The 57,065-nt window shown below is 68.5% G+C and carries 54 protein-coding genes and 3 pseudogenes (1 of these 57 running past the window's edge); 24 read left to right on the forward strand and 33 right to left on the reverse strand.

What is annotated here, in order from left to right; translation table 11 throughout:
• The 12 genes from ACRDTB_RS01050 to ACRDTB_RS01105 form a co-directional block, all read right to left on the reverse strand.
• A partial coding sequence (locus tag ACRDTB_RS01050) for a hypothetical protein (RefSeq protein ID WP_431427916.1) occupies positions 1–378 on the reverse strand: 378 nt, incomplete at its 3' end.
• A 65-nt stretch (positions 379–443) separates the two neighbouring features.
• Positions 444–1,670 (reverse strand): CaiB/BaiF CoA transferase family protein, encoded by a 1,227-nt coding sequence (locus tag ACRDTB_RS01055; protein WP_431427917.1) that lies wholly within the window; start codon positions 1,668–1,670, stop codon positions 444–446.
• Positions 1,671–1,848: 178 nt separating this feature from the next.
• A complete protein-coding gene (locus tag ACRDTB_RS01060; RefSeq protein WP_431427918.1) occupies positions 1,849–2,259 on the reverse strand; it encodes a cobalamin B12-binding domain-containing protein in 411 nt (136 codons plus the stop codon).
• On the reverse strand, positions 2,249–3,037 hold the full coding sequence (locus ACRDTB_RS01065; RefSeq protein ID WP_431427919.1) for an SDR family NAD(P)-dependent oxidoreductase: 789 nt from the start codon (positions 3,035–3,037) through the stop codon (positions 2,249–2,251). Before ACRDTB_RS01065 ends, ACRDTB_RS01060 begins: the two co-directional genes overlap by 11 nt.
• Before the next feature lie 2 nt (positions 3,038–3,039).
• Positions 3,040–4,404, reverse strand: coding sequence for an amidohydrolase family protein (locus ACRDTB_RS01070; RefSeq protein WP_431427921.1), 1,365 nt, complete (start codon positions 4,402–4,404; stop codon positions 3,040–3,042).
• A gap of 305 nt (positions 4,405–4,709) precedes the next feature.
• Positions 4,710–6,353 carry an acyl-CoA mutase large subunit family protein gene (locus ACRDTB_RS01075; protein WP_431427923.1) on the reverse strand — a complete coding sequence of 548 codons (1,644 nt, stop codon included), beginning with the start codon at positions 6,351–6,353 and terminating at the stop codon, positions 4,710–4,712.
• Entirely contained in the window at positions 6,353–7,753 is a 1,401-nt protein-coding gene (locus ACRDTB_RS01080) for an amidohydrolase family protein (RefSeq protein ID WP_431427925.1), read from the reverse strand. Before ACRDTB_RS01080 ends, ACRDTB_RS01075 begins: the two co-directional genes overlap by 1 nt.
• Positions 7,754–7,758: 5 nt before the next feature.
• Positions 7,759–8,460, reverse strand: a complete 702-nt coding sequence (locus ACRDTB_RS01085) for an ABC transporter ATP-binding protein (RefSeq protein ID WP_431427926.1) — start codon at positions 8,458–8,460, stop codon at positions 7,759–7,761.
• The gene (locus ACRDTB_RS01090; RefSeq protein WP_431427927.1) at positions 8,444–9,292 is read right to left on the reverse strand and encodes an ABC transporter ATP-binding protein; all 849 of its coding nucleotides are present in this window, start codon (positions 9,290–9,292) and stop codon (positions 8,444–8,446) included. Before ACRDTB_RS01090 ends, ACRDTB_RS01085 begins: the two co-directional genes overlap by 17 nt.
• 65 nt (positions 9,293–9,357) lie before the next feature.
• Positions 9,358–10,413, reverse strand: a complete 1,056-nt coding sequence (locus tag ACRDTB_RS01095) for a branched-chain amino acid ABC transporter permease (protein WP_431427928.1) — start codon at positions 10,411–10,413, stop codon at positions 9,358–9,360.
• Complete coding sequence (locus ACRDTB_RS01100; RefSeq protein ID WP_431427929.1) at positions 10,410–11,267, reverse strand: branched-chain amino acid ABC transporter permease; 858 nt, start codon at positions 11,265–11,267, stop codon at positions 10,410–10,412. The genes ACRDTB_RS01095 and ACRDTB_RS01100 overlap by 4 nt, the downstream gene beginning before the upstream one ends.
• 52 nt (positions 11,268–11,319) lie before the next feature.
• Positions 11,320–12,609 carry an ABC transporter substrate-binding protein gene (locus tag ACRDTB_RS01105; protein WP_431427930.1) on the reverse strand — a complete coding sequence of 430 codons (1,290 nt, stop codon included), beginning with the start codon at positions 12,607–12,609 and terminating at the stop codon, positions 11,320–11,322.
• Between the two features lie 165 nt (positions 12,610–12,774).
• Here ACRDTB_RS01105 and ACRDTB_RS01110 point away from each other — a divergent pair, with 165 nt between their 5' ends.
• From ACRDTB_RS01110 to ACRDTB_RS01140, 7 genes and pseudogenes are all read left to right on the forward strand, one after another.
• Complete coding sequence (locus tag ACRDTB_RS01110; RefSeq protein ID WP_431427931.1) at positions 12,775–13,992, forward strand: M20 family metallopeptidase; 1,218 nt, start codon at positions 12,775–12,777, stop codon at positions 13,990–13,992.
• A complete protein-coding gene (locus ACRDTB_RS01115; protein ID WP_431427932.1) occupies positions 13,989–15,101 on the forward strand; it encodes a M20/M25/M40 family metallo-hydrolase in 1,113 nt (370 codons plus the stop codon). The genes ACRDTB_RS01110 and ACRDTB_RS01115 overlap by 4 nt, the downstream gene beginning before the upstream one ends.
• A 2-nt stretch (positions 15,102–15,103) precedes the next feature.
• The gene (locus ACRDTB_RS01120; protein ID WP_431427933.1) at positions 15,104–16,084 is read left to right on the forward strand and encodes an LLM class flavin-dependent oxidoreductase; all 981 of its coding nucleotides are present in this window, start codon (positions 15,104–15,106) and stop codon (positions 16,082–16,084) included.
• A gap of 22 nt (positions 16,085–16,106) precedes the next feature.
• On the forward strand, positions 16,107–17,528 hold the full coding sequence (locus ACRDTB_RS01125; protein ID WP_431427934.1) for an amidohydrolase family protein: 1,422 nt from the start codon (positions 16,107–16,109) through the stop codon (positions 17,526–17,528).
• Between the two features lie 133 nt (positions 17,529–17,661).
• A pseudogene (locus ACRDTB_RS01130) lies at positions 17,662–17,817 on the forward strand (helix-turn-helix domain-containing protein); the annotation flags it as partial.
• Positions 17,756–18,238 carry a TetR-like C-terminal domain-containing protein gene (locus ACRDTB_RS01135; RefSeq protein ID WP_431427935.1) on the forward strand — a complete coding sequence of 161 codons (483 nt, stop codon included), beginning with the start codon at positions 17,756–17,758 and terminating at the stop codon, positions 18,236–18,238. The pseudogene ACRDTB_RS01130 and the gene ACRDTB_RS01135, both read left to right, overlap by 62 nt.
• Positions 18,239–18,801: 563 nt before the next feature.
• Positions 18,802–19,308 carry a hypothetical protein gene (locus tag ACRDTB_RS01140; protein WP_431427936.1) on the forward strand — a complete coding sequence of 169 codons (507 nt, stop codon included), beginning with the start codon at positions 18,802–18,804 and terminating at the stop codon, positions 19,306–19,308.
• Positions 19,309–19,673: 365 nt separating this feature from the next.
• Here ACRDTB_RS01140 and ACRDTB_RS01145 read toward each other — a convergent pair whose 3' ends face one another.
• Positions 19,674–20,108: a hypothetical protein gene (locus tag ACRDTB_RS01145; protein ID WP_431427937.1), complete on the reverse strand. Its 435-nt coding sequence runs from the start codon at positions 20,106–20,108 to the stop codon at positions 19,674–19,676.
• A gap of 196 nt (positions 20,109–20,304) precedes the next feature.
• Between ACRDTB_RS01145 and ACRDTB_RS01150 the strand changes: the two genes are divergently transcribed.
• The 5 genes and pseudogenes from ACRDTB_RS01150 to ACRDTB_RS01170 all read left to right on the forward strand — a co-directional run bounded on the left by ACRDTB_RS01150 (position 20,305) and on the right by ACRDTB_RS01170 (position 23,421).
• Positions 20,305–21,315 (forward strand): sterol desaturase family protein, encoded by a 1,011-nt coding sequence (locus tag ACRDTB_RS01150; RefSeq protein WP_431427939.1) that lies wholly within the window; start codon positions 20,305–20,307, stop codon positions 21,313–21,315.
• Between the two features lie 134 nt (positions 21,316–21,449).
• Positions 21,450–21,770 (forward strand): hypothetical protein, encoded by a 321-nt coding sequence (locus ACRDTB_RS01155; RefSeq protein ID WP_431427940.1) that lies wholly within the window; start codon positions 21,450–21,452, stop codon positions 21,768–21,770.
• 168 nt (positions 21,771–21,938) lie between these two features.
• Positions 21,939–22,151 (forward strand): annotated as a pseudogene (locus ACRDTB_RS01160) (cation transporter); the annotation flags it as partial.
• A 100-nt stretch (positions 22,152–22,251) separates the two neighbouring features.
• A complete protein-coding gene (locus ACRDTB_RS01165) occupies positions 22,252–22,872 on the forward strand; it encodes a cation diffusion facilitator family transporter (RefSeq protein ID WP_431428072.1) in 621 nt (206 codons plus the stop codon).
• 228 nt (positions 22,873–23,100) lie between these two features.
• The gene (locus tag ACRDTB_RS01170) at positions 23,101–23,421 is read left to right on the forward strand and encodes a hypothetical protein (protein ID WP_431427941.1); all 321 of its coding nucleotides are present in this window, start codon (positions 23,101–23,103) and stop codon (positions 23,419–23,421) included.
• 112 nt (positions 23,422–23,533) lie between these two features.
• On the opposite strand, the gene ACRDTB_RS01175 is transcribed toward ACRDTB_RS01170, so the two are convergent.
• The 3 genes from ACRDTB_RS01175 to ACRDTB_RS01185 form a co-directional block, all read right to left on the reverse strand.
• On the reverse strand, positions 23,534–24,064 hold the full coding sequence (locus tag ACRDTB_RS01175) for a hypothetical protein (protein WP_431428073.1): 531 nt from the start codon (positions 24,062–24,064) through the stop codon (positions 23,534–23,536).
• Between the two features lie 220 nt (positions 24,065–24,284).
• Positions 24,285–25,436, reverse strand: a complete 1,152-nt coding sequence (locus ACRDTB_RS01180) for an epoxide hydrolase family protein (protein WP_431427943.1) — start codon at positions 25,434–25,436, stop codon at positions 24,285–24,287.
• 480 nt (positions 25,437–25,916) lie between these two features.
• Entirely contained in the window at positions 25,917–26,711 is a 795-nt protein-coding gene (locus ACRDTB_RS01185; RefSeq protein ID WP_431427944.1) for a DUF6882 domain-containing protein, read from the reverse strand.
• A 181-nt stretch (positions 26,712–26,892) separates the two neighbouring features.
• Between ACRDTB_RS01185 and ACRDTB_RS01190 the strand changes: the two genes are divergently transcribed.
• Both ACRDTB_RS01190 and ACRDTB_RS01195 read left to right on the forward strand, forming a co-directional pair.
• Complete coding sequence (locus ACRDTB_RS01190) at positions 26,893–27,165, forward strand: hypothetical protein (RefSeq protein WP_431427945.1); 273 nt, start codon at positions 26,893–26,895, stop codon at positions 27,163–27,165.
• A gap of 136 nt (positions 27,166–27,301) precedes the next feature.
• Entirely contained in the window at positions 27,302–29,182 is a 1,881-nt protein-coding gene (locus ACRDTB_RS01195; RefSeq protein ID WP_431427946.1) for a bifunctional metallophosphatase/5'-nucleotidase, read from the forward strand.
• A 306-nt stretch (positions 29,183–29,488) separates the two neighbouring features.
• On the opposite strand, the gene ACRDTB_RS01200 is transcribed toward ACRDTB_RS01195, so the two are convergent.
• Positions 29,489–30,658 carry an acyl-CoA dehydrogenase family protein gene (locus ACRDTB_RS01200; protein WP_431427947.1) on the reverse strand — a complete coding sequence of 390 codons (1,170 nt, stop codon included), beginning with the start codon at positions 30,656–30,658 and terminating at the stop codon, positions 29,489–29,491.
• A gap of 238 nt (positions 30,659–30,896) precedes the next feature.
• On the opposite strand from ACRDTB_RS01200, the gene ACRDTB_RS01205 reads away from it, so the two are divergent.
• The 5 genes from ACRDTB_RS01205 to ACRDTB_RS01225 are packed head-to-tail and all read left to right on the forward strand — an operon-like array spanning position 30,897 to position 35,691.
• Positions 30,897–31,949 carry an extracellular solute-binding protein gene (locus ACRDTB_RS01205; protein ID WP_431427948.1) on the forward strand — a complete coding sequence of 351 codons (1,053 nt, stop codon included), beginning with the start codon at positions 30,897–30,899 and terminating at the stop codon, positions 31,947–31,949.
• A gap of 54 nt (positions 31,950–32,003) precedes the next feature.
• On the forward strand, positions 32,004–33,176 hold the full coding sequence (locus ACRDTB_RS01210) for an ABC transporter ATP-binding protein (RefSeq protein WP_431428065.1): 1,173 nt from the start codon (positions 32,004–32,006) through the stop codon (positions 33,174–33,176).
• Positions 33,173–34,075 carry an ABC transporter permease gene (locus ACRDTB_RS01215; protein ID WP_431427949.1) on the forward strand — a complete coding sequence of 301 codons (903 nt, stop codon included), beginning with the start codon at positions 33,173–33,175 and terminating at the stop codon, positions 34,073–34,075. Before ACRDTB_RS01210 ends, ACRDTB_RS01215 begins: the two co-directional genes overlap by 4 nt.
• Positions 34,076–34,087: 12 nt before the next feature.
• Complete coding sequence (locus ACRDTB_RS01220; protein WP_431427950.1) at positions 34,088–34,903, forward strand: ABC transporter permease; 816 nt, start codon at positions 34,088–34,090, stop codon at positions 34,901–34,903.
• A complete protein-coding gene (locus tag ACRDTB_RS01225) occupies positions 34,900–35,691 on the forward strand; it encodes a FadR/GntR family transcriptional regulator (RefSeq protein WP_431427951.1) in 792 nt (263 codons plus the stop codon). The genes ACRDTB_RS01220 and ACRDTB_RS01225 overlap by 4 nt, the downstream gene beginning before the upstream one ends.
• Positions 35,692–35,697: 6 nt before the next feature.
• Here ACRDTB_RS01225 and ACRDTB_RS01230 read toward each other — a convergent pair whose 3' ends face one another.
• The 10 genes from ACRDTB_RS01230 to ACRDTB_RS01275 form a co-directional block, all read right to left on the reverse strand.
• On the reverse strand, positions 35,698–37,212 hold the full coding sequence (locus tag ACRDTB_RS01230; RefSeq protein ID WP_431427952.1) for an aldehyde dehydrogenase family protein: 1,515 nt from the start codon (positions 37,210–37,212) through the stop codon (positions 35,698–35,700).
• Positions 37,209–37,595: a carboxymuconolactone decarboxylase family protein gene (locus ACRDTB_RS01235; RefSeq protein WP_431427953.1), complete on the reverse strand. Its 387-nt coding sequence runs from the start codon at positions 37,593–37,595 to the stop codon at positions 37,209–37,211. The genes ACRDTB_RS01230 and ACRDTB_RS01235 overlap by 4 nt, the downstream gene beginning before the upstream one ends.
• The gene (locus ACRDTB_RS01240; protein ID WP_431427954.1) at positions 37,588–38,268 is read right to left on the reverse strand and encodes a hypothetical protein; all 681 of its coding nucleotides are present in this window, start codon (positions 38,266–38,268) and stop codon (positions 37,588–37,590) included. Before ACRDTB_RS01240 ends, ACRDTB_RS01235 begins: the two co-directional genes overlap by 8 nt.
• Positions 38,265–39,041: an MBL fold metallo-hydrolase gene (locus tag ACRDTB_RS01245; protein ID WP_431427955.1), complete on the reverse strand. Its 777-nt coding sequence runs from the start codon at positions 39,039–39,041 to the stop codon at positions 38,265–38,267. The genes ACRDTB_RS01240 and ACRDTB_RS01245 overlap by 4 nt, the downstream gene beginning before the upstream one ends.
• 1,001 nt (positions 39,042–40,042) lie before the next feature.
• Positions 40,043–40,831, reverse strand: a complete 789-nt coding sequence (locus ACRDTB_RS01250; protein WP_431427956.1) for an SDR family NAD(P)-dependent oxidoreductase — start codon at positions 40,829–40,831, stop codon at positions 40,043–40,045.
• Positions 40,828–41,829: a dihydrodipicolinate synthase family protein gene (locus tag ACRDTB_RS01255; protein WP_431427957.1), complete on the reverse strand. Its 1,002-nt coding sequence runs from the start codon at positions 41,827–41,829 to the stop codon at positions 40,828–40,830. The genes ACRDTB_RS01250 and ACRDTB_RS01255 overlap by 4 nt, the downstream gene beginning before the upstream one ends.
• On the reverse strand, positions 41,819–42,874 hold the full coding sequence (locus ACRDTB_RS01260) for a dihydrodipicolinate synthase family protein (protein WP_431427958.1): 1,056 nt from the start codon (positions 42,872–42,874) through the stop codon (positions 41,819–41,821). Before ACRDTB_RS01260 ends, ACRDTB_RS01255 begins: the two co-directional genes overlap by 11 nt.
• 12 nt (positions 42,875–42,886) lie before the next feature.
• Positions 42,887–43,900 carry a 3-keto-5-aminohexanoate cleavage protein gene (locus ACRDTB_RS01265; protein ID WP_431427959.1) on the reverse strand — a complete coding sequence of 338 codons (1,014 nt, stop codon included), beginning with the start codon at positions 43,898–43,900 and terminating at the stop codon, positions 42,887–42,889.
• A 43-nt stretch (positions 43,901–43,943) separates the two neighbouring features.
• Positions 43,944–44,711, reverse strand: a complete 768-nt coding sequence (locus ACRDTB_RS01270) for an SDR family NAD(P)-dependent oxidoreductase (RefSeq protein WP_431427960.1) — start codon at positions 44,709–44,711, stop codon at positions 43,944–43,946.
• Positions 44,712–44,869: 158 nt separating this feature from the next.
• Positions 44,870–45,508, reverse strand: coding sequence for a TetR/AcrR family transcriptional regulator (locus ACRDTB_RS01275; RefSeq protein ID WP_431427961.1), 639 nt, complete (start codon positions 45,506–45,508; stop codon positions 44,870–44,872).
• A gap of 236 nt (positions 45,509–45,744) precedes the next feature.
• Between ACRDTB_RS01275 and ACRDTB_RS01280 the strand changes: the two genes are divergently transcribed.
• From ACRDTB_RS01280 to ACRDTB_RS01290, 3 genes are read left to right on the forward strand one after another with little or no spacing between them, the layout of a single operon-like run.
• Positions 45,745–46,935 (forward strand): thiolase C-terminal domain-containing protein, encoded by a 1,191-nt coding sequence (locus ACRDTB_RS01280; RefSeq protein WP_431427962.1) that lies wholly within the window; start codon positions 45,745–45,747, stop codon positions 46,933–46,935.
• Positions 46,932–47,345 carry a Zn-ribbon domain-containing OB-fold protein gene (locus ACRDTB_RS01285; protein ID WP_431427963.1) on the forward strand — a complete coding sequence of 138 codons (414 nt, stop codon included), beginning with the start codon at positions 46,932–46,934 and terminating at the stop codon, positions 47,343–47,345. The genes ACRDTB_RS01280 and ACRDTB_RS01285 overlap by 4 nt, the downstream gene beginning before the upstream one ends.
• Positions 47,342–49,018: a class I adenylate-forming enzyme family protein gene (locus ACRDTB_RS01290; protein ID WP_431427964.1), complete on the forward strand. Its 1,677-nt coding sequence runs from the start codon at positions 47,342–47,344 to the stop codon at positions 49,016–49,018. The genes ACRDTB_RS01285 and ACRDTB_RS01290 overlap by 4 nt, the downstream gene beginning before the upstream one ends.
• Positions 49,019–49,085: 67 nt before the next feature.
• On the opposite strand, the gene ACRDTB_RS01295 is transcribed toward ACRDTB_RS01290, so the two are convergent.
• Genes ACRDTB_RS01295 through ACRDTB_RS01320 form a run of 6 tightly spaced genes read right to left on the reverse strand, consistent with a single transcriptional unit; the run spans position 49,086 to position 55,367 of the window.
• Positions 49,086–49,289, reverse strand: coding sequence for a ferredoxin (locus ACRDTB_RS01295; RefSeq protein WP_431427965.1), 204 nt, complete (start codon positions 49,287–49,289; stop codon positions 49,086–49,088).
• Between the two features lie 3 nt (positions 49,290–49,292).
• Entirely contained in the window at positions 49,293–50,573 is a 1,281-nt protein-coding gene (locus tag ACRDTB_RS01300; RefSeq protein WP_431427966.1) for a cytochrome P450, read from the reverse strand.
• A 57-nt stretch (positions 50,574–50,630) separates the two neighbouring features.
• Positions 50,631–51,338 carry an ABC transporter ATP-binding protein gene (locus ACRDTB_RS01305; RefSeq protein WP_431427967.1) on the reverse strand — a complete coding sequence of 236 codons (708 nt, stop codon included), beginning with the start codon at positions 51,336–51,338 and terminating at the stop codon, positions 50,631–50,633.
• Positions 51,338–53,260, reverse strand: coding sequence for a branched-chain amino acid ABC transporter ATP-binding protein/permease (locus tag ACRDTB_RS01310; RefSeq protein WP_431427968.1), 1,923 nt, complete (start codon positions 53,258–53,260; stop codon positions 51,338–51,340). The genes ACRDTB_RS01305 and ACRDTB_RS01310 overlap by 1 nt, the downstream gene beginning before the upstream one ends.
• 9 nt (positions 53,261–53,269) lie before the next feature.
• Positions 53,270–54,151, reverse strand: a complete 882-nt coding sequence (locus ACRDTB_RS01315; RefSeq protein WP_431427969.1) for a branched-chain amino acid ABC transporter permease — start codon at positions 54,149–54,151, stop codon at positions 53,270–53,272.
• A 40-nt stretch (positions 54,152–54,191) separates the two neighbouring features.
• Positions 54,192–55,367 (reverse strand): ABC transporter substrate-binding protein, encoded by a 1,176-nt coding sequence (locus ACRDTB_RS01320; RefSeq protein ID WP_431427971.1) that lies wholly within the window; start codon positions 55,365–55,367, stop codon positions 54,192–54,194.
• A 485-nt stretch (positions 55,368–55,852) separates the two neighbouring features.
• Here ACRDTB_RS01320 and ACRDTB_RS01325 point away from each other — a divergent pair.
• Both ACRDTB_RS01325 and ACRDTB_RS01330 read left to right on the forward strand, forming a co-directional pair.
• A pseudogene (locus ACRDTB_RS01325) lies at positions 55,853–56,276 on the forward strand (error-prone DNA polymerase); the annotation flags it as partial.
• A gap of 174 nt (positions 56,277–56,450) precedes the next feature.
• A protein-coding gene (locus ACRDTB_RS01330; protein ID WP_431428066.1) for a tetratricopeptide repeat protein crosses the window boundary here: on the forward strand, positions 56,451–57,065 show its 5' end (the start). It continues 1,965 nt past the right edge of the window; 615 of the gene's 2,580 nt are visible here — the first part of the coding sequence; it begins with the start codon at positions 56,451–56,453; the stop codon falls past the right edge of the window.

Consider the following 57,065-nt stretch of genomic DNA (forward strand, 5'->3'; position numbering starts at 1 on the left):
GGTGAGGAACGGGGAGTTCCGGTTGGGCACGTGCTTGTGGCCGGCCTGCGTCACGTTCCCCTGAGGTGCGGCTGCGAAGCCCTCGGCCCGATTCGATCTCGACGATACGGTGAGGAACGGGGAGTTCCGGTTGGGCACGTGCGTGTGGCCGGCCTGCGTCACGTTCCCCTGAGGAACGACAGCGAAGCCCTCGGCCCGATTCGATCTCGACATTACGGTGAGGAACGAAAAGATCCGGCTGACCACATGCTTGTGGCTGGCCTGCGTCACGTTCCCCTGAGGAACGACAGCGAAGCCCTCGGCCCGATTCGATCTCGACATTACGGTGAGGAACGAAAAGATCCGGCTGACCACATGCTTGTGGCTGGCCTGCATCACCTTCCCCCGAGGAACGACAGCGAAGCCCTCAGCCCAATTCGATCTTGAGGTTGACGCAATAGATGTCATGACACCTCTCCCGCCTTCCCGGCGGGCTCCGCGCGGAACACGACCCCACCGTCGGCCAGCCGGACGATGGCCGACTCGTCGTACCCGGCCGCGCGCAGCACCTCCGCGGTGTGCTCGCCGAGCACCGGAGCGCCCCGCACGGCAGTAGCGGTCGAGGAGAACCGCAACGGGTTGCGCACCGTCCGGTAGCTGCCCAGCGAGGCGTGCTCGGCCTCGACGACGATGCCCAGCGCGCCGGTCTGCTCGCTCTCCAGCGCCTGGCCGATGTCCTGAATGGACCCGCACGGCAGGCCGTGGTGGCGGAACCGGTCGAGCCAGTAGTCGGTCGACCGGCGGAAGGTCCGCTCCTCGACCTCTGCGACCAACTTCTCCCGGTTGCGGATCCGTGCCGAATTGTCCACAAAGGACTCGTCCTGCTCGAGTCCGGGTGCCTCGATCGCCGCGCAGAACCGCGTCCACGCGTCGGCCGGGCCGGTGCCCTCGACGGTCACGTGCCCGTCCGCGGTGCGGAACGCCTGGTACGGAGCGAACAGCGTGGACGCCGATCCGGACCGGCCGGGCACCGTGCCGTTCGCGAGGTACTGCTCGGCGATGATCAGGCCCATCGCCATCGACGTCTCGTACAGCGACGACTCGCACGACCGGACCGTCCCGGAACGCTCGCGTTCCAGCAGGGCCGCGGTGATGCCGAGGGCCAGGCTCACCCCCGCCGTGATGTCCACGACCGCGAACCCGGCCTTGGCGGGCGGGCGGTCGGGGTGGCCGGTCGCGGCCATCAGCCCGGACTCTCCCTGCATCATCAGGTCGTAGCCGCCGTCGTCGCCCCGCGGACCTAGCCCGCCGTAGCCGGACATCGTCGCCCAGATGGTCTTCGGTGCGATCCGGGCGACGTCGTCGCGGCCGAGGCCGAGCCGGTCGACGGTGCCCGGCCGGAAGTTGTGCACGAACGCGTCGGAGGTCACCAGCAGCCGCTCCAGCACAGCCCGGCCCTCGGCGTCCTTCACGTCGATCACCACGGATCGCTTGCCACGGTTCAGCGCGAGGAAGCTGAGCGACTCGCCGTCGACGAACTCCGGTCCCTGCCGGCGGTAGACGTCACCGCCCGGCGGCCGCTCCACCTTCACCACGTCCGCGCCGAGGTCGGCGAGCATCTGGGTGCACAGCGGTCCGGCGACGTACTGCGTCATGTCCAGCACCCGGAAGCCGGCCAGTGGCCCGGTCATGTGGGTCCCGCCTCCCCGAAATCCTGTTCCGCCTCTCCGAAATTTATTGTGTTGGTTGCGTTGGGGGACGGAGGGTTCTGTCTTGTCACGTACTTGTGGCTGGGTTGCGTCACGTTCCCCTTAGGTGCGGTTGCGAAGCGCTCGGGTTGATCTGGGCTGGAGGTTGACACAAGGGGTGTCATGTGTCCGCCTTTCGTCCGACCAGTTCGCGCAGGCGATCGGGGACCTCGAGTGGGTTGCTGCCCACCGGGAACACGGCCGCCGCGCCCGCGTCGCGAAGGCGTGGCACGTCCTCGTCCGGGATGATCCCGCCGACCACGATCCGCACGTCGTCGAGCCCCAGCTCGTCCAGCCTGCCGCGCAGGTCCCTGGTGTAGGGCAGGTGCGCGCCGGACAGCACGGACAGCCCGACGATGTCGGTGTCCTCCTGCGCGGCCGCGGACGCGATGGCGTCGATCGTCTGGTGCAGGCCCAGATAGATGACCTCGAACCCGTGATCACGCAGCACGCGCGCCAGCACCTTGGCGCCCCGGTCGTGCCCGTCGAGGCCCGGTTTGCCGATGATGACGCGGATCCGCTCAGATGCCACGGGTGATCCCCCCGTCGACGGTCACCGCCGTCCCGTTGACGTACGCCGACCGCGGCGAGGCGAGGAAGACGATGGTGGCCGCCACCTCCTCCGGCTCCGGCACGTAGGGAAGCGGGAGGTCCGCGACGTAGCGCGCCTCGGCCTGCTCGTGGGTCAGGCCCCAGTCCACGGCCAGCCTGTCGATCATCTTGTCGTACCGGGTGGTCCGCACCGGGCCGGGGCACACCGCGTTGACGAAGATCCCTTCCGGGCCCACCTGCATCGACACCGACTTGGTCAGGTTGAGTACGCCGACGTTCGCCGCGCCACCGGGCATGTGGTAGGTGAGCGGTTGCTTGCCGGCGTTGCCGGCCACGTTCACCACGCGCCCGCCGCCGGCCTCCCGTAGCGGGGCGAGCGCGAGCCTGGTCATCCTGGCGTAGCCGACCAGCTTCAGCTCGAGGTCGGCGACCCAGCGCTCGTCCGGGATGTCCTCGAACGTGGCGAAGACCGACGCGCCGGCGTTGTTGACCAGGATGTCCAGCCCGCCCAGCCCGGCGAGCGCGGTGTCCATGGCATGCCGGCAGCCGGCCAGGTCACCGAGATCGGCCGGTGCCGCGATCGCCCGCACGCCGTACTCGGCGGCGATCGTCTTGGCTTCCCGCTCCAGCACGTCCGCGCGCCGCGAGACGAGCGCGACGTGGGCGCCCTCGCCGGCGAGCACCCGGGCCGTGGCGAGCCCGATCCCCTCGCTGGCCCCGGTGACGACGGCACGCTTTCCGGCAAGCTGTAGATCCATGGCTACTCGACCTCCGCGGCGATGAGTGATCTGTCCACTGTGTACAATCGCTGTGCGGCCGAGTTGGCCGCGGCGGCGATCTGTTTCTCGTCCCCACGCCTCAGCAGGCCGTCCGCCACCACGGGCTCGCCGCCGACCAGCACCCACCGCGCGCGGGCGCCGGAGTATGTGCGGAACAGGCGAACCAGCGCCCGATCCGGATCGGCCGTCGCGCCGGCGGAGTCCAGGTCGTTCAGGTCGAAGACCGCGACGTCGCCGAGCGAGCCGGGGGTGAGCGTGCCGGCGCCGGGCCAGCCGATGGTGCGGGCCGCGGCGGCAGTGACCAGGTCGAGGGCGTCCGCCGCGCCGATCCGGCCGGTGAGGTGCGGCTGGCCCTGCGTGTACGCGGCGAGCTGTGCCTCACCGAGCAGCGAGCCGCGGTCGTTGGACGCCGCCCCGTCGACGCCGACCGCCACCCGCGGATTGCGGTCCCGCCAGTCGGCCAGCTCGGGCAGCGGGTAGCGCAGGCGCATCGAGGCGCTCGGGCAGTGCACCACGCCGACGCCGGCCGTGCCCAACCGCGCCACGTCGTCGGGACAGAGCCGGGAACCGTGCGCGAACCAGTTGCCCCGCCGCACCAGGCCGAGCTCGTCCGCCAGCGCAAATCCGTCCACAATGGACTCTCCGGCCGGCGGCAGCGGGTGGTAGTGCAGGTGGATCGGAACATCGGCCTCTTCGGCCACCCGGTTCAGCTGCCGCTGGAACTCGCCGCCGTCGTCGAGCACCGGCGTGGTCGGCCCGCAGGCCCAGCGCAGGCGGTCGTGCGTGGGGGCACTGATCGTCTCCCGGATCCGGGCCAGCGCGAGGTCCGGTGGTTCGACCAGGCGGGCACAGTCCACGCCCCGGCGGGTGAGCTCGTCGGAGATGCCGGGCTCCAGCACCGTGGTGGTGCCGCGCACGTACCGCAGCCGGATGCCGAGCCGCTCGGCCGCGGCCACCACGGGCGAGACGAAGTCCTCACCGGCCGGGTGCAGGAACTCCAGTGCCGCGACCGTGGTCGCGCCCCGGACGAGGAGCTGCGCGATCGACAGCTCGGCCGCCGCGGACACGTCGTTCGCCGACATGTCCGTCCACCGTGGATAGTGGGTGAGCAGCCAGCCGGTAAGGCCGCCGGTGGTGGGGACGCCGCGCGAGGCGCCCTGGAACAGGTGGTGGTGGGCGCACACGAGACCGGGCAGCACCAGGCAGCCACGCACGTCGAGCTTGTTGCGAGCCCGCGGCGGCCGGCCGCTGCCGGTCGCCTGGACCCGACCGTCCGCGATGAGCACCCAACCATCGGCCAGCGGCGGCCCGGTCGGGGTGGGCAGCACGGCAGCGGCGCCGTGCAACAGGATCTCTGTTCCGCCTCCCCGGAATTTATTGTGTTGGTTGCGTTGGGGGACGGGAGGCTCTGGTTGAGCACGTACTTGTGGCTGGTTTGCGTCACGTTCCCCTGAGGTGCGGTTGGCAAGGGGGTCATCGGCTTGATGCTGGTCCGCCTCCACTCCGCCTCTCCGAAATTCAATGTGTTGGTTGCGTTGGGGCGGAGGGTTCTGTTTGGTCACGTGCTTGTGGCTGGTTTGCGTCACGTTCCCCTGAGGTGCGGTTGGGGAGTCCTTGGCCTGGTTCGATCTCGAGGTTGACGCGAGGGGTGTCATGGGCCGCTCCCGTCGAAGGTGCCCCACTGCGCACGCAGCACGTCGCAGATCTCGCCGACGGTCGCGCCGGCCCTCGCGCCGTCCAGCAGCAGCGGCATCAGCGGCGTGTCCGGCTCGGCGGCGGCGACGCGGATCCGGTCCAGGCAGGCGCTGACGGCGACCTCGTCCCGGTCCGCCCGGTGCCGGTTGAGCCGGTCGATCTGGCGCTGTTCCAGGTCCGCCCGGGCGGCTTCCGGCAGCGGGAAGGTCGGCTCGGTCGCGCCGGCCCGCTCGGCGGCGAAGGCGTTCACCCCGACAACCTTCCGCTCGCCGCGGGCGATCGCCAGCTCCCACTCGTAGGCCCGCTGCTCGATCTCGTCCTGCACCCACCGCGTCGCGATCAGCTCGGGCATGCCGCCGCGCTCCTCGATCTGCTCGATGAGCGCGAGCACCCGCCGCTCGATCTCGTCGGTGAGCGACTCCACGTAGTAGGAGCCGGCGAGCGGGTCGACGGTCTTGGTCACCCCGGTCTCGTGCGCGAGGATCTGCTGTGTTCGCAAGGCAACCAGCGCGGACTCCTCGGTGGGCAGGCCGATCGCCTCGTCGTAGGCGACCGTGTGCACGGCCTGCGCGCCACCGAGGATGATGCCGAGCTGGTGCATGGTGACGCGCACGATGTTGTTCAGCGGCTCGACCGCGGTCAGCGACGTGCCGTCCCCACCGGAGAAGAACCGCATCATGGTCGACCGTGGATCCTTGGGCTGGTACCGGTCCTCGATGAGCCTGGCCCACACCCTGCGGCAGGCCCGGTGCTTGGCCACCTCCTCGAACAGCTCGCTCATGGTGGAGAAGTTGAAGCTGATCCGCGGTGCGAAGTCGTCGATGTCCAGGCCGCGCCGGACCAGCCGCTCGACGTAGACCAGCGCGTTGGCGAGCGTGAAGGCGACCTCCTGCACCGCGTCGCAGCCGGCCTGGCGCATGTGGTAGCCGCACACCGAGATCGAGTTGAACCTCGGCAGGTGCTCGGCACAGAACTCCATCGCGTCGGCGACCAGGCGCAGCGACGGCTCCGGCGGGAAGATGTAGGTCTTGCGGGCGATGTACTCCTTGAGGATGTCGTTCTGGATGGTGCCCGACACCCGCTCCCACGGCACGCCCTGCCGCTCGGCCGCGACCACGTAGAAGGCGAGCAGGATCGCCGCCGTGGCGTTGATGGTGAACGAGGTGGAGACCTTCTCGAGCGGGATGCCGTCGAAGATGTCGCACATGTCCTGGGCCGAGCAGATCGCGACCCCGGTGCGGCCGACCTCGTGGTGTGCCTGCGGGGCGTCGGAGTCGTAACCCATCTGGGTCGGCAGGTCCAGCGCCACGGACAGCCCGGTCTGCCCCTGCTCCAGCAGGAACCGGAACCGCTTGTTGGTGTCCACCGCGGTCTCCAGCCCCGAGTACAACCGCATCGTCCACAAGCGACCCCGGTACATGGTCGGGTAGATGCCCCGCGCGTATGGCGCCTCGCCGGGCAGCCCGTTGCGCTCCTCGACCCCTGGCGCCACGTCGTCGGAGGCGTAGACGACTCGCACCGGCAGGTCGGAGTCGGTCACCACCTCGGCGGCGTCGGCGGCCTCCGGGTGACGGTCGAGCCAGTCCCGCATGCGTCCCATCAGGAAGACGTCGCCTCCTCCACGCGGACGCGGCCGGTGACCGCGGCTGACCCAAGCCCAGGGTCCAGCCCGAGCGCCTCGGCGACCCGCGGGACGGTCTGCTCCTGGACGAACCCGAGCACGTCGGCCAGGTCGATCGTGCTGAAGTGACCGTCCCGGTAGACGAACTCCCCGGCGATCATGGTGAACGCGACGTCCCGCCCGCTGCCGCAGTACACCAGCGAGCACACCGGATCGAAGACCGGCTGCAGGCCAGGGTTGCCGCCGATCCGGACACCGACGATGTCGGCGAGCCGTCCCGGTTCGAGGCGGCCGAGCCGGCCGGGCTCGAAGATCTCCGCACCCTCCTCCGTGGCCATTCGGAACACGGTGCTCGGCTCGATGATCGTCGGGTCGAGCGTGCTGACCCGGGCCAGCAGCAGCGCGGCCTTCATCTCGCCGAACATGTCCTGTGAGTCGTTGCTGGCCGGGCCGTCCGAGCCAAGCCCGACGCGCACGCCCGCGCGGAGCATGGCGGCGACGTTGGCCACCCCCGAGCTCATCACCATGTTGGAGGTCGGGTTGTGCACCACCATGGCCCCGGTGTCGGCGAGGATGTCGAACTCGGCTTCGGTGCTCCACACCGCGTGCGCCACCACCGTGTCGCGATCCAACAGGCCGATGCGGTAGGCCCAGTCGATCTGCCCGGGAAATCCCTTGCGGTGTGCCAGGTCGAGCTGCTCGCGCGTCTCGTTGAGGTGGGTGAAGTACTTCGCGCCCTTCTGCCCGGCGAGCTGCTTGAGCCGGTGCTGGGTGTCGGGGTCGCAGGAGAACAGTCCACTTGGGCCTACCGCGGGACGCACCCGGGCGTGGCCCGCCCAGCGGTCGAGGAACTCGGCGGTGGTGGCGATCTCGGTGTCCGGGTCGGCGTTCTCCGCGGGGTCGATGGTGGACGCGGTGCTCGACGCCCGGGCCACCTGCGCGCGGATGCCGGCCTCGGCGAACGCGCGAGCCTCGGCGTCGGCGTGGAACCGCGCGAAGTTGGTCAGCTGCGAGACGAACGCGGTCGTCCCGGTCCGGATGGCGTCCGCCGCGCCCAGCAGGCCGCCGTAGTAGAAGTCCTCATCGGACAGTGCGCGGTCCATGGGGTAGATGGTGTTGCGCAGCCACCCCTCGGTGCCGGCGTCCTTGCCCAGCCCGCGGCAGAGGATCTCGTACACGTGGTTGTGTCCGTTGACCAGGCCGGGCAGCAGCACGAGGTCGCGGCAGTCGACCCGCTCCGCGTCCGGGTACCGCCGCGCCAGCTCCGCGCTCGGCCCGACCGCGACGATCGTGTCGCCGTCCACGCAGACCGCTCCGTCGCGAAGGTAGGAGTCGTGCCCCACGATCACCCACGGACTCCGGTCGAGCAGCAACGGCATCTCGCTCACATCCCCAGGTATCTCGTGGTGACCGACTGGTTGTCGCGCAGCTGTGCCGGGCTGCCGACGAACACCTCGACGCCGCGGGACATCACGTAGACCGTGTCGGCGAGCCGGGTGGCGAACTCGAACCGCTGCTCGACGAGCAGGACCCCGGTGCCGCGCCCGCGCAGCTCCTGGATGATCTCGCCGACCTGCTCGACCATCGACGGCGCGAGCCCCTCCGCCGGCTCGTCGAGCAGGACGTAATCGGCGTTGGCGACGAGTGCCCGTGCCAGGGTGAGCATCTGCTGCTCGCCGCCGGACAGCGTGGCCGAACGCTGCTTCCAGCGCTTGCGCAGCAAGGGCAGGTAGTCCAGCACCTCGTCGACGCTCCACGACGTCGCGGAGCGCGCCCGGCGGCGGGCGACCGCGATGTTCTCCGCGACCGAGAGGGAGGGGAACACGCGATGGCCCTGCGGCATCAACGCGACGCCGCGTCGGCTCACCGTCTCCGGCGGTTGACCGTGGATCGCCTTGCCGTCCAGCAGAACCCGACCGGAACGCGGCCGCAGCATGCCCATCACGGTGTGCACCAGGGTGCTCTTGCCCATGCCGTTGCGGCCGAGCACCGCGACGACCTGCCCGCTGGGCACCTCGACGCTCACGCCGTGCAGCACCTGCACGGGACCGTAGAAGCACCGCAACTGCTCAGCCTGAAGAGACACTGTGCTCTCCCAGGTACGCCTCGATGACCGTGGTGTTCCCACGAACCTCGTCGAGCGGACCGCTGGCCAGCACGGCACCGTCGACCAGCACGGTCATCGTCTGTGCCACGGCGAAGGCCACGGCCATGTCGTGCTCGATGATCACGATGGTCATGTCGTCGGGCAGCGAGCAGGTGAGCCGGGTCATCCGCGCGGCCTCGCTCGGCGCGAGCCCGGCCGTCGGCTCGTCGAGCAGCAGCACCTTCGGCCGGCTGGCGAGCGCCACGACGATCTCCAGGATCCGTTGCAGCCCATAGGAAAGCTCGGACACGCGCTGGGCGCGGTACTGCCAGAGGTCCCACTCGCGAAGTAGTTCCTCACCACGCTGCCGAATACCCTGGTAGCCATCCATCGACCGCCACCAGACCCGCCGGGCCGGACTGCGGGCGACGACCGCGAGCGCCACGTTCTCCTGCACGGACAGCGACTGGAACAGGTTGGTGATCTGCCAGGTCCTGGACAGGCCGGCGGCGGTGCGGCGGGATGGCGCGGCCCTCGTCACGTCGTGGCCGAGCAGACTGACCCGGCCCGCGTTCGGGATGAGCTGGCCACCGATCGCGTTGAACAGCGTCGACTTGCCGGCCCCGTTCGGCCCCACGATCGCGCGCCGCTCACCGGCCGCCACGCTCAGACTCACGTCGCGCAACGCGGTGACCCCGCCGAAGGAGACGGTCAGCCGCTCGACCTCCAACGCGGGCTGTGCTGCGGCCGCCTCCCCGGAATTTATTGTGTTGGTTGCGTTGGGGGACGGAGGGTTCTGGTTGGTCACGTACTTGTGGCTGGGTTGCGTCACGTTCCCCTTAGGTGCGGTTGTGGAGCGCTCGGGTTGATCTGGGCTGGAGGTCGACGCGACGGGTTTCATGGCCGGGCCTCCGCCTGCTTGGTGGGCGCCGGCTCGGCTGCGTCCGTGTCCCCGTTCGGTGGTGGCTCCGGCTCATCGCCTTCTGGCGCGCGGCGGCGGCGTGAGCGCAGCCGCTCGGCGAGACCGGTCAGGCCCTCCCGCAGCACCAGCATGGTGAGGATGTAGAGCAGGCCGAGCACGATGTTCCACCGCTCGGTGTACCCGCTGACGACCTCCTGCAGGACGATCACCACACCGGCGCCGATAGCCGGCCCGAACAGGGTGCGGGTGCCGCCGATGATGCAGATCACCAGCACCTCGGCGGACAGTGTCCAGTCGAGCAGGTCCGGGGAGGCGATGCCCTGCAGGTACACCAGCAGCACGCCGGCGATCGCGGAGATCGCGCCGGACAGCGCGAACGCGCCGACCCGGTACGGCCAGACCCGGCAGCCGAGTGCCTCCATCCGTGACTTGCTCTCCCTCGCGCCGACCAGCACCCGGCCGGCCGGGGAGCGAACCCACAGCCACATCACGACGGCGAGCAGCACCCCGATGATCAGCACGAACGTGTAGAAGTCCCGGCCGAACCCGAACGGGATGCCGTCACGGGTGATCCCGGAGATCCCGTTGTCCCCCGCGGTGAACTCGACCTGCTCGAACGCCAGCGCCCAGATGCTCTGCGCGAACGCGAGCGTGAGCAACAGCAGATAGATGCCCTGGGTGCGAATGGTGAGCAGGCCCATCAGGGCACCCACCACCGTGCCAAGCAACACCGCGACGGCGATGATCGTCCAGAACTCCCATCCCCACCGCGCCAGTCCTATTGCGACGGTGTAGCCGCCGATCCCGAAGAACGCCGCGTGGCCGAGCGAGGGCAGCCCGCCGAACCCGAACACCAGGTTCAAGGCCATCGCGAAGATCGCGAAGATCAGCACCCGGGTGGCCACGAAGACGTGGAAGGAGGAGACCATCGAGGGCACGAGGGCCAGCAGCACGATGGCGAGCACGGCGCCGCCGATGACAACGCCACGACGACCGAATCGCTGCGTCGCCCGCGACAGGATCGCTGTCATGCCAGGCCTTCCTTCCCGAACAGCCCGCGCGGCCGGAACGCCAGGAACAAGGCGACCGGCACGAACAGGGCGAACTGCGCCATGCTCGGGAAGGCGACGACGCCGAACTGGGTGATCAGCCCGACCAGCAGCGACGCGACGAACGCGCCGGCGAGCGAGCCGAGCCCGCCGACCACGACCACCACCACGGACAGCAGCAGCATGCGGAAGTCCACACCGGGCGACAGGCCGGACAGCGCACCGCCGAAGATGCCGGCCAGCGCCGCGAGCGCGACCCCGATCCCGAACACGCCGACGAACAGCTTGGGCACCGGGATGCCGACGCTGCGCGCGACCGCCTCGTCGTCCACCGCGGCCCGGATCATCACGCCGACCCTCGTGCGGGACAGCAGCAGCCACATCAGCAGGCCGACGGCGACGCCGAGGACGATCACCGCGATGCGGATCTTGGGGAAGAAGTGCCCGGCCACTTCGATGGAGCCGGACAGGCCGGGCGGCCGTGGTGGTGTCACGGGATACCCGCCGTAGCGGTCGAGGATGAGGTCGGCCGCGATCAGCGCGAGCCCGACGGTGACCACGATCTGCGGCAGCACCTGGTTGACGAAGCGGTGCAGCAGCACGAGCTCGATGATCATCCCCACCACGGTGACCGCGGCCACGGTGATGGCGACCGCAAGCCAGTAGTTCAGGTCCTCGCGCAGCAGCTCGAGCATCAGGTACGCGGCGATCAGGTAGAACGCCCCGTGGGCCAGGTTGAGCAGGCCCATCAGCCCGAAGATCAGCGTCAGCCCGCTGGCGATGAGGAAGAGCAGCATCCCGAAGGACACCCCGCTCACGAGGTGATCGATCCACACGACCGGTCACGCTCCTTCCGACCGCCTAGTGTCCACATCAGACATTTGCTCGCTACTTGGCCCAGCTGCCCTTCAGCTGCTCGTACGGTGGGAACTTCAGGTACTCGTCCGGATCGAACGTCCAGAACTGGCTGACCTCGGGGAAGGTGTGCACCACCACGTTCGACTTGGTGACGTTCGGATTCCCCAGCGGGTCCTCGTCGACCTCCCGCGTCTCCCGCAGGTAGAAGTCCATGACCGCCTGGTTGTACTCGTCGAACCGGATGGCGCCCCGTGGCGCCTGAACCTCGACGTCCCCGAGTGCCTCGATCAGCGCCGCCGGGTCGTCGCCCCGATCGCCGGCCGCCTCGAGCGCCGCCTCCAGCGTCTGGGCGGCCGCGTAGCCTGCCTCGGCGCCCTGGGAGACGAGCTTGCCCGAGCGTTCCTCGTAGTCGCGGACGAACTGCTCGTTCTCCGGGGTGTCCAGCGCACGGCTCCAGTAGAAGACCGTCTTCGCGCCGACCTGCCAGTCCTCCACGCTCTCCAGCAGGAACTCGTCGGTGATCGCGCCGTGCCCGACGACCGGCTGCTGGTAGCCGAAGTCGCGGTAGGTCTGCCAGAACAGGTTGCCGGCCTGGCCGGAGTTAATGTGGATCACGACGTCGGTGTCGCGGCTGATCTGCTGCACGAACGGGGCGTAGTTCTCGGTCGCCAGTGGCACGTAGATCTCTTGCTCCACGGTGCATCCGGCGTCCTCGTAGGTGCGCGCGAAGCCACCGGCGGTCTCCCACCCGAAGGCGAAGTCGAGCGACACGACGCTCGCGGTGCGGTAGCCGAGCTCCTTGCAGGTGTACTCGCCGAGCGGGTACATCGGCTGCGAGCCGGTGTAGGAGATCCGGAAGATGTTGGGCTTGTGACCGCTCTGCGTGAGCGGGTCCGCGCCGGCGATCGTGATCAGGTACGGCACGCCGGAGTCGGCGACGAAGTTCGCGATCCCGTTGGCCACCGCCGAGCTGACGCCGCCGATCAGCACGTCGACCTCGTCCTGCTCGACGAGCTTGCGTGCCTTGGTCGCCCCGGTGGTGGGATCGCCGGCGTCGTCCTCGGTCACCGCCTGGATCCGCCAGCCGGCGAGCGTTCCGTCGTGCTCGTCGAGGTACATCTGGAATCCGGCGTTGGTGTCCGAGCCGAGAGCGGCGAACACGCCGGTCGTCGGGTTCAGCAGGCCGACGGTGATGGTCTTGCCTCCGGCGGGGGCGGCACCGGTGTCCTCCCCGCCGGGGCCGCCGGTCGCGGCTCGGGAACAGCCGGCGAGCAACAAGACCACGCCGGCCACGGCGCTGGCTTTCTTCCAAGAGGCCATGGGACGTCCTTCCTCGTGCGATGCGCCCCCTGAGCTGGCAGTCCTGCGATGCACTCCGGCCCGTTGGTACGGAGGATGAAATCAGATACGAAATTGGATGTCAATATATTGATATGAGACTCTATCTCGTACATGATCGGTGCTTCTGACGTGTTGGGAGGATCGGTGGACCCCACGCAGACGACCCGGGCGACCCAGAAGGTGTTGGACGCGCTCGACCTGAACCGCGCGGTCGAGCTCGTTCGGCAGGTGTGCCGGATCCCCAGCGTGCTCGGTGACGAGGGCCCGCTCGCCGGGTTCCTCGCCGACGTCATGCGCGAGTCCGGGTTCGAGGGCGTGCGCCTCCAGCCGGTGTTGCCCGACCGGCCCAACGCCGTCGGCGGGCTCGACTTCGGCGCCGGACCCCGGGTGGTGCTCACCGGGCATCTGGACACCAAGCCGGTCTCCCACGGCTGGACCGAGGCCGAGCCGTTCTCCGGTGACCTCGTCGGTGGCCTGACCGACGGGCGCGTCTACGGCCACGGCGTGATGGACATGAAGGCGGCACTGGCCTGCCAGCTCGTCGCGATGGAGGCGGTGCGGGCGAGCGGCCTGCCGCTGTCGGGCTCGCTGACCCTGGCCGCGGTCAGCGATCACATGGGGGACCAGCGCGGCTCGATCGCGTTCTTCGACGAGTACCCGGCCGACCTGTGCGTGTTGGGTGAGCTGTCGGACAACGAGATCTGCCTGGGCCACCGCGGCCGGTACTACTTCGACGTCACCGTGCTCGGTCGTTCCGCGCACACCTGCCACAAGCACGCCGCGATCAACGCCAACACGCTGGCCGCCCACGCGGTGCTCCAGCTCGACGGCTCTCGCCTCACCCCGGAGCTGGAGCCGTGGGTGGCGGAGCTGTTCGGCACCGAGACGTTCGTGGCGCCGGGGCGGATCTACGGTGGGCTGCCGCCCGGTGGGCCGTCGATGATCCCGGACGAGTGCGTGATCCGGGTGGACACCCGGCCGCAGCCCGGCGTACCGGTCGAGCGGGTACGCGCCGAGATCGACCGCTGCCTCGCCATGGCGCGGCAGGCGGACCCCAGGTTCGCCGCCGAGGTGACGCTGGCCGACAGCAAGCCCCCGTACCTGGCCGCCCCGCAGGACACGGTGGTGCGGCTGATGGTCGACGCGGTCCGGCAGGTACGCGGCGGCGAGCCGGCGCTCACCGCGGCCGGCTGGCTCGGTGACACCGCGAGCTTCGGCGCGGACGTGCCCACAGTGATCTTCGGGCCGGGTGGCGAGCCGGTCTACTGCCCCAACGAGCACCTCAGCGTGGCGGACATCCACGAGGCCACCAAGGTGTACGCCGCGTTCGCCGCGCTCGCCCTCACCGGAGCCGGTGGATGACCGCGCAGCTGACCGCCCTGGTGCTCGACCGTACGGTCGAGCTCGGCGTGGTGCCCGCGCCTCCGTTGCGCGAGCGGCGGCGCGCCGAGCTGGTCAGCTCCTGGTGGCGCGCCGACGGTCTGGCCGGCGTCGAGATCGACGGCGCGGGCAACGTCTGGGGCCGCGTGCGGGCCGGCACCGGCGCCGCGCTGGTGGTCTGCGCCCACCTGGACACCGTGTTCGGCGAGGACGTCGCGCACGAGTACCGGCGCACCGGCGACGAGCTGCACGGCCCCGGGGTCGGCGACGACACCGTCGCGGTGGCTACGCTGTCTACATTGGACGCTTTGCTGCCGGCGACGACCCGGCATCCGGTGTGGACGCTGGCCACGGTCGGCGAGGAGGGTGCCGGCAACCTGGCCGGCGTCACGGCCGCGCTCGCCACTCCCCCGGTCCCGATCGGCGCGATGGTCGCGGTCGAGGGCAACTACCTCGGCCGGGTCAACGTCACGGGCGTCGGCTCCGTGCGCTGGCGGGTCACCATCTCCGGACCGGGTGGCCATGCCTGGGAACGGGCTTCGGCGCCCAGCGCGATCCACGACGCCGTGGCCGGCATCGCGAACCTGCTCGCCAGGGCCGGCGAGTGTCCGAACGGGACGATCAACGTCGGGCGGATGCACGGCGGCGAGGCGATCAACGCACGCGCCAGGGAATGCTGGTACGAGGTCGATCTGAGATCGGCCGACCCGGCGGAGCTCGCCCGGCTGGAGAAGCTCGCCGGCGACACACTGGCCGGCGGCCGGCCGGAGGTCACCGTGGCCACCAAGATAGCCATTGACGAGTTCGGCCGGCGACCCGCCGGGCACATCGAGCCGGACCATCCGCTGGTGCGCCACGCCGTCGCCGCCCTGGAACGCGCGCTGGACGGCACCGGCGAGCGAGTGCGGCTGACCGCGGCCAGCACCGACGCCAACGCCGCCTACCATGCCGGCATCCCCGCCATCACGGTCGGCGTGACATTCGGCGGCGGAGAGCACACCGAGCAGGAGTGGATCGCGCTCCCGCCGCTGCCCCGCGGCATGGCCGCCCTCGCCGACACCGTGGCCGGCTACGACCGGGAGGAGTGGTGAGCATGCGGTTCGGGGTCGTGCTGCAGGGCGTCGACTCGCCGGCGGAGTTCGGTGAGCTGGTCGACCTGATCGACGAGGCCGGCTTCGACGATCTCTGGCTCACCGACTCCTCGCTGCACGCCCGGGACCCCTACGTGTACCTCACGCTGGCGGCCGGCCGGAGTACCCGGCTACGGCTGGGCACCGCCGTGACCAACCCGCTGACCCGGCATCCGGCCATCACCGCCAGCACCGCGGCGACCATGGCCGACGTGGCCGCCGGACGGTTCGTGCTCGGCATCGGCGCCGGTGACCGGCCGTTGCACGAGCTGGGCCTGCGTCCGGCCAGGCTGGCCGAGCTGGAGTCGGCCATCGACGCCATCCGCCGGCTGCTGGCCGGCGAGACCGTGCGGCACTCGGACAAGTTCACTGTGGACGGTGGGCTGCGGTGCGCCTCGTCCCACCGGATCCCAGTGTTCATGTCGGCCAGCGGACCGAGAACGCTCGCGCTGGCCGGGCGAATCGCTGACGGCGTGATCCTGCTCGCCGGCCTGCACCCGGCGTGCGTCCGCTTCGCGCTGGACCACATCGAGCGCGGCGCGAGCGAGGCGGGACGTGCCCGGCCGCACGTCGCCGTGGTCGCCTACGGCGCGATCGACGAGGACGAGCGGCGAGCCTTGACCGCGGCGGCGCCGATCGCCGCGTGGTTCCCGCAGACCGCACCGGTGTACTGCGAGCTGGCCGGCCTCGACCCGGCGATCGTACGGCGGGTCAGGGCGACCTACGCCGGTGGTGAGTTCCAGGAGGCGACGGCGGCCGGCGAGCTCATCCCGGCCGACTTCGTCCGGCGGATGGCGCTGGCCGGCGGGCGCGAGCACGCCAGCACGCACCTGCGGAACCTGATCGACGTCGGCGTGGACGCGGTGCACGTGTTCCCGCTCGGGCCCAACCGGACGGGCACGATCCGCGCGTTCGCCGAGTGCTGGCACGCGGTCACCGCGTAGCGCCAACGGAAAGGACCTTGCCGTGACCGAGCACGAAATCCAAGACGATATCCACGACGTGGACATCCTCATCACCGGCGGGTGGGTCATCACCCTGGGCGACGAGCGGGAGATCTACCGGGACGGCGCCGTCGCCGTGTCCGGCACGAAGATCGTCGACGTCGGCCAGGCCGGCGACCTCGCCGCCCGCTACCGCGCCGGGCGGGTCATCGACGCCACCGGCAAGGTGACCATTCCCGGCATGGTGAACGGGCACCGGCACCTGCTGTGCGCCGCCAAGGGCGCGATGCCGGAGGGCACGGTCACCCTCGACGCGCTGCGCCGGTTCATCTACCCGTCGTTCGCCTCGCTGTCCGAAGAGGACATGCACACCTGCGCGCTGCACGCCACGGCGGAGATGATCCGCTTCGGCACCACCACGTTCGAGGAACCGGGCTGCAACCATCTGGACAGCGTGCTGGAGGCGCTCGCGACGTCGGGCATTCGGTGCCGGGTGGGCCCGTGGACCTGGGACCAGCTCGGCCCCGCCGGTTCCACCGACCTGCCGGACTGGCTCAACTTCGACACCAGGTCCGCGCTGCGCCGGCTCGAGCAGGGCATCGAGACGGTCCGCGCGTTCGGCAACCCGCGAATCCGGGACGCGGTCACCATCGAAGGCGTCGGCACCTGCTCCGACGAGCTCACCGCGGGCGCCGCCCGGCTGGCCACCGAGGCCGACTCGCTTGCCGTGCTGCACAAGGCGACCAGCGAGCGGGAGGTGCGGCTCGAGCAGCGGGTGTTCGGCCACCGTCCGGTCGAGCACATGTACCGCATCGGGGCGCTGAACGAGCGGGTGCTGCTCAACCACGTGACCTCACTGGAGGAGTTCGAGGTCGCCTACCTCGCCGAGACCGGCACCCGGATCTCGCAGAACCCGAGCTCGGCGCTGAAGCTGGCGAAGGGCACCACCCAGACCGGCAAGTGGCCGGAGCTGCTGGCCGCCGGGGTCACCATGGCGCTGGGCACCGATGCCGAGAACGTGTCGAACTTCCAGGACATCTGCCGTGCCATGTTCCTCGCCGCGCTGCTGCCCCGCGACGCTCGCCGCGACCCGAACGCGGTGTCCGCCGAGCAGGCGCTGGAGATGGGCACCCGCGGTGGTGCGACCGCGCTGCGCGTCGACGACGTCACCGGCCACCTCGCGCCCGGCATGGAGGCCGATGTCGTCGTCTTCGACACCGCCGACTTCGACTGGCGTCCGCTGCACAACCCGGTAGCCAACCTCGTCTACGGCGCGACCGGGCACTCCGTGCACACCGTGCTGATCGCCGGCGAGATCGTGCTGGACGCCAAGCGGCTCACCAAGGTCGACGAGGAAGCCCTGCGGGAGGACGTGGAGAAGATCGACCGGCGGGTCCTCGGCCAGATCGGCATCGACCCGGCCGGCACCTGGCCGGTGCGCTGACGATGTGCAAGAAGCCCACTGACCTGGGCAAGCACCTGGCCAACGGCTTGATCAAGGCCGGTCCGCATGCTCGATGAATCGCGGCCTTGGCCTTGACTGATCGGAAATCGAAACCGTTTCGTTTGGAGTGCGGATGCTCGCACGTCCTGCACAGGCCCGGGAGGAAGCCATCCTGCTGGCGACCATGAGCCTGCTGGGTGAGGTTGGCTACGACCCGATGACCATCGATGCTGTCGCGGAGCGCGCCCGTGCCAGCAAGGCCACGATTTACCGGAGATGGGCGGGTAAGGCCGAACTGGTGGGGACGGCCGTGCGGCGGTACGCCGGTCACCGCGATACCCGAAACACCGAGCCTTCGCGAGGACCTACTCGCGGGCCTGCGGGCCTTGCGCGCCAGTCTCACCGGTCAAGACGCCGCGCGGATCCTCGGGCTCCTCGTCGCGATGCGGCACGACCGCGATCTCGCACTGACTGTGCGGCGGCACGTCCTCGACCACAAACGCGAGGTGTTCGCGACGGTACTGGCTCGAGCTGTTGCCCGAGGCGACGCGCCGGCCGGGGCGGACCATGCGCTGCTCGCCGAGATCAGTTCCGCCACCCTGTTCTCTCGCCTGCTCATCACCGCCGAACCTCTCGACGATGAGTTCCTGTGCGAGCTCGTCGACGCGGTGCTGCTTGCCATGCTCAACCATGAATCGGGCCAGCGATAAGGATCACGAGATGTGGCGGACGATCGTTCTCGGCTTTCGTCGGCGGCCTCGTAGCCGGTAACGGGTTGCCCCACTTCATTCGCGGCATCACCAGAAGGCGCTACCCGTGCGCTCTCGGCAACGGCCCGATCCCCAATCTCATCGCGGGATGGACTGGTCTGCTCATCGGTGCGCTGCCCTGTGGTGGGCACACCTTGACCGATACCCCGTGCTGTCCCTTGCTTCCATCGGCGCGGGCGTCCTGCTCATCGGTCTCTTCCACGCCGGCCCCGGCGCCTTCGGCCGAAGGACGCCGAACGTGCGCAAGGACAGCGTCGGCGACCCTCCGGATGTAGGCCACGCAAGTCCTCTCCACCGTGGGTGATCCCTGACCGTCACGGGTCGAGGCAGCTCACGACGGGCGGCCGCCGCGGATCGCCGCCGGCTCACCGGCACCCAACAGTCGAAACGGACCAACGATCGGGGTAGGGTTCGGCACCTTTTCACGATCGGTTCACGGTCCGCCGGCACCGTGTGCACCCGGCCGGACCATCCGGCCATCCACAGGCGAGGGGAGCACTTCGATGACCACCATCCACGATGTCCGCCGGCTACTCGCGGCGACCATGCTGGCCGGGCTCGGCCTGACCATGGCCGCCTGCAACGACGGCAACGCCGCCCAGCCGCCGGCGACCGAGACCGTGACCGTCAACGCCGAGAGCGACTCCGGCGACTCCGCCACCTCGAGCGCCGAGCCCGCGGCGGACGACTCCGAGGCCAGCGGCCACATCGGCACCCAACTGCCCGACAACTGGCCGGACCAGGACTTCCCCCTCCCACCGGACGTGACCGTGCAGGTCAAGGCCGACACTCCCGACGAGACCGCCATCGTCCTCGTCGGACAGTCGCCGGCGGACATCGCCGACTTCTACCGCTCCGCGCTGCCCGCCGCCGGGTACGAGATCACCAACGACCAGTCGGTCAACGCTCCCGGCCAGACGATCGTCGACCTCGACTTCACCGGCCAGGGGTACGACGGCGAGGTCGCGGTCGTGAGCAACCACGTCGTGATCAGCCTCGACGAACAGTGACCACGGACGAGGAGGGCGTTCACGATCATGATGTGGACACCCTCCTCACGTCGTCGTCGGGATCGTCGAGCTACAGCGGTAGCAGGTCCCTGACGGGGTGGTGCCCCACTCGCCGCAGCCCGGCGACGCGATCTCCTCGTCCTGCTCTGCCGAGGTTCGCGGCTCCACGAGGTACCGGAACTTGGCGAGCGGCCGTGGTCCATGGTGATCACGATCCGCGACGGGCGGCGCCGGGGGAATGCGAAACTCGATCGTGACGACCGGATCGTCGGTGTCCGCCGCCGGCTCGTGGCCGGCGAGGGAGTGATCGCCTGGCCGGTCTCGATCTCCTTGCTGCGCTTGAGGTTCGCGATGTCCGGGCAACGTCACAGGACGGGGGCCCAGCGCCCGTTCTCGCACACCACGGGCCCACCAAACCCGCCGTTGACGACCGCGAACGCCCCGTCCGGCGCGCACCGATTTCCGACCTGCACGAACGGGCCGTCATCGACGGGCTGGGTCGCTGTCGGGCGCGGGCTGGGCGTGGGCTTCGGCACGATCACCGCGGTCTGCTTGCCGACCGTGGGTGCCACGACGGTCGTGGTCGGCGATGGCGCGGGCGGCTCGGACTCCACCGACCCGCGCCCACCGGGGTCGGCGACCGGTGGCACCGCCGGAACGGTGACCTCCGCGTCGCCGTCGCCGTCGCCGCCACTGTTGGCCGCCGCCACGAAGAAGGCGACCCCGATGCCAGACAGCACCACGACCGTGGCGAGCTTCGCCACGAACATGAACCTGTCGCGCTCACGACCGCGCGCCACTGTCCTCAACGTATCGAGCCCGTCATCCGGCGCGGAAACCTGAGCCGTGGCATGCCATCATCTCCGTTTGGTCGACGAGGACACATCTCACCGAAGACGGTACCCAACGTAACCGGAAGGTCAACCGTCGTCCTTCGGATCTCCAGTCACGCCCGCACGCGATCAACCCTCTGCGCGGCTCGCTTACATAACTCTGATGTCGCGCTCATCCGCTGTTCATCGACGCCGCACAAGCTGTGCCCGTGTCACCCCCAACGGACCAGCGTGCGTCGTCGTCATCGCGGGCGCCGAACGTATGCGGAGCCCGAACCTGACCGGGTTCCTGCTGGGTGCGGCGTCTACCGCGCTGTTCATCGGTGCCCTTGCCACCCGCGAGGGTTTCGTTGTCGGCCTGGCCTTGCTCTTCGTGATCTTCGTCCCGTTGGAGAAGATCTTCGCGCTACGACCGCAGCAGGTGTTTCGTCGCGGGTGGCGCACCGACCTGGTGCATCTCGCGGTGAACTCACTGCTGGTGACCGCGTTGGTGTTCGCGCTGGTGGGCTTGGTAGGCGGTGTACTCAAGGCGGTCATGCCCGGGGCGGTCACCGCCGCGGTACAGGGGCAACCCGAGTGGGCGCAGATTGCGGAAGTGCTGGTGTTAGGGCACATCGGCGGCTATTGGGGGCATCGGCTGGCGCACCAGGTGCCTGTGTTGTGGCGGTTCCACAAGGTGCATCACAGTATTCGCGAGATGGACTGGCTGGCCGCGGGCCGCCTGCACCCGATCGACCAGGGGTTCATCAGGTCCTGCGCGGTACTTCCGGCCTTCGTGCTCGGATACGGCGAGGTGGGTTTGGGCGGCTATGTGCTGGTCACCACGCTGCATGCGATATTGCTGCATGCCAATGTACGTTTCACGTTCGGTCCGCTGCGGTGGATCATCGCCTCGCCTGAATATCACCATTGGCATCATGCCAACCACCCGGAACATTTTAACAAGAACTTCAGCGAACTCCCGCTGCTCGACATGATTTTCGGAACGGCTCACCTGACGTGGCGCCAACATCCTCGCAGCTACGGTGTCGACGAGCAGCCGCCCACGGGCTACCTGCGCCAGCTCGTATGGCCGTTCCGCCGGGCGAACCCCAGCCGCCCCGCCGATCCCCGCTCGCCCGGTCCGGACGGCACCGCTCGTACGCCCCGGCTCGGCCCGCGGCCGGGACCGTGAGGGCCTGATGGCGCCAGGCCACCAGCCGTGACCTGGACGATTTACGCAGGCGTTCCTTGACCGCGGCGCCGCTCCTGACCACCACCGGAGCTACGGGGGTGAGCATCCGGTTCACGCGGCGGATACTGGAGCCCGTGAACGACGAGCCGGAATCGGCCAACGACGGTCCCGCAACCTACGAGCCATCCCAGGCCGTATGGGAACTGCGAGCCAGGGACCGGCCCGGCAAAGCGGCATGGCTCGGGCCCATCGCAACCGCCCTTGGACTGCTGAGCTGGCTGACCCCCATCGCCGGGCCGATCGTCGCCCTCACAGCATGCGGATGCGGCGTCATCTCAATCCTGACACGACGTCCATACCGCATCGACTGGACCGCCGTCGTCGGGATCTGCCTGGGCACAGGACAACTGTTCCTAGAACTGGTGCTACTCGCCACCAACGCCAGCGGCCTCTGAACCACGTATCCTCGGTCTGGCCACGACCCGGTCGAGTCACCCGGTGCGCACCAACTGGTCCAGGCTCAGCGCAGCTACGCCCCAGGCCGACCGATCAAGCTGGTCGATTAGGCCAGTACAGTCCGGGCGGTGGCTACTGAGGGAAGCACGAAGGCTGTCATCACCGCGATGTTCGCCAATCTGGGCATCGCGGTGACTAAGTTCGTCGCGTTCTTGTTGACCGCGTCGTCGTCGATGCTGGCCGAATCGGTCCATTCCCTCGCGGACACCAGCAACCAACTGCTGCTCCTGCTGGGCGGCCAACGCGCGAAGCGGACGGCGACGCCGGAGCACCCGTTCGGCTACGGGCGCGAGCGGTACGTCTACGCGTTCATCGTGTCGATCGTGCTGTTCAGCGTCGGTGGCCTGTTCGCGTTGTACGAGGCATGGCACAAGTGGGGCGACCCCGCACCCGATCGACTCCTGGGCGTGGGTGCCGATCGTGGTCCTGCTGGTGGCCATGGGCATGGAGGGGTACGCGCTGCGCACCGCGGCCATCGAGTCCAACCGGCTTCGCGGCAGCCGCTCGTGGCTGCGGTTCATCCGCACCGCCAAGGCACCGGAGCTGCCGGTGATCCTCTTGGAAGACCTGGGCGCGCTGCTGGGCCTGACCTTCGCACTGTTCGGCGTGACGATGACGCTGGTCACCGGCCAGGGCCGGTGGGACGCCGCCGGTACCGCGATGATCGGCCTGCTGCTCGTGGTCATCGCCGCGATCCTCGCAATGGAGATGAAGTCGTTGCTCGTGGGTGAGAGCGCCAGCCGCGAGCACCAGCTCGCAATCGAGAAGGCGCTGCCCGGCGACGGGGTGGAGTCGATCCTCCACCTGCGCACACTGCACCTGGGGCCCGACGAGTTGCTGGTCGCCGCCGAAATCGCCATGACCCCGACGCTGACGGCCGACGAGGTCGCACGGGCCATCGACGCCGCCGAGAGCAGAATCCGCTCCGCCGTGCCGATCGCCCGCGTCATCTACCTCGAACCAGATCTGCTCCGCCCCACCACACAACCAACCGACACCGCCACGACCGAGCGCGTCGGATCGCCTCCCGAGGTTGGCTGACCGGCACAGCCAGCGAAGCCCCACCCGCTCGGAACCAGGGGCACCAGTGCATATCCGGTTCAATCGCCTCGAGACCGGCTACGTATGCCGCAGCCGTCGCCCGTCGGGCTTCGGCCGTGCCCCAGGAACTGGCCTGCGTGCGTGGCGGCGTGGTCGGGGTGCTGTTCGAGATGCCCTGCTCGTCGGCGCCGCAGCCCATACGAGCCGTGGCCGGTCGGCTGGGCTTTCATGATCTTCGGTGTTGCCGGTGGGCTGACCGTGGTGTGCGGTATCCGGCTGGTCGGCTCGGGGACACGTTGGCAGACCGGACGGGGCTGGGGTGAGGCCTTCCTCGGTGCGGCGTTCTTCGGCCTGGTCACCTCCCTGTCCGGCATGGTGATGACCGGTGCCAGCACGGCCACCGCGCAACCCGAGCTGGCCTACGGCAACGCCGTGGGTGGGATCGCCGTGCGGACGCTGGCGGGCGGGTCAACCTTTGCTGGTCAGGCCGCGTGGAGGACGCGTTTGCGGAGCCGGTCGAGTTGGCGCGGCCGTACAGCTGTCGCTTGATCGTTTTGATGCGGTTGACGTTGCCTTCTACCGCGCCGGAGCTGTGCGGCAATGTGCGGTGACGTGGGTCGCGGTGGCGTCCAGGTGTGGGCAGGCGGTGCCAGGTAGTCGATCACTGTGCCCAGACTGCCCCGGTAGCCCTGCTCGCGATCTCCCGGAACAGCGTGCGCACGGTTTCCTTGGCCAGCCCGACTTCCCGCATGATCGGCTTGATGCCCTTGCCCCGCGCCTTCAATGCTTGAACCTGCTCGAACCGGGCCGTGGAACGGGCCCACCAGCCCGGAGTCGGCGCGGCGGGCGGCATGGACCGCGTCGGCCGCCGCGACCAGATCCGCAGGTGGCGCGACGGGCGGTATCTCCTGCCCGCACAGGCACCGACGGTGAGCGGCGATGGTCTACTCGACCTGTTCGGCGAGGTTGTGCCACAGATGCCACCGGTCCGCGACCTGGTTCGCCTCCGGCGCACCCGCTCGCGCGACCTCGGCGTACGCGCCGGCACGATCCCGGCGGCATGGCCGTAGAACTCGAGGAAGAGCGGATCGAGCTGTGGGCCGTCGCTGAGCAGGCGCTCCACCGGTTGGCAGTCGCGCCCCGACACGGTGTCGAGGGCCGCTACCTGGTGCTCGAACAGCGCCAGGAACAACCCACCCTGGCCGGTGACGTTCGAGTAGACATCGCCTGGTTGCCGTGCCCGCTGCTGGCGCGATGTTCTCGATCTTCGCGCGGTCAAAACCGCGTGCGGCGAAGACCTCAGCGCCCACGCAACGGCCGTTCGCGCGTCTGCGTCTGCCGCTCGGCCCGCCGCGGCCGCCGAATAGTCCTGTGAGCGGCCGCGGCGGGATCGCCTGCTCGGCCTGATGTTGTCAGGGCCGCTGGAGTGAGCTGAAGAAGGCGGTCATGTCGGCGGCCAGGAGGTCGGGCTCTTCGAGTGGCATGAAGTGGCCGCCTCGGCCTGGCTCGCTCCAGGCTCGGATGTTCGTGCAGCAACGTTCCGTGATCTCGCGGGGGAAGCCGGCCATCACGGGTTCGGCGCTGAGCGTGAACGCCGCCGGCACGGTGATGTCCGGTCGAGCGGTGTTGTGGTCCATGTCGAAGTACTGTCGAAAGGACGAGCCGATGGACCCGGTCACCCAGTACAGAGTGATGGTGGTGAGCAGGGTGTCCCGGTCGAAGCGGCTGTCCAGGTGGCCGTGGCAGTCGCTCCAGTCCCGGAGCTTGTCGATGATCCATGCGGCGAGGCCGGCCGGCGAGTCGACCAGGGCGGCGGCGATGGTGTCGGGACGGGTGGCCATGATGGCGCTGTAGCCGCCATCGGTGCGGTCGTAGGCCTCCTCCGCGGCGAAGAACGTCTGTTCGGCGGGCGAGAGGGGCCGGTCGTCGAAGCTGGCCGGGAACGGTGGATGGATCGTGTGGATGCCGGCGACGTGGCCGGGGTAGAGCGCGCCCATCCAGCCGGTGGTCACCGCGCCGATGTCGCCGCCGAAGGCGCCGTAGCGCTGATGGCCGAGCACGTCGGTCATCAGCGTGTGCAGCGTTTCGGCGAGCACGGCTCGGGTGAGCGGCCGATCAGGCAGGTCAGAATAGAGAAAGCCCGGCAGTGACGGGACCACCACGTCGAACGCGTTGGCGGGATCGTGGCCGTAGCGGCCCGGGTTGGCCAGCCGGTCGGCCAACGGCAGCATCTCCACGAAGCTGCTGGGCCAACCGTGGCTCAGGATCAGCGGCAGAGGCGCCGGTGCCTCGGCCGGCCGGGTAGCGGGTATGCGCAGGAAGTGCACGACCCGGCCCGCGATCACGGCCCGGTAGTGGGGCAGCGCGTTGAGCTCGGCTTCCCGCGCGCGCCAGTCGAAGCCGTCCGCCCAGTACGCCACCAGCTCACGCAGGTAGTCGGGGTCGGCGCCGCCATGCCACGGCCGCGAACCGCTGCGCGCGGCGAAGCGGGACCCGCGAAGACGAGACCGCAGGTCATCGAGCATCGCATCGGGTACGGCGATTCGGAACGAGGAGAACGTCATGAAACCCTCCGGACAGGAAGGGCGCTCCCCCGGTGACGTCAGCGGACACGGATGGCCGAGTGGAGCGCCCGGACGTAACGATTGCCGTTCATCGGGCTCACCTCCTCTCGACGCTGACCGCGACATGATACCGACGCGGACCGCACCGTGGGCGCCACGGCGTGAGCCTCGCCGGTCCACTGGACAGACCGCGACGGCCATCCGCCGGCCGAGCCGTCAGGTCGGATGCTCAGCCCACGTCGTAGAGTTCGTCGACGAGTCTTGGGCCGTCGTTGAAGACGGTGATGAGGGCGCCGCAGTGGCGTGGTGAGCCGGGACCAACGCGGTTGGTCCCGGGTCACCTGCCAGGTGCGCGGGGCGATTTGCCGCGCGGACCAGGCGTCCATCACCGTCGTGTCGTACCGGCGGTTGTTCGAGCTGACCCCACCGAAGAAGAAGTCGTCGCGGCGTCGCCAGTAAGCGCGGCGGATCGCGTCTTGCTCATCCATTCTCGTGTCGAAGGCTGCCCAGTCCTCTGCGGTCCGGGTTTCCTGGCCGGCTTCGCAGTGGTAGGTGGGGTGGATGCGGTCGAAGTACTCCCGGATGAACGCGATGACCTCGCCGGCCGTGCTGTCTGGTTCGGGTCCGGTGAGTTCGGGGGTGTCGTCCGGAGTGCACAGTCCCTCGGGTGGCCCTACCACCTCGGGGGTCGGCGATGTGCTCGGTCGCTACCACGGGCAGGCCCCGCACGCGGGCTGGCGCGGTGGCGCCGGCGGGACGGCCCGACAGGGTCACGGTGCCGAAGGTAAACCACACCAGCAGTTGCCCGCTGGGGCCCCGATAGGCGCCTTGGGCGTCAGCGAGCAGGTTCGCCAGCGCGGCGTATCGCCAAGCGGCCTGCTCATCAGCCGGGAACGTGCCGGTGGTCAGCTCGGACACGCGATGGGCCCAGCCGTAGTCCCGGACCAGTCGCGCGTGCCGGGTGAGTTCCTCGGCAAGGTGCGGATCGGCCCAGGCCCACTGCCACTTGCCGGTGCTACTGTCCAGCGAGCCGACCACCTGAACCGCGGCGGTGGCGGTGAACTCGGCGTTGGTGAACGTGATCGACTGCTTGGTCAGGTCGACGTTCCAGTCAGAGTCGTCCAAGCGCCAATGCTGACTGTGCACGGTCGTCTGCGCGCGCAGCCGGCCGGTGGCCCGGTCGGTGATCTCGGGCCAGGGAATCCCTGCCGCTGAAGGATCGCCCGACGCGGGTATGCCGGGCCTGCGTCGCAGCCAGTCGCGCCATCCCACCACCGTCGCTCCTTCAACCGCCTCCAGCCGTACAGCCTAGACACGGGAACCTCTGTACCGGAACGATGACGCCACGGCACGCGTCGAGGTGTGGCGTGCGAGCTCGTACCCCGCCCACAACGCGGCGCGACCTCGGCGTTCCTGGTGCAGATAACTGAACGGATCGGGTCGACACCTCGACGACGTGATCGGCGTCGTCACACTTCGCGACCTACTCGAGGACGACCGCACGCCGTCCGACGCCACCGCCCGGCAGTCGTTCTCCCCCGACTCGGTGCGGGTCTCCGACGCCCTGCGACGGTTCAAGGACGAGCGCGAGCAGTCCAGCCCTCGTCGCCAACGAGCATGGCGCATCGACGGCATCGTGACCATCGAGGATCTCCTCGAGGAGATCGTGGGCGAGACAACCAAGATCCGGTCGCCCACGGCTCGTACGTTCTCGGCTGACCGGACGTAACCGGCGGCCACCGCACAGTCAACGGCGGCACCGAACAGGCCCAGATCGTTACGTTTGCCAACACGTAGGACCTCCTGCGGGCCGGCCGGGGGGCTACCGTGTCCGGGTTCGGTTCACCCTCCACAGAGGAGACACGATGGCTGCCACCGCCCATCCGCCGCGACGTCGGGCGTTACTCGGCGTCGGGCTCGCCGTTGCCGTCGCCGTTCCGCTCATCGGGATCGCGTCGAGCGCGACCGCGAGCGACGGCCACGCGCGTCCGGCGTTCACGCTGACCATCCTGCACAACAACGATGGCGAGTCGAAGCTGCTCGGTGCGCCCGGCCAGCCGGACTACGGCGGCATCGCCCGGTTCGTCAGCCTCGTCGACCAACTGCGGCACGACGCGACACACGGGCGCGCGGCGGCCGGGCAGGGGCGGCACCGTGGTGCGATCGTGCTGTCGTCGGGCGACAACTACCTCGCCGGCCCGGAGTTCACCGCGAGCCTGAACAAGGGCGTGCCGTACTACGACTCGCTCGCGCTGTCCGAGGTCGGTTACGACGCGATGGCGATCGGTAACCACGAGTTCGACTTCGGGCCGGACGTGCTCGCCGACTTCATCGAAGGATTCAGCATCGGAGGGTTCGGGCGCGAGACCCCGCCGTTCGTGTCCGCGAACCTGGACGTCTCCGGCGAACCTCGCTTGGCCGCGCTGGCGCAGGACGGCACCATCGTGGCGAGCACGGTCGTGCGGGAGCGTGGCGAGCGGATCGGCGTGGTCGGCGCGACCACACCGCTGCTGCCGGCGATCTCCAGCCCGCGCAACGTGAAGGTGCTCGACGACGTCGCCGGCCTGGTGCAGGACCAGGTGGACACGCTGACCCGCGAGCGGGTGAACAAGATCGTGTTGATCAGCCACTTGCAGAACGTCGCCGAAGACCGGGCGCTGGTGCCGATGCTGCGCGAGGTGGACGTCGCGATCGCCGGCGGAGGCGACGAGTTGCTGGCCAACGAGGACGACCCCCTCGTGCCCGGCGACACCGTATCCGTCGACCCGGTGACCGGTGAGCCGCTGCGCTACCCGCTGCACGCCACTGACGCGGACGGGGTGGACGTCCCGATCGTGACCACGTCGGGTGACTACAAGTACGTCGGCCGGCTGGTGGTCAACTTCGACCGGCGCGGCAGTGTGCTGTCCGTGGACGACGCCAGCGGCCCGGTGCGGGTCTCCGGTGTCGCGCCGGACGCGGTCGAGCCGGACCGGTCCGTGCAGAGCCGGGTGGTCGAGCCGGTGCAGGCGTTCGTGGACACCCTGGCCGAGAACGTGGTCGGCCAGGCCGAGGTGGCGCTCGAGGGCCGCCGCGATCCCGGCGTGCGCACCCAGGAGACCAACCTGGGCAACCTGCTCGCCGACGCCCTGCTGTGGTCGGGCCAGCAGCACGCCGCCGAGTTCGGCGTGGTGCCACCGCAAGTCGCGCTGCAGAACGGCGGCGGGATCCGCAACAACACGCTGATCCCCGCTGGGCCGCTCACCGAGCTGGACACCTTCGCGGTCGCCGCGTTCGCGAACTTCGTCTCCGTAGTGCCCGAGGTGCCGCGCGCCCAGATCAAGGAGCTGCTGGAGAACGCCGTGTCCCGCATCCCGCTCGCCGACGGCCGGTTCGCCCAGGTGGCCGGGCTCTCCTTCACCTACGACGCGACCCGCACCGCGCAGGAGGTCGACGACGCGGGCACCGTGCTCACCCCGGGCGACCGGGTCCGCACGGTCACCCTCGACGACGGCACGGGGGAAGGCACCGTGATCGTGCAGGACGGCCAGGTCGTCGACGGCCCGGGCATCGCCGTGGCCACCAACGACTTCTCCGCCCGCGGCGGCGACCAGTACCCCTTCCGCGGGCTGCCGTTCACCACCGTCGGCATCACCTACCAGCAGGCCCTCGCCGACTACATCGCCAACCCCGAAGGCCTCGGCGGCACCGTGAGCGCCACCGACTACCCCGAAGGAGGCGAAGGCCGCATCACCCGAGCCGGCTGACCACACGCAGGGGCCCGGCCGACAACGCGGCCGGGCCCCGCGCGTGCCCTACGACCACCTCACCAGCCGCCTCGGCGCCGTGCACGGCGCACTCAACGGGCCATTCGTGTTCACCAGCCCACGCGGCCTACCCGCTACGGCGCAGTACGTTCGACAGCCGTGTCTTCCGCCCCGCCGTCGACGGCGACCCGCGCAGACCACCCGCCCGATCGGCCCGGGCTGACCTTCCACGGGCTCCGCGGCGCGACGTACTGGGAGCCGCTCGACGGGGCGCCGTAGCCGGGGCATTCTGTCCGGTGTGGACACTCAACCGTCCGCGCGATACTGCCGGAAACTGCGCCGCAGGTACCCCGACGCGATGCGCGTGCGCTGCATCGTCGGTGTCCCACCGGCGATCGCCCAGCCCATCGCGTCGCGGGCGTAGCGTTCGACGTGGTAGTCGCGGTGGTAGCCGTAACCGCCGTGTAACTCGACCGCTTGCGCGGACACGGTTCTCGCGGTCTCGTTGGCGAAGCACTTCGCGATGGACACCTGCTGCGGATCCGGGGTGATGCCGTTGGTGCTCGTCGCGGCGCGCCAGATCAACAGCCGGGCCGCCTCCACTCGCATGATCATGTCGGCCAAGGTGTTCTGCACGCTCTGGAACTCGATGATCGGCTGGCCGAACTGGCGTCGTTCGACCACATAGGACGCGGTCCGGTCGAGCGCGGCTTGTGCGAGCGCGAGGCTCATCGTGGCGTTGCCGAGCCGTTCGATGGAGAACGCGCCCATCAGCTTGCCGAAGCCGCTCGCCGGCACCACGACGTTCGCCATCGGCACCCGGACGTCGTCGAAGAACATGTCCGCGGACGGGATGCCGTGGAAGCCCATGAGCTGCTCCTGCGGGCCGAAGGTCAGCCCCGCCGTGTCCCGCGGCACGATCACCCCGCCGATGCCGCGCGCGCCTCGGTGCCCCGACAGCCGGACGTAGACGAGGTAGTACTCGGCGACGCCGGCACCGGAGCACCAACGCTTCTGCCCGTTGATGACCAGGGTGTCGCCGTCACGCACGCCCTCGGTGCGCAGGTCGGACGCGGCGCTGCCGGCGTCCGGCTCGCTGATCGAGATGGCCATGGTCGCCTCGCCCGCGATGATCTCCGGCAGGTACCGCGCGCGCTGCTCGTCGGTGCCGAAGAGCTCGACGACCCTGGCCGGCCCGGTGTTCGCCTCGAAGACCTGGAAGGCGGGCAGGCTCGAACACTTGGCGAGTTCCTCGATGATGACGAGCGCGTCCATGAGCTCGCCGCCGCCCCCGCCCCACCGAGGACTGATGGCGACGCCCAGGTAGCCGAGGTCGGCCAGCCGCTTGCGTTCGCTGTTCGGCAGGTGGGTCGAAGTGGCGTCCCACTCGATCGCCATGTCCTCGTAGTGCTTCTTGCCGACTGCCGCGACGCTGCGAGCCAACTCCTGCTGCTCGGCTGTCAACAGCGTGTTCATCAGATGCTCTCCCTCACTGGGCACCTCGGTCGCCGGACGAGCCGTGGTCGTCTTGCGCTGGACAATGAGACATAACCTATGCATAGTATGCACGTACTTGAGGTTGAGTGACGGGCCGTACGAACGCCCGCACACGAGGTCGAGGTCGGCGCCGTCAGGTGCGCAAACAGACGCATGTGGACGATGCGTCTACCCATCTCGAAGGGAAATGGTCATGGCAAGTCAGCGGTCGTCAACGATGACGGTCCTGAGTGTTGGGCTGACGGCGGCACTGACGCTGACCGCGTGCGGATCCAGCAGTGGCGCGGGAGGCGGCGACTCGGCGACGGTCGTGTTCGCGGGGTCGGGAGCCACCATCCAGAAGGTGCTGGAGAACGAGGTCTTCACCGAGTTCACGGCGAAGACCGGGATCAAGGTCACCTACCAGCCGGGCACGGCGGGCCAGAACCTGGCGAAGGTTCAGGCTTCGGCGTCCAGTCCGGACATCGACGTGTACTTCGGCAATGCCATCACGCACGCGCAGGGCACCCAGATGAACCTGTGGGACAAGATCGACCCCGCCCTGGTTCCGTCGGCGAAGAACACGTTCCCCGAGGTGCGGACCAGCGATGGGTTCGGGGTGGTCTTCGGCCAGTACATGACCGGCCTCGAGTACAACACCAAGATCTTCGCCGAGAAGGGGTTCGCGCCGCCGACGAGCTGGAAGGACCTCTGGGACCCGGCCTATCGGGGCCATGTGGCGCTGTACGACATCGCGATCGGCTACACCCAGGACGTGCTGCCGCACTGGGCCAAGGCGTGGGACATCGACCCGTCGGACACGGACGCATTGTTCGAGCAGGTCAAGAAGCTCAAGCCGCAGCAGGTCGGCATCGCGACCGCGCCGCCGGCACTGGCCACGCTGCTGCAACAGGAAGCGGCGTGGATCACCTACAACAGCAACCTGCAGGTCGTGCAGAACGCCGACTCCGGCGTGCCCGTCGAGTTCGTCACCCCGGTCGAGGGTGCGATCGGGTTCGAGAACACCTTGGACGTCGTCAAGGGTGCGCCGCATGCCGAGAACGCGCAGAAGCTGATCGACTTCATGCTCGGCGAGGACCCGCAGACCGTGATCGCGAAGAAGCTCACCATGGCGCCGGTCATTCCCGGCCTGGACCTGGATGCGGACACGTTGAAGGTGACCGGGTACTCGCCGGACGCGCCGAGGTCGGACGTGGTGCCGGCGATGATCGATCTCGAGGTGGCCAACCTGAAGGAGTGGACGGACGCCTGGGGCGAGGCGTTCCGCTGACCGGTGGACCGCGACCGGCCGGACGAACTCGGTGAGAGGAGCGACCCGTTGACCATGTCGAGCGTCAGCCCACTCGATGCCGACCCGACATCCGGCAGCCACCAGGGGTCGGCGGACTGGCTGCGGGTCGAACGGCTGACCAAGTCCTACTCGTCGTCGACGCCGGTGCTCGAGGGCGTGGACCTGGCGCTGAGCAAGGCAGAGATCGTGGCCCTGCTCGGCCCGAGCGGTTCGGGCAAGACGACGTTGCTGTCGCTGCTCGCCGGATTCATCAAGCCGGACTCCGGCCGCGTGCTCATCGGCGGGCGCGACGCCACCGGGCTCAGCCCGCGGCGACGGCGTGTCGGCGTCATGTTCCAGAACTACGCCTTGTTCCCACACCTGAACGTGCGCAAGAACATCCTGTTCGGACTCCAGGCGCACCGGGTCGACCGCGCCGAGCAGCAGCGGCGGCTGCGGTCGGCGCTGGAGCTGACCGAGCTCACCGCGTTCGAGACCCGCATGCCAGCGCAGCTCTCCGGTGGACAGCAGCAGCGGGTCGCGCTCGCCAGGGCACTGGTGATCCAGCCGGACCTGCTGCTGCTCGACGAACCGTTCAGCGGGCTGGACGCGCGGGTCAGGGAGGGGATGCGGATCGAGCTCACCCGTCAGCTGCGCGCGATCGGCGCGACCGCCCTGGTGGTCACCCACGACCAGGCCGACGCGGCCGCGATGGCCGACCGGGTCGCGGTGATCCACGAGGGACGCATCGCGCAGATCGGCAGCTACGACCAGCTGTACCGGGAGCCGGCGTCGGCGTTCGTCGCGTCGTTCGTCGGCGAGTCGAACTGGTTCCGGGCCACCTGCGTGCGGCCGTCCCCGCTGACCGTGCGGGTCGGGCCGGCGCAGGTATGGCGAACCGAGTCCTTCGACACCGTCCCGGCGGGAGACCCGGTGGACGTGATGGTGCGACGGACGTCGGTGGTCGGCGTCCTGGCCGGCGAGGCGGTGGATGAGCCGGCCAACGGCAACCACCTCGCCGGCAGTCTCGTCCGGCTCATCCCGTCCGGCCCGTCGCTGCGGCTGTGGCTGGCGGTGGGCGAGCGGGCCATGGTCTTCGACATCGCGCCACACCTGGTTCCCGACGGACTGGAGGTCGGTGATCGGGTCACGCTGTGCCTGGATCCGAAGTGGTCCAGGGCATTCGCCGCAGACGGCTCCACAGAGGACAGTGCGGAGGTGCCGTGACCGCGTTGCTCACCGAGCCAGACGCCGGCGCCGAGCCCACCGGCGACGCCGCGCCGAGCCTGCGTGCCGCGCGGAGGCACCAGCCGGCATGGGCCGCGTTGCCCGCCGTGGTGCTGTTCGTGGTCGGGTTCGTCGGCCCGCTGGTCATGCTCCTGCTGACCAGCCTCGGCTACAGCGCCGACAACCACACGCTGTCCTTCGACGCCTACCGCCACGTCTTCGACGATCCGGCTCAGTTCCGCGTCATCGGCAACACGATCACGACGAGCCTGCTGGTGGTCGCGCTGTCGGTGGTGATCGGGTATCCGGTGGCCCTGTGCTTCATGTCGATCTCGGGCTGGCGCCGTACCGCCCTGGCGATCATCATCGTCGGCTCGCTGCTGGTCAACAGCGTCATCCGAGTCTTCGGCTGGCTCGTGCTGTTCGTGCCGAACGGCTTCGTGTCCGATCAGTTCAGCGTCGACCTGCTCTACACCCACACGGCGACCGTGATCGGCCTGCTGCACCTGTTCATGCCCTTCATGATCCTCTCCCTGATCACGTCGCTGAGCTCGATCGACCCCGTGCTCATCCGGGCGGCGACATCGCTGGGTGCCGGGATGGGCCGGATCATGGCCAGGGTCGTGCTGCCGTTGTCGCTGCCCGGTCTGGTCTCGGGCAGTATCATCGTCTTCGGTGCGACCACCGGCTCGGTGGTGACTCCACTGTTGCTGGGCGGAGCCGACGAGCAGCTCGTGACCGTTGAGGTCTACCGGCGCACGTTCGTCTCCTTCGATCCGACCGGTGCGGCGTCCCTGGCGGCCTGTCTGTTGATTCTCAACATCGTGCTCGTGACCCTCGTCCAGCTCGGCAACCGTCGCCTGGAACGGCGGCTGCACCTGGCGACCGAGCGCGGTTAGGAGGTCCCGGCCGTGCTCCCCAAATCGGTCACCCGGTTCACCATCGGCGCGTTCTCGACGCTGGCCGCGACCTTCATCGCCGCGCCCATCGTCGTCGTGATCATCTCCTCGTTCACCGACGGCGGTTTCGTCGCCTTTCCACCCGAGGGCGGCTGGGGGTTCCACTGGTTCGGCGAGGCGATGCAGGCCAGCCAGTACTTCGACGCGGCCGGGTTGAGCGTGCGGGTCGCCATCACCACCGCAGTCATCTCCACGATCGCCGGCTACGGCGTGGGACGCTACCTGGGCCAGGCGTCACCGAAGATTCGCGGCGGGGCCATCACGGTGCTGACCGCCCCCATCCTCCTGTCGACGTTCCTGATCGCCGTCGGCAGCCTGCAGATGTACTCGGCTCTGGGGATCCCACGCACCTTCACCACGTTGGTGCTCGGCCATCTCGCGGTGTGCCTGCCGTACGCGGTCCGGACCATGTCGATAGCCTTCATGACCCATGCCTGGCGCCTGGAGGACGCGGCCGCGTCACTGGGAGCGGGTCCGATTCGGATCCTTGTCAGGGTGGTGCTGCCGAGCGTGCGCGCGCCGATGATCGCGACGGTCGCGTTCGCTTCGTTGCTGTCGTTCGACGATGTGGTGGTCAGTCTGTTCCTGGCCGGACCGGAACTGCAGACCTTGCCGGTGCAGATCTTCTCCGACGTGGAACAATCGCTGTCACCGCTGGTGATGGCCGTCAGCACGATCATCGTGGGAGTGTCCGCCGTATTGATCATCGCATTGGAGAAGTCGCTCGGTCTGGTGTCGGCGTTCGCCGGGAGGTCGGTTACGCGATGAGTGGGTCGACCGGAGCGGCGGGCGATCGGGCGGCGTCGGCGCACCACCAGTCGCACGCGGCACCCGGACTGCGCAGCCCGAAGGTCTCCGAACTGCTGGCCCGGCAGATCGTGGACCAGATCCTGCAGGGCGCGCTGACCAACGGCGAACCGTTGCAGACCGAACGCGAGATGATGGCCAGCTACGGCGTGGGACGCTCGACCGTCCGGGAAGCCTTGCGGCTGCTGGAAACCCGCGGCGTGATCACCATCAAGCAGGGGCTCAACGGCGGCCCGATCGTGCGCATTCCGCGGGCCACCGACCTGAGCGAGTCGCTGTCGTTGTTCCTGTCGTTCGCCGGGGCCTCCTTGCAGGACCTCCTGACGACCAGGCTGGCGCTGGAGCCCGTCATCGCCGTGCTCGCCGCCGAACACGCCACCCCACGGGATATCACCGAGCTCGAGGAATGCGTCGAGCGAATGCAGAGCAACCTGCGTGACTCGGCGACGTTCCGGGCGGAGAACGAGCTGTTCCACACCCTCGTCGCGCAGATCGCCGGAAATCCGGTGCTGCTCACCTTCATCGAGTCGGTCAAGGGCATCTCGGACGGGATGACCGCCGGAGTCACCTACAGCGAGCGGCGCCGACTCGCCGTCGCGCAGGCGCACGCGAGAATCGTGCACGCGCTCTCGGACAACGACCAGGAGCACGCCGGCGAGGAGATGCGTCGCCATCTCGAGGAGGCCGGCATGTACTGGCGCAAGCGGTACGGGCCGATCTACCGCCAGCCGGTGAACTGGCGGCTCTGACCTCGCTCAGCGATCCAGGAGCCGGTAGGGGTCCGCCAACGGCTCGGGGCCGTGGTGGTAGACGACGGTCTTCGGCTCGGTGTAGTCGTAGATCGCGTCGACGCCGTTCTCCCGGCCGAGGCCGCTGAGCTTCATCCCGCCGTACGGCAGCATCCAGCTGACCGGCCGGTAGCAGTTGAGCGTGACCAGGCCGGCTTCGATGCCGCGGGCCATCCGGTGTGCCCGCCCCAGGTCGCGCGTCCACACCGCGGCGGTGAGCCCGTACCGGGTGGAGTTCGCCAGCCGCCGCGCCTGCGCCTCGTCGTCGAAGCCCAGCACCGACAGCACCGGCCCGAAGATCTCCTCCTGCGCGATGGCCGACGTCGGATCCACGTCGACGAACACGGTCGGCTGCACGTAGAAACCGCGGCCGAGGTCCTCATCCGGAGGAGTCCCACCGCCGAACGCCAGCGAGGCGCTCGCCTTCCCCGACTCGATGTAGCGCGTCGTCTTGGCCAGCTGGGCGGCGCTGGCCTGCGGCCCGATGTCGCTGGTCGGATCGAGCGGGCGGCCGACCCTGACCAGCGCGGTGCGGCGCACCAGCTCCGCGGTGAACTCCTCGCGAATCGCGTTGTGCAGCAGCAGCCGCGAGCCCAGCGAGCACGACTGCCCACTCGACTTGAAGGCCGCGAACACGGCCATGTTCAGCGCCGACTCCAGGTCGGCGTCGTCGAAGACGATGTTGGGTGACTTGCCGCCGCACTCCAGCGTGAGGCGTTTCAGGGTCGACGACGAGGCCGCCATGATCGCCTGGGCCGCCTCGGCGCTGCCGGTGAAGCTGATCTTGTCGATGCCGGGGTGCGCGGCGATGGCCGGCCCGACTACGGGACCGGTGCCGGTGACCACGTTGACCACGCCGGGCGGAAACCCGACCTCGCAGGCCAGCCGACCGAGCTCGAGGAGGCTGACGCCGGCCACTTCGGAGGGCTTGAGGACGATGGTGTTGCCGGCGGCCAGCGCCGGGCCCAGCTTCCAGGACGTGAGGTTCAACGGCGAGTTCGACGGGATGATCGCGGCCACCACACCGACCGGCTGGGGGATCGTGTACGCGGACATGTCCCCGGTGACCTCGATCGACCGGCCGACGACCTTGTCGGCCATCCCGGCGAAGAACCGCAGCCAGTCGGCCGTGCGAGCGACCTCACCCGACACGTCGCGCAGCGGGCGGCCGGTGTCCGCCGACTCGAGCTTCGCGAGCTCCGGCGCCTCCGCGGCGATCCGCTCGGCGAGCGCGTACAGCAGGGTCCCCCGCTGCGAGGAGGTCAGCGCGGCCCACGGCCCGTCGAGCGCCGCTCTGGCCGCCCGCACCGCGGCGTCCACGTCCCGCTCGTCGCCGGCCGGCACGACCGCGAACACCCCACCGGTGGCCGGATCGGGCATCTCGATGGCGCCGTCGCCGTACGCGTCGCGCCACGTGCCGCCGATGAGCAGGTGTTCGTATGTGCGGGGGCCGTTCATGCCGCCCCACGGGATGGTCGTCATCCGTCGTTCCCCTCGGCCAGCACCTCCGACAGCACCGTGAACCCGGCGGCGGCCGTCGGCAGGCCCACGTACCAGAGCAGCTGCTCGAACAGCGCCACGAGCTCCGCTCGCGTCACACCGTTGGCCAGCGCGCCGCGGATGTGGTTGCGCAGCGGCTCGACGCGATGCAGCGTCAGCAGGCTGGTGATCGTGCACAGGCTGCGTACTCGCAGATCGAGCACCTCGGAGGCGTAGGCGTTGCCGAACAGCTCACCGACCACCCAGGTGCGCATGGTCGGGCTGAGCTCGGCGATCGGGGCGAACGCCTGCTCGCCGCCCGGTCCGAGGTAGGTCTCCCTGATCCGCTTGCCGGCGTCGAGCCTCGCCTCGCCGGGGTCAGGCATCGACGGCCGGCCTTGCGAAGCGGGCGATCCGGTGCCCGAAGACGACCTCTGTCCGGGTGTCGTCGGGGAAGCCGAACGTGTCCTCGGGCAGCCAGGCCAGCGTGCCCTGGTAGAACCGTCGCCAGTCCACGACGGAACCGACGGCGACGTCGGTCGCGATCACGAAGCCGGCCGCGCCCTGCATCGGCCACACGGTGGATCGCCGGACCGCCGGGTCCAGCCGCAGCCGGCCGGTGAGCCCGGTGACCCCCCAGACCGGCAGGTCCTCGAAGGACACTCCGGTGACGACATCGAGGATCACCGCGTCCGCCGTGGCCGGATCGGAGTTGTCGGCGAGGATGTCGCCGTGACGCACCACGAGCCTGCGGAAGTCCTCGCTATGGTCGTTCTTGAAATGCCCGGTGTAGTAGGCGACGTCGTCCATCTTCTCCTCGAAGTCCCGGATCTCACCGTATGGATCGCTGTTCAGCGCGCCGGGGTCGAGGTCGTACATGTTGAGGAACCGCGCGGTTCCGTTCGTGACGACGTAACGGTGGCAGCTCTGGAAACCCGATCCCACGGGCAGACCGAGCCGCGGCGCGACGTGTTCCAGGTTGTACCAGGAGTTGAGGCCGGCCTCCCGGTCGGCGTCGACGGTGAAGGTGACGATCAGACGTTCCTGGGGTTCGCTCATGGCCTGTTCGCCACTTCCGTCTTGTAGTTCGCCAGCCACCAGCTCGGCGCGAACGCGGGTCCGGTGTTGACGAACTCGTAGATCGTGCCGGTCATCGAGCGCATCGCCCGGTCGAGCATCGCGTCGGCATTGGCGAGGGTGAACATCCGGTGACCGGGCAGCAGGGCCCGCGGCTTGGCCGCCACCATCTTGGCGAGGGAGTCGCGATAGCCGACGAGGTCGCTGTCGAACCACATCGCGCCGAGGGTGCCCTCGCCCTGCACCATGTCGCCGGTGAACAGGGATCGGTGGGTCCCGTCGTCGAGCACGAAGGACACGCTGTCGGCCGTGTGCCCCGGCGTGGCCAGCACGCCGAGCCGCAGCGAGCCGATCTCGAAGGTTTCGCCGTCGGACAGCGCGATGTCTATCTCGACCGGGGGCGGCGGTTCGAACCCGGTCTTGGTGACCAGGTGCTCGGCGAACCGCTCGTCGCGCAGCACCCGGCGTCCGGCCTCCTGCATGGCGATGGGGGCACCGAGCAGCTTGGTCATCTCGTGCGCGCCACGCGCGTGGTCCCAGTGCGAATGGGTGTGCACGATCATCGAGATCGCGTCCGGGTTCACCCCGGTCTCCCTGATGTTGCGGACAAGCAGCTCGCTGTTCATCCCGGAGCCCGACTCGACCAGCACGGCCTGCCCGCCGTTGGCGATGAGGTAGACGTTGGCGTCGGTGGGCGCACTGATCCCGGCGACGCCGCTACCCACGAGATGAATGGAATCGCTGAGCTTGACCATGCGCTGCCTCTCCTGTGGTGTCGTCGACCGTCGCCGTGGTCGTCATGCATACTATGCACAGGTTTTGGCGATGTCCAGCGTTGTCCAGCGTTGTCCAGGTGTGCGCGGGACCCGTCGCTTGCCGCTCAGCCGGCCTCGCCGCCGATATAGTCCACAATAGACGCTCTGTAGTGGACGAATCGCGGCCGCGGCCGCTGAGGGGGTCGGTCAGTGCGCTGGGCGGAGGCTGGAGAGGACCACCGCCACCAGCCGGCGGGCGGCTGCCTCGGACGACAGCTTGCCGGCCGCGTTGACGGCGTGGAGGCGGTAGCCGGCCAGCTCGTCGGGGGAGACATCGTCACGCGGGTTGTTTGGCCGGTCACCTGCTTCTCAGAGTCGAAGGTCCCGCCGGCTCGCGTCGCCGAGGTCATCGCCGTGCCGCGCGGCGCGAACTCCGGTTCGGCCGGCTGCTGCCCGGCCACCGAAAACACCCGCGCACGGCCAGGCCTTGGAGTCAACGGCGTCCCCTACCTGCGCCACGATCCGCCCTGCCGCGCCGGCTGCTCGTGCGGCTGCGTCGGCAGTTGGCGCGCTCGGGGCCCGGCTCGTTGTGGCGCCCGTATGGGCAGGGCTGCCACGTCAGAGCCAGAGACGGGACAGCGAGGGACAGCCGGGTGAGCGCAGAGATGCGTCGGCGGGGCTCGTCTGTCAGGGTGAAGGAGCAGGTGTGACGGACGATGCGGATGCGGGGGCTGTCCCCCGAGCAGATCGATAGCGTGGAGTGCGGCCGGGGGATACGCATGGGCGGGAGCGGTTAGAGGTCGGGATCGGGTGACGGCTGCTGGCCTTGGTCAGCAGCCGTCCGCGCCGAGCGGACCTCGGGGATGGACCGGCGGTCCGCGTGTCGTTGAGTTGCCGTGAACGGCCACACACGCCCGGCCCTGCGGAGCATCACGTGATTCATGGGGTAGGCGGGACGCGGCGTTGTCCGCTGGAGGCGCGGTGGGACAGACGGGCCGGGCTCAGCCGGTCGACTGCTCCGTCCCGGGTCGTGGTACCAGGCTTGTCAACATCTGGCCGAGGCCGCCGTCAACATCGATCGAGGCGCCGTTGACGTAGCTCGAACGGACGTCGAGCAAGAACTCGATCACTCGCGCTACTTCCTCCGCTTCGCCGATGCGACCGCTCGCCACCATCTCCTTTCGTTTGGCCAGCGACTCCGGCACGTCCAGGAACGGCTGGGCCATCGGAGTGGACATGAAGCCCGGGTTCAGAGCGTTGGCTCGGATTCCCCGCTTGCCCCATTCGACGGCAAGCTGCCGAGCCAGGATCTCCGCCCCGGCCTTACTCGCCGAATAGGCACCGGCGTTCGGTGTCGGGCATGAGCTGGCGAGAGACGTGACGTTCACAATGCTCCCGGCACCTCCCCGGAGCATGAGGCGTCCGAAGTGCTTGCAGCACAGGAAGGCGCCCGTGAGGTTCACCGCGACGACGCGCTCCCATTCGGCGAGGTCGAGGTCTTCGATTCCGCCAAAACCGATTACCCCCGCATTGTTCACCAAACCTTGGCAACCACCGAAGCGGGCGTCAAGGTCCAACGCAGCCGCCTCGACCGCGGACTCGTCAGTGATGTCGCAGGCTCGACCAACCACCGCGTAGCCGTCCGCGGCGAGCTTGTCCGCGGCCGCGACGACGTCGTCCGATCGGTCCAGCATCATGACGTTGTCCCCGCGCTCCGCGAGCAGGCGAGCGGTCGCGAAGCCCAGGCCGCGCGCCGCCCCGGTGACGACGACGGTCCGCGCCCCCGTCATCGGGCAAGCTCGGCACGTGCCCGGAGCAACGCCTCACCGTTGCCGAGGCGGTCGGCGAACGGCTCGAGCGCGTCGATCAGTTGCACCTTGGCGGCGTCGGGCAGCTGTGGCAGCGGCGGGCGAACCGGGCTGGTGGGGTAGCCGACGAGGCCCTGCCAGTACTTGGTGATCGCTAGCGGGTGCCTGGCGTGGGCGAGGTCGTGCGAGTCGGCGTAGCTGTCCGTCCAGACCTTGCGCAGCGGCTCGAGCTCGGCGTAGCGCTGACGTGCGGCATCCTCCTCGCCGGCCCGCATCAGCTGTGCATAGTCGCGGATCGGCTGCCAGTTGGCGCTCTGCATGAGCAGGGATGCGGTGGTGGACAGCAGCGCCGGCTGCCCGTAACGCCTGATGTTCTCCAGGTAGTCCTCCTCGAACGGATGACTCACGACGAGCGAGTCTCCTACGAGCTCGCGGATCCGCGCGCTGTGCGCGGGGTCGCGGACAGCGTTCTTGATACCCACCACGTTGTCGCGCTCAGCCAGCCGCGCGATCGCCTCCGGGGTGAGCAACAAGCCCGAGTGCGGGGTGTTGTAGAGCAGGACCTTGCCGTCCAGACGATCCGCGAGATGTTCGAGCCAGGCGACGGCCTCCTCCTCCGACTTGGCCCATTCATAGGGACAGTTCACGAGCACGAGGTCGACCCCATGTTCGAACGCATGACGGCCCAGGCGCAGGGTCTCGGCAGTGCTGTGGTCGGTGATGTTGACCATGCTGTGCCGACGTGCGGCCACGGTGTCGACCATGACCTCGGCGCACCGCATCCGCTCCTCGTGGGTGAGCGACCAGGGCTCCATCAGCATCGAACAGCCCACACCGGCCGCGTCGAGTTCCATCGACTTCTCGAATACCGCGGCAAGCGCCTGCTCATCGATGCTCTCGTCGGCGCGAAACGGCAGCTGCGGTACCAGCCATATCCCGGCGATGTTCTGGTGCGCCCAGCTCATGTGGTCATCCGTCATCGGACACTCCTTCGGGATGGTTGCGGTGGGCGGCATCCAGCCGGCGTTCGGCGGCAGTCCAGCTGTGTTCGATGCCGAACTTCTCGACGTACGGCTTGAGGGCGGTAAGGATCGCCTCCTTGTCCTCGCGAGCGGTCGGTCGTAGCGGCGGTCGTACCTCACCTGTGCCGATACCCATCACCTGCTGCCAGAACTTCGTCCGGCTGACTGGATGAGCGGCGTGCTTGCCTGAGTCGAGGCCAGACCCGCGGTACACCGACTCCCACAGTTCGCGAAGTGCCGCCAGGTTCTCGAAAACTCGCCGCGCCTCATCCGCCCTACCGCTCTGGGCGAGCGTCATGTAGTCCCGGATTGGCTGCCACTGCGGCGACTGCAGCAGCAGCGATGCCGTCGTCGACATGAGCACCGGCTGGCGCCAGGTGGCCCATGCGCTGAGATAGTTGCGTTCGACGGGGTCGCTGACGACGAGTCGGTTGCCGGCCTGCTCGGCGGTGCGGCGGGAGTGTTCGAAGGACCCGGCGGCGTTCAGGACGGCAACGATGTTCGCCTGGTCAGCCAGACGATCAAGCGCGGCAGGTTCGAGCAGCAGACCCGAGTGCGGGGTGTTGTACACGACCACGCGCCCCGGCAGTCGGGGCGCGATGTACTCGAACCAACCAATCGCCTCGCTCTGTGCCTTGGCCCACTCGTAGGGGCAGTTCAGCACGAGGAGGTCGATCCCGGCGTCCACGGCGTGCTCGCCGAGGTTGATCGTCACTCGGGTGCTGTGATCGGTGACGTAGGCCGCGGTGAGCACCCGATCGCCCACTGACTCGGCGAGCACCTCGACGCAGAGCTTCCGCTCGTGAAGGCTCATCGCCCACGGCTCCATCAGCAGGCTGTGGGCCACTGTGCTCACATCGAGCCTGGTGCACGCTCGATACGTCTCGGCCAGCAGCTCGGGTTCAAGCTTGCCGTCCGGCGCGAATGGCGCATGTGGGACTGCCCAGAGCCCGCGTAGATGCCGCACGGCCCACGCCTTTGCCGCGGCAACCGACTCGGTCATGCCCGCCCCCCGTCAGTGCGTGCGCACAGGCAGGTCGAGGATCTCGCGGTACTCGGCAAAGGTGGCGACCTCACGGCCGAGTGACGCCACCATTGCCTTGGCCGACTCGAGGGCCTGCAGGTTCGATTCGAGCCGCTCGGACCGGTGCGGCCATCGCCACACCGTGTCCTCCATCCCGACGCGGATGTGCAGGCCGAGGGCAGCCGCCACGGTCACGAGGTACGACGAGGCCCGGCCGGCCGCGCAGACGAGAATCGTCGCCTCGGGGTCGACGTCGTGGATCGCACGCGTGATGCGCAGCAGCCCGTCGACCATCTGTAGGGGGTTGTTCATCGGACTGCATCCGGGCAGAGCCGGGAGAACGCACCAGAGCTGGTGGGTTCCGAGCAACCCACTGGCGAACAGGTAGCGGGCGGCGTTGTCCACGTCGGCGTCGGTGTAGACGGCGATGATCGGACGCGCGCCGCTGGCCAGGACCAGGCGGGTCTTCTCGAGCATCATTCCGACGGGTTTGGCGAACAGCGCGTCGCCGTTGTACACCGCCGTCGGGTTGATGGGCACCGCGTCGAGAATCCGCCGTTCGAGCGCGATCTTCATTTGCTCCCATTCGCCGGCCAGCGCACAGACGTAGCAGCCGTCGATGCTGATACCGGGGAACTCCGCACGCAGCGGGAGCACGACCTCCTCGAACCGCTCGACCGACAGGGTGTTGTAGCCGCGGTCGTCACGCACATGGACGTGGATGGCACTGGCGCCCGCCTGGGCGCACGCCCGCGCGGACTGCAGGATTTCGGCGGTCGTCTGCGGCTGGTTTGGATTGGCGTTGCGCGTGAAGAACGCACCGGTGATCGCACTCTGGATGATGATCTTGGGCGGGATGTCCCAAGCGGACTGGACGGGCCCCTCATGGAACGCCGAATGCTCCGGGTCGGTGATCTCGGGCAGCCCGTAGGGCTTCCAGATCATTCGATACTGGTCGCGCTCGAGCGCGCGTGCGACGCGATCCCAGCGCACCGTATCCGTCATGTCCCGCTCTCCTTGTGGTCACGGACGCCGCAGCGCGTCCGACTCAGTCGAAGTAGAAGCCACCGTTGACTTCGAGGATCTCCCCGGTGATATAGCTCGACGCCGGGGACGCGAGGAAGACCGCGGCACTGGCGAGTTCGTGGGCCTCGCCGATGCGGCCGAGCGGTACCGCCGCTTCATACGCCGCCTTGGCGTTCTCCCGCTCGACACCCGAGACGTCCACCCAGGCGCCCTCGAGCATCGGGGTGTAGGTCTGGCCAGGCGAAACAGCGTTGACCCGAATGTTCTCCGGCCCGAGGCGACGAGCCAACGTTCGGGTGATCGCGTTGACTCCACCCTTGGACGCCGCATACGCGATGTTGGCCAGCACTGGGCCGGTGCGGGCCGACACCGACCCGGTGAGAACCAGCGCGCCACCCCGACCCGAGCGCCGCAACTGAGCGACGGCGGCCTGGGCCACCCACAGCGTGCCCTTCATGTTGACGTCGACGACGGGCGTCCAGGCATCGTCGTCGACGTCCTCGAACGGAAGGTGCGACGTCACCCCCGCGAAGTGCAGGACGGCATCGGGGGGACCGAGCTCCTCCGCGATCTGCTCGAACGCCGCGTGCACTGCTGCTCGATCACGAACGTCGACGGCTGCTGTCGCCGTCCGCGTTCCCGCCTTCTCGCAATTGGCCGCGACGGCAGGCAAGCCGGCCGAGTTGACGTCGAGCAGTCCTAATGCGACGCAGCCGCAGCTGGCCAGGACGGTAGCGGCGGCCTCCCCCATTCCGCTGGCCGCCCCCACGATGACCGCTGACTCCGGCACCGCGAACGTCCGGGGCCCGCGAGGCAACACTCGACCACCTCCATGCAGCGTCCACACGCGCCGACCGACCGAACGGGCGGTTGGGTAGGATAGTCGTCGGATGCAACCACGATGTCAAGCATGGGTCGGCGCGGACCGAGCCGCGTCGTCGGCGGCGATCAGTCACTCCGTCGCGACATGAGCCCGTGCGTCACGAAACCCCAGAATTGGATGGCGATTTCTCGCGGGGACAGGGGGCCCGAAGCGTCGAACCACTGGTATGCCCAGTTGCACATACCGAATACCGCAAGCGAGGCGAGCCGGGTATCGACGGGCCTGAAGGTGCCGGCATCAATTGCGGACTGAATGGTCGACTCGACCATCCGCTGGTACTGGCGACGCTTGCCGAGGATGCTCCTGAGCGCGTCCGGCGGCAGGTCGCGATGATGCTCGAAGAACGCGCGCACGTGCCCGCGGTGCGTACGCATCAACTCCATGATGTCGACCATGGTCTCGAGCAGTCGCTGCTCCGGCGCCAGATCGCTGGTGGCGCGGCGCTCCTGCTGCGAGATGACGAGATTGACGAACTCCTCGTGGATGGACACGAGGATCTCGTCCTTGCTGGGGAAGTAGTGATACAACGTTGGCTTCGCGAGTCCAACGGCTGCCGCGATATCGCCCATGGTGGCCTGTGCATACCCGGCGCGGTCGAATAACTCCGCCGCGACGTCAACGATCTGCTGGCGCCGTTCCTCGCCCGACATGTTGCGGCGTGCCGCCCGTCCATCGACGGTGCCACCGATCCCGGTTCGGTCCATTGCCCTATCATGCTCCCCTCGTCGACACCTGGCCCGACCGTCTGGACGGTTGGTCGATGTGCTACACTGCCGCTCAGCATCCGACGACGTCTCAGACGGCGCGGCCAGTGTCCCCCCGTTGGTGACCGGAAGGGTCCTATGTCGATGTGTTGCTCACGCTGCCCCAGCCGGCTGAAGCCATGTCGGACCCGAGTCTACGGGCCAGCCACCGTTGCGGACCGCGTTTGGACTATGGCGTGAGCGGTGGCGTTGCCAGACTGCCGTCGTCAGCATCGACCAGAAGTGCCGCGGTTGCCGGCGTCGGCTTCACCGACTACGTCTGGGAATCGCGCCGCAGCGTACTGTCGCTCGCGTCCGAAGCGTGCCGGGCCGCCGTATGGGACTGCGGTCTCGAGCTTTCCGACGTCGATGGCATCGTCAACTACAGCTTCAACAGTGATTCGGTCACGTCCCCGGCCATCGCCTCGACGCTTGCGCTCCCCCGGCTGACCTACAGCCTTGATCTGAACATGGCAGGACAGGCACCGTGTCTTGCCATCATGCACGCGGCCATGGCCGTGTCGTCTGGTATGGCGAACAACGTGCTCGTGTACCGGGCGCTGAACGGCCGCAGTGGCTACCGGGTCGGGCGTGAGGTCTACTCGACACCGACGACACAGTACCGATACCCGGTCGGAGTCACGGCCTACGCGCAATTCGTCGCGATGTGGGCTCGTCGCTACATGATCGAGACGGGGGCGACGACGCGGGACCTCGGGGCGGTCGTGCTGGCCCAGCGCTGGTATGCGGAAAAGAACGAACGGGCCATCCGACGTCGGCAGATATCACTCGAGGACTACCTCGCCGAACCGTACCTCGTCGAGCCGCTGCGGTCCGCGGATTGCACGATCGAGGTCGACGGCGCCTGCGCGGTTCTCGTCACCAGCCTCGAGCGGGCAAGAGACCTCCGACACCGTCCGGCGCGAGTACAGGGCGGTGCTTGGGTGACCGGACCTCGGCCCGGCCTGGACGTCGGCGACGTTTTCGACCAAGACGACCTTTCGGCCAACTTCACCCGATTACTGGCCGACGAGTTGTGGCGATCCGCCGGTCTCGGCCGGGAGGACATCGAGTTCGCACAGATCTACGACTGCTTCAGCAGCACAGTCCTGTTCGGACTCGAAGGCCTCGGATTCGTCGGTCGCGGCGAAGCGGGAGCGTTCGTCGCGTCGGGCGTGACCGCGATAGACGGCTCATTTCCGGTTAACACCAACGGAGGTCTGCTCGCCGAGGGGTATCTCCAGGGGATGAACACTCTCGTCGAGGCCGTCCTGCAGATCCAGAGTCGGGGAGACCAGCGCCAGATCCCCGTGGCCGACGTTGGCGTCGTGACGTCCGGCGCGTTGACGGACGGCAGCGCGCTCGTGCTGACGAACGGCGCGCGATGACGCCTCGCCAGCGGGCCTTGATCCCGCCGGAGGCCGATGCGGACAGCGAAGGCTGGTGGGCCGAGGTCGGCCGACGCCGGTTCACGCTGCCGTGGTGTCGCGCGTGCGACCGCCACTTCTTCCCCCCGATGCCAGCCTGTCCGCTGTGCGCCTCGACCGACATCACGCTCGAGGCAGCCACCGGCGACGGCACGATCTACTCATGGATCACGGTGCACCAGGCGATGGACCAAACCTACGGCGAGGACACGCCGTACACCGTCGTCCTGGTCGACCTGGCGGAGGGCGTACGCATGTTGGGTCGCCTCCTCGATCCGGGGACACCGCGGCCCGGGTCGCCCGTGCGAGTCACGTTCCATGAGGTGGACGGGCAGGTCCTCGTGGGGTTCGTCCGCAGGGATGGTCAGTGAACGAGTTGGACCCGTGGCCTGAGATCGACCGAGACGCCGTCGCGGCGGAGTCCGACCAGACGATTCCCGAGCTGTTCGCCCGAGTATGCGCCGCTTATGCCGAATCGTCGGCAATCGTCACGCCAACGACACGCCTGACCTACGACGGGCTGCGAAGGCGGGTCGTGCAGGCAACGAACGCGTTGAGCTCTCGAGGTGTGCGGGCGGGCGACCGGGTTGCGCTGTGGCTGCCCAACTCTCCGGAGTGGATCGTATGTGCCCTTGCCATCACGCATGTGGGTGCGGTCTGTGTGCCGGTGAACACGCGGTTGCGCGCACCCGAGGTGGCCCAGGTGCTCAGCGCGTCCGGTGCGAGCCTTCTCATCACCACCGACTCGTTCATGTCGACGCCGTTCCTCGATATCTGTGCGGGTCTCCTTGGCGAAGCCGACGGCTCCGAGATCGCCTTACCCACCTCCCGCTACCCGCGTCTGCGGGAGATAATCGCCATCGACGGCGCCCGTCCATGGACAACTGACTGGTCCCGGTTGCTGTCGGGTTGTCGGGACGACGACTGGCACGGTCCGGTGGCGGCGGCCATCGGACGGGCCCGCCCAGATGATCCGGTCGCCATGTTCTGGACATCTGGCTCGACCGGCCGGCCCAAGGGGTCCCTCGCCTCGCACCGCGTACTCGGCAACATCGCCGCGTACGCCCAGATCATCCGCCTGACCAGCGACGACGTGTGTCTCGTCTCGTGTCCACTGTTCTACGTCGCCGGCTTCTACTGGTGCCTGCTCGCTCCCCTGTCGGTCGGCGCGGCCATTCGTCCGCTGGCCCACCTGACACCGGGCGAGATCATCGACGCCATCGCCGACGAGCGAGCGACGGTACTCATCGGTATCGCGAACGCGCACCGCCAGCTCGTCGACCACCCCGACTTCGGTCACCGGGATCTCACTGCCCTGCGGGCTATGTACTCGGGTGGCGGTGCGCTACCGGTGGGCATCGTGCGTCGATTGCGCTCGGTCTTCGAGCTTGACGTCTTCTGCACCGTCTACGGGCTGACCGAGGCGGGTGGCATCGCCACGATGACGCCTGTTTCCGACTCCGACGAGCTGGCCGCCGCCAGCATCGGATTTCCACTCCCCCAGTTCGACATCCGCGTCGTCACACCCGGGACCCGCGAAGACGCGGTCGAGGGCGAGTTGCTCCTGCGCACGCCGTACCTGCACCTCGGCTATGTGCCCGACGACCCGGTAGGCCAGTCGGACTGGTTCGCGACCGGTGACCTGGTCCGGCGGGAGTCGTCAGGACGCCTGTACTTTCGCGGCCGGACAAAGGACGTGGTCAAGGTCGCCGGGGAGAACGTCTCCCCGCTGGAAGTCGAGTCGGTGCTGCTCTCCCATCCCAGCATCAAGGACGCCTGCGTGGCCGGCGTTCCCGATCCGATCCGGGGCGAGGTCGTAGCGGCGGCGGTGGTCGCTGACCCGAACGCCGCCGGCGGTGTCGCCATCGGTCCCGATGACGTCCTGTCCTATTGCAAGAGCCGGCTCGCGCCGTTCAAACGGCCGCGGACCGTCGTAGTCCTCGATCAGCTACCGAACCTGCCGACCGGAAAGCCCGCACGGACCGAGATCCGTGAGCTGCTCAGCCAGGCCCACGACGCCCGGCTTCGGCAGGACGCAACCTGAGGCGTGGGCCCGACTCGCGGGTCCGAACTGGGAACTCGCGCGGGGGCCGGGCGAATCCCCACCTAGCTCAATCCGCCACGACAGCGATGGCACCCATCGGGCACAGCGTCTCTGCCTCACGCAGATCGTCTGCGGCCGCGTCGAGGGCCGGGTCCCCTGCTGGCTTGAGCGCTTCGGCCAGACCGTTCTCACCGACGCGGAAGAGCTCGGAATTGACCATTTCGCAGTAACCGGTCCCCTGGCACTTGTCACCGTCGATCACGATGCGCACGGCTCACCCCTCCCTGGCGACCTGTCCGGGACGGAGCCGCGTCAACGACACCGGGAACGCCTCGAACGCGTCGTAGTAGGAGTCCGGACGTCGACGCGGCGGGTTGTCGGCGTCGAGCTCGACCCCGGCGCGGTACAACGACCGCAGGATCTGCGCAGCGATACCGACTGTCGAGCGTTCCTCCGTGCCGAGCTCGTCGACCGATCGCGACAGACCCGTGACCAGCTGCCGTCCGATACAGGTGTGCACCCCGCCGCCGAAGCCAAGTGCCCAGGGTTTGATCGCGGCCGGCATGGTGCGTGTCGGGTCGAAGCGGTCGGCGTCCGGTCCGAAGACCTTCCGGTCACGATTGGCCTCGGCGAACATGAGCGCGACGTATTCACCTCGGCGTACGGTGCGACCGGAGCGGAGGGTGACGTCATCGCTGGCCACCCGAATCTCGGCTGGGCCCGGCAGGTGCAGCCGCAGTGACTCGTACGTAGCAGCCTGGAGAAAGTCCAGGTCGGTACGCCGGTTCCGGTCCTCGGGGTGCTCGCGTACCCACGCGTCGAGGTGAGCGACGGCATGTGGGACGGCCATCGCCGTGGTCTGGGTACCGGCGACCGCGAACACCGTCGCCTCGGTCATGATCAGGTCGTCCGACCACTCCGGGTCCTCATGCAGAAGCATCAGGGTGACGAGGTCGACAGGCAGCTCGGCCCGGCCGATCTCGTCCCGTCGATAGGACTCGACCAGCTCTCGTCGGCGAGTCTCGCTGCGCGCATAGAAGTCGGCGACGAACTCGTCGCGGACAGCCATGACCTCGGCGATGAGCTCGTTATGGTCCTTTGTGGACCATTCCGCACCAAGGCCCTCGCCCAACTTGCCGAGGTAGCGGGCGAAACGCTCGCTCGACTCGTCGTCGTCAACCCCGTCCAGGCCGACGAAGCCGGCCGTCATCTGCAGCAACATGCGGTGAGAGAGCTGAACGAGATCGACGGGTACGGGCCCAGTCGGTCCACTCCGCGCCGCCGCCTCCGTGAGGACCTGGTCGATCGTAGGCTGCAGCAGTGCGGTCTCGTAGTGGTACAGCGCCTCCTTGCGGAACAAGGCGGAGAGCAGTCGCCGGCGCTTGAAATGCTCGACACCGTCGAGAAGGAGCAACGAGTGCCCGAAGAACGGACGGCTCTCCCCGTGCGACCCCTGCAAGAACTGCTTCGAACGGAAGATCTCGTCCGCCTCGTCGTACGAGGTGATCAGGGTCATGTCCCGGACGTGCGGCGGAACCTCGGTTGACAGGTTCACCTGAACTGCTCCTTCGATGGTGCTCGATCGTACGAGTCAGTAGTAGACATAGGAACGTCAACCGGCCGCGCCGCCGAAGTACACGGCGCGCAGTGCGTCTTCGCCGGCACTCGACTCGGAGGTGCGGCCGTCCTGGAGGACAAAGATCCGATCGCACACATCGGACAGTGCGCGAACGTTCTGGTCGACGAGGAGCAGCGAGAGCTGCTCGTCATGGACGATCCTGCTCAAGACCTCCAGCAGGTCGTGCACGATCTTCGGCGCGAGTCCCAGGCTGAGTTCGTCGATCATGAGGACCTTGGGTTGTACGACCAGGCCGCGTGCTAGGGCGACCATCTGCTGTTCACCCCCGCTGAGCGAACCGGCTCGACGCTTGAGTAGTCGCGTCACGGCCGGAAAGACCGAGCCCACATAGTCGATATCGGCGCTCCCGAATCGACGTCCGACCGCTACGCAGGCAACCCGAAGATTCTGCGTGACCGTGAACGACGGCAGCAGTCCGCGACCTTCGGGGACATGGGCGACACCCGCTCGAGCCATGGCCTGGGGCTTGGCATCCATACGTGCGCCGTCGAGCATGACGGTTCCCCGCTGGCGGCTGACGAGTCCGGAAATCGCACGCAGCGTCGTCGTCTTGCCGGCGCCGTTCGGCCCCACCAGGCCGACCACTGTGCCGGGTTCGACGTGCAGGTCCACTTGCTCGAGCACTCGGGCCGAGCCGTACGCAACCGCGAGTGCCTCGACCTGGAGGTGTGCACCGGCCATCAGTTCACCGCCGCCGAGCCGCCGAGGAACACCGCGACGACCTCCTCGCGCCGCGTTACGGAGTCCGGGGGTCCTTCGGCGATGACTCGTCCGAAGTCCAGGGCTGTCGCTGTGTCGGCGACGTCGCGCAGGAAACCGATGTGGTGAGCGATCACGACGACCGTGAGGCCGCGATTGCGTCGGAACGTGTTGATGACCTCGGCTATCCGGTCGATTTCGCCGTGTTCCAGCCCAGCCGTCGGCTCATCGAGCAGGAGCAGGCGCGGAGCCCCCGCGATCGCGCGCGCGATGTCGACCATCTTCTGCTCGGCCAGCGTGAGCTCGGACGCGAGAAGGTTCCGCCGCGCCTGCGGGAAGCCGACGCGGTCAAGTGCTTCCTCTGCCGCGACGCTGGCATGCCGGTCACGGCGCAGCGTCGACGGCAACGGGAGGATGTCGACCAGAGTTGACGACGGAGCGAGGCCATAGGCGCCCAGCTCGACGTTCTCCCGCAGCGTCAGGTCCGGGACGAGCGAGGGGTTCTGGAACGTGCGGCCGACGCCGGCCTGCCGTACTCGGCGGGCCGTCCGGCCAGCGATCGACTCGCCGTGCAATCGGATGTCGCCGGCGTAGCGCTGAATCCCGCTGATGCAGTTGAGTAGCGTCGTCTTGCCCGCTCCGTTTGGACCCATGATGCCGTGAACGGTGTCGTGCTCAACGGTAACGGTGACGCCGTCCAACGCGCGCACGCCACCAAATTCGACGGTCACGCTCTCTACCGCGAGTGGCGCTTCGCCGCCGTCGGAACCGGCCCGTGCTGGTTCCTCGGGTGACGTGACGTGCGTGCGTGCTGATGTGCTGGTCGGTTGTGCCGTGGATCCGTCGACGGCATCGAACTTCTCGGTCCCGCGGGCGATCTCGCTACCCTCGACTTCGACCCCGACGTCGACCCGGCCGTCGGTCGAGGCCCTCAACCGTCGGATCCGGCGACGGATCCGTGCCCACAACGCGTCGACTCCTCCGATGAGTCCCTCGGGCAGGAACACCAACGCGAGCAGCAGGAGGAGGGCGAACACCACATCGCGACTCTGGCCGGTCGAGCGGGTGGCCTCGGTAACGACGGTGAAGAACACCGCGCCGAGGATCGGGCCGACGATACTTCCCATCCCGCCGACGACGACCATCGCGATCAACACGATCGACTCGATGCTTCCAAAGCTGTCCGGCGACAGATAACCGAGGCTCTGCGCGAACACGACTCCAGCCAGGCCGGCGCCGGCGGCGGCGAAGACGAATGCGGATTGCTTCTGTCCGAAGACATTCACACCCATCGACGCAGCGACGGTCTCGTTCATCTTGATGGCGCGCAGCGCCTTCCCAGCTCGGCAGTTCGCATAGCGATAGCTCAGTGCCACAACGACTGCCAGGGTGATCCAGGCGAACCAGAACAGTCCCGGACCGTAGCCGAGCGACGTCGTCCCGATGGCGAGTTCGGTGACAGGGATGCCGTTACCGCCATGGGTCCACCGGCTCAGGGTGGGACCACTGATCAGGGCGACGACGACATAGGCGAAGAAGAAGCTTCCCAGTGCGACACCGACGAACGGCAGCCTGATCATCGCTCCGCCGAGCAAGGCGGCCACAATGGCGCACACAACCACAGCGAGCGGAATCGTGGCCCACACCGACCAGTGGTACTGCGTCGTGAACACCGCTGAGAGATAGGCCCCTATCGCGACGAACCCGAAGTTGCCGAACGTGAGCTGTCCGCCGTAACCGGAGAAGACGTCGAGACTCACCCCGGCGATCGCATAGATCAGGCCGAGCGCCAGCGCTGCCTGAATACGCTCGTCGAGCGAGAACAGCGGCAGGAACGCCAGCAGGATGAGGACGAGCAACGTAACGGGCAGGGTGCCACTGCGCGCTCGCGCCGAGAGTTTCATGGCTTTCCCCTATAGCCGCTCGGCAACTGAGACGCCGAACAATCCGTTGGGCCGGAACAGCAGGAACAGCAGGAACAAGACGAAGATCAGGAACAAGCTGACGTCCGCGTTCCAGTACAAGCTGGTTATCGAGTCGATCAGTCCCACGACAACGCCGCCGACCAGTGCGCCCGGGAGACTGGTGAGCCCGCCGATGACCACCGCGGTGAAGCTGATCAGCAGGTAGGGATCCGCCATCCTCGAGCTCAAGAGTGTCGTCGGCGCGAGCAGCACCCCGACGACGAGCGCGACGAACGACGCCGTCATCCAGGACAACACGGCGAGGCGGCGGACGTTGATGCCCAACATCCGAGCGATCTCGGGACGCTCGGCCAGCGCCAGCAACTTCAGACCGAGGTCCGTCGCGCGGAACACCCAGGCAAACCCCGCGGCGAGTATGGCCGCGACTCCCAGGCTGCCAACATTGAGCCACGTGATCGACGCGGAACCGAGGCGAAACGCTGTTTCGTTCGGGAACAGCGATGGGAACCGATACGGCTCGTTGGCCGCGTAGAGCTGCTGCACGATCGCCACCAGGAGCATGCTCAGCGCCAGCGTGCGAATCGTCAGATTGAGGTGGCCCGCACCCTCCCGCGGCCTGATCACGAGCAGATACACGGCCGCTCCGAATACCGGTGCTACGACGACGCTGATGAAGAACGCGACAACGATGTGCACGCCCAGGTGCACGCAGATCTGGTAGGCGACGAAGGCCAACACCATCGAGAACGTGCCCTGCGCGAAGTTGGCGACCCCGGTCGCCTTGAACAGCAGCACGATGCCGAAGCCGAGCAATCCATAAAGGATCCCCAGCACCAACCCCGAGGCGACTCCTCCGACCAGCAGTTCCATCAGTTCCCCTCGCTAGCTCCAGCCGAGAAACAGACCCGGGTCAGGAGGACAGTTGCACCGTCCCGACCACCGTCGGCTGCCCGTCCTTGATCGTGATGAGGGTGACCGCGGTGTTGCCGAGATGGTTGGTCTCCGTGAACGTGACTGGTGGGATCATCGGCGAGGCGTCCTTGTTCTTCCAGCCTTCGAGTACCTTCGCGAACGAGTCGCGCGTCACGTCATTCCCGGCCTCCTCGAGGCCGGCGACGAAGACCTGTGCCGTCGCGCAACCCCACATCGAGAAGACGTCGATCGGCGTATCCGGCGAGTACTCCTTGACGGCGGCGACACACTCGGCCGCATGCGGGCTCGTCGAGGCGACGGTCGGGTTGGCGACGATCAGCTTGCTGTGGACCGATTTCGGGATGGCATCCAGGAAGCTCGACGCGGCGAGCACGCTGGTCCCGAGCAGGGACTTGGTGGGAAGAGCGTCCTGTTGCACCATCGCCGTGATCAACTGAGCGGCCGGCCCGGCGCTCACCTGCATGGAGATGTAGTCGGGGCGTGCCTGCTTGATCTTGAGCGCGAGGGAGTTGAAGTCCCGCTCGTTCACGGTGACGAGGCTGCCACCCGCGTAGGTCCCGCCGCCCTCGGTCGCGGCGTTCTTGATTCCGTCGATCGTCTCCTGCTGGCCGTCGGCCTGCTGGACAACGGAGTAGACCGACCCCTTGCCCTGCTCACCGAACGCGTAACCGATCGCCGCAGCATGTTGATCACCGTACAGGGGCAGCAGGTTGAACACGTTCTTCTCGGTGAACAGGGCCGGTAGGCCGGCGTACGGGAACAGGAGCAAGGTGTTCGATTGCTGAGCCACCGGGAGCATCGCGGGCGGCTGGATCGTGCCGCATCCGCCAAAGAACGCGAAGACCTTGTCGCGAACGAACTGCCGGGCGTTGGCTAGCGCCTGAGTCGCGTCGTACTGGTCGTCGAGGACCTCGTTCTTGATCTTGCGTCCGTTGACCCCACCGTCCGCGTTCACCTTCTCGAACCAAGCCCACGCGGCGTCACTGATCGGCTTGCAGGCACCGCCGGCCGCCCCCGTCAGCGGGTTGCTGGTCCCCAGCAGGATCTGCGATGAGGTGACGCCCTCGGACCCGCCGCCGCCCTCACCACCGGACGAGCTGGCGCAACCGGCAACAAACATCGTGAGCGCGAGCACCGCGGCGACTGATCGCATTCCGGCCTGCCATCTCGTGATCAACGCTGACCCCTCTCCTCATCTTGCATTGCTGCCGATCAGCTGATGATGAACATCCACTGGTAACTGAGCCGACCGACCAGACGGTCGGGACGATGCCGAGCAAGGTTTCTCCAGTTTGGTGACGAGTGTCAAGTCGTACCTGGCAGCGGCGGTCGGTGGACGAGCCGGAGCGACGAGCTGGTGTCGAGAGTGGACCTCCCGCCGACCTCCCTTGCTGGTCGGCCAGACCGGCATGACCGGAACCGGACGTCTGGAGCTGGCCGGGTTCGACGCCGCGGACATCGGGAGGCTCGCCGAGTTCTACACTCCGCTCATCGGCTGGAGACCGTGCGCAACGGTGGCGACTGGATCACGCTCCGCGTGGGCGACGGCCAGGAGGTCGCGTTTCAGCGCGTCCCCCGGACCACGTCGCGCCCCAGTGGCCCGGACAGCAGCCGCCCCGGCAGGTTCACCAACGCCGACCGGTCAAATGGGGCCTGCTGTTCGAACGCTTCCTCGCCCCGGAAGGCGACGGACCACCGGACATCGACGTGGACATCGAATCCGACCGCCGCGAGGAAGCCATCCAGTACGTCTACGCCAAGCACGGCCGTTGCCACGCCGCTCAGGTCGCCAACGTCATCACCTACCGCGCCCGCTCCGCCGTGCGCGACATGGCCAAAGCCCTCGGCTACTCAACCGGCGAGCAAGACGCCTGATCCAAGCAGATCGACCGCCGGGGCCCGGTCGCGAAGGTCGCGGCCGACGAGGAACACCCGATCCCCGACGATGTGCTCGCGCTGCCCACGAGATCGGCGACGCACCCCGGCACCTCGGCATCCACTCGGGCGGGATGTGATCTGCGATCGGCCGGTGTCCGAGGTGGTGCCGGTGGAGCATGGGCGCAGTCGTCCTTATCCCACTGCAGCACGGTGCGGTCGGCCATCCGAGATGGACGGCATGGCCTCTGCAACCCCGAGGAGAGGAACCATGACCGCCTTTGGCCGACAACGAGCAGTCGGTCGATGTCAAGGCCGTTGCCGATGCGATCACTGGAGCGCTCATCTCCCCGAACTGGGAGTGACCGGAACCTCGAGCCCCGCGAACGTCGTCTATTCACACATGGTGGCTGGTCTTGAAGTGGCGGTTGGCCTGCTGATCGCGTGGTTCGCGCGCGAGGCGGGGCGGGCTTGGACGCGGTTGGACGGCGTCACCGACGAGGCGATGGTTGCCGTCCTGGACAGGCTGCACGATGTGATCATCGGGAAACTGTGCGCAGACTCGGCGATCAAGCAACTCGAGTCCGAGGTGGCCGAGACCGGCGAGGCCGGAACCCGAATCCAGACCCGGGTTCGCCTGGCGCTCGAGGAGGCGGCCGAGCAGGACGAAGCCTTCGCTGATGAGCTGGAGTCCGTCCTCGCCGCCCTCCGCACCGGTGATCATGGCTCCTGGCCGGCCGGGCGGGCGGTCTCCCCGATACTTGGCGGTGGAGCCCCGGCCGAGCCGGCGCCAACCGCACTGCTGCCGGAATGGACGCCACCGCCACCCGTCGCGTACGACCCGAACCTGCAATGGGCGGTGGCCCACGTCTTGGAGCCCGGCGTCGAGCCAAGTGTGGAGCTGCGGAACATTCGGTGTCGAACCGCATCGGCTGGGCAGGCGGGCAGTCCGGACGATGCGGTCACGACGGCACGG

This window comes from Actinophytocola sp. (assembly GCF_050699935.1).
GTDB lineage: Bacteria > Actinomycetota > Actinomycetes > Mycobacteriales > Pseudonocardiaceae > Actinophytocola.

Coding starts and splice junctions, on each gene's coding strand:
- ACRDTB_RS01055 (WP_431427917.1), bottom strand. CDS start 1,670: ATGACCGGGCCACTGGCCGGCTTCCGGGTGCTGGACATGACGCAGTAC.
- ACRDTB_RS01065 (WP_431427919.1), bottom strand. CDS start 3,037: ATGGATCTACAGCTTGCCGGAAAGCGTGCCGTCGTCACCGGGGCCAGC.
- ACRDTB_RS01075 (WP_431427923.1), bottom strand. CDS start 6,353: ATGGGACGCATGCGGGACTGGCTCGACCGTCACCCGGAGGCCGCCGAC.
- ACRDTB_RS01080 (WP_431427925.1), bottom strand. CDS start 7,753: ATGCCGTTGCTGCTCGACCGGAGTCCGTGGGTGATCGTGGGGCACGAC.
- ACRDTB_RS01095 (WP_431427928.1), bottom strand. CDS start 10,413: ATGACAGCGATCCTGTCGCGGGCGACGCAGCGATTCGGTCGTCGTGGC.
- ACRDTB_RS01105 (WP_431427930.1), bottom strand. CDS start 12,609: ATGGCCTCTTGGAAGAAAGCCAGCGCCGTGGCCGGCGTGGTCTTGTTG.
- ACRDTB_RS01115 (WP_431427932.1), top strand. CDS start 13,989: ATGACCGCGCAGCTGACCGCCCTGGTGCTCGACCGTACGGTCGAGCTC.
- ACRDTB_RS01120 (WP_431427933.1), top strand. CDS start 15,104: ATGCGGTTCGGGGTCGTGCTGCAGGGCGTCGACTCGCCGGCGGAGTTC.
- ACRDTB_RS01135 (WP_431427935.1), top strand. CDS start 17,756: ATGCTGTCGCGGAGCGCGCCCGTGCCAGCAAGGCCACGATTTACCGGA.
- ACRDTB_RS01140 (WP_431427936.1), top strand. CDS start 18,802: ATGACCACCATCCACGATGTCCGCCGGCTACTCGCGGCGACCATGCTG.
- ACRDTB_RS01150 (WP_431427939.1), top strand. CDS start 20,305: ATGTCGCGCTCATCCGCTGTTCATCGACGCCGCACAAGCTGTGCCCGT.
- ACRDTB_RS01170 (WP_431427941.1), top strand. CDS start 23,101: ATGATCTTCGGTGTTGCCGGTGGGCTGACCGTGGTGTGCGGTATCCGG.
- ACRDTB_RS01180 (WP_431427943.1), bottom strand. CDS start 25,436: ATGACGTTCTCCTCGTTCCGAATCGCCGTACCCGATGCGATGCTCGAT.
- ACRDTB_RS01195 (WP_431427946.1), top strand. CDS start 27,302: ATGGCTGCCACCGCCCATCCGCCGCGACGTCGGGCGTTACTCGGCGTC.
- ACRDTB_RS01200 (WP_431427947.1), bottom strand. CDS start 30,658: ATGAACACGCTGTTGACAGCCGAGCAGCAGGAGTTGGCTCGCAGCGTC.
- ACRDTB_RS01205 (WP_431427948.1), top strand. CDS start 30,897: ATGACGGTCCTGAGTGTTGGGCTGACGGCGGCACTGACGCTGACCGCG.
- ACRDTB_RS01210 (WP_431428065.1), top strand. CDS start 32,004: ATGTCGAGCGTCAGCCCACTCGATGCCGACCCGACATCCGGCAGCCAC.
- ACRDTB_RS01225 (WP_431427951.1), top strand. CDS start 34,900: ATGAGTGGGTCGACCGGAGCGGCGGGCGATCGGGCGGCGTCGGCGCAC.
- ACRDTB_RS01230 (WP_431427952.1), bottom strand. CDS start 37,212: ATGACGACCATCCCGTGGGGCGGCATGAACGGCCCCCGCACATACGAA.
- ACRDTB_RS01235 (WP_431427953.1), bottom strand. CDS start 37,595: ATGCCTGACCCCGGCGAGGCGAGGCTCGACGCCGGCAAGCGGATCAGG.
- ACRDTB_RS01240 (WP_431427954.1), bottom strand. CDS start 38,268: ATGAGCGAACCCCAGGAACGTCTGATCGTCACCTTCACCGTCGACGCC.
- ACRDTB_RS01245 (WP_431427955.1), bottom strand. CDS start 39,041: ATGGTCAAGCTCAGCGATTCCATTCATCTCGTGGGTAGCGGCGTCGCC.
- ACRDTB_RS01250 (WP_431427956.1), bottom strand. CDS start 40,831: ATGACGGGGGCGCGGACCGTCGTCGTCACCGGGGCGGCGCGCGGCCTG.
- ACRDTB_RS01255 (WP_431427957.1), bottom strand. CDS start 41,829: ATGACGGATGACCACATGAGCTGGGCGCACCAGAACATCGCCGGGATA.
- ACRDTB_RS01260 (WP_431427958.1), bottom strand. CDS start 42,874: ATGACCGAGTCGGTTGCCGCGGCAAAGGCGTGGGCCGTGCGGCATCTA.
- ACRDTB_RS01265 (WP_431427959.1), bottom strand. CDS start 43,900: ATGACGGATACGGTGCGCTGGGATCGCGTCGCACGCGCGCTCGAGCGC.
- ACRDTB_RS01275 (WP_431427961.1), bottom strand. CDS start 45,508: ATGGACCGAACCGGGATCGGTGGCACCGTCGATGGACGGGCGGCACGC.
- ACRDTB_RS01285 (WP_431427963.1), top strand. CDS start 46,932: ATGACGCCTCGCCAGCGGGCCTTGATCCCGCCGGAGGCCGATGCGGAC.
- ACRDTB_RS01305 (WP_431427967.1), bottom strand. CDS start 51,338: ATGGCCGGTGCACACCTCCAGGTCGAGGCACTCGCGGTTGCGTACGGC.
- ACRDTB_RS01310 (WP_431427968.1), bottom strand. CDS start 53,260: ATGAAACTCTCGGCGCGAGCGCGCAGTGGCACCCTGCCCGTTACGTTG.
- ACRDTB_RS01315 (WP_431427969.1), bottom strand. CDS start 54,151: ATGGAACTGCTGGTCGGAGGAGTCGCCTCGGGGTTGGTGCTGGGGATC.
- ACRDTB_RS01320 (WP_431427971.1), bottom strand. CDS start 55,367: ATGCGATCAGTCGCCGCGGTGCTCGCGCTCACGATGTTTGTTGCCGGT.